This is a genomic window from Comamonas sp. E6, from assembly GCF_001010305.1.
Taxonomy (GTDB): domain Bacteria; phylum Pseudomonadota; class Gammaproteobacteria; order Burkholderiales; family Burkholderiaceae_C; genus Comamonas; species Comamonas thiooxydans.
The window spans coordinates 111897-167094 of record NZ_BBXH01000013.1; the positions used below are offsets into that span (position 1 = coordinate 111897).

The window sequence follows — 55198 nt, forward strand, 5'->3', positions numbered from 1 at the left end:
AAAAAGAAGTGCTGGCCTTTGTCCAGGCCCGCCCTGCCGAGGGTGGCGCGGGCGCGCTGGTGGTGCTGCTGCAGCCGGGCAAGCGCAAGCTGTTCTGAGCCCCATCGCGTCCGACCTGACAGCTGCTCGTGCCTATCTCCATTGGGCTTGAGCCCAAAAGGCTTATCTTCCCTGCGGCACGGTGTTGAGCGGCAAGGGCAGCGGCCGCATATTGCGGCCGTAGATGCGGCGTATGCGCTCGGGCAGCGTGGGGTGGGATTCCAGCCAGTCTTCGAGGCGGCTGGCATGGGGTGTTTCGGCCAGCAGCATATGCTGCACGATGCGCTTGTCCAGCCCCTGGTGGCTGCGCGCATCCTGCTGCCAGCTGCCGTACTGTTGCTCGGCCAGTTCACGCTGCGTGAGCACCTTGCGCAGCACGCCGCCCAGCCCATCCTTGCTGCGCGTCCACTGCACGGCGCGCGCATCGGCCAGATACTCGCGCTGGCGCGATACGGCGGCCTTGAGCAACTGGCCGCCCAGCCAGCCGACAAAGCCCGCAGCCTGGATAAAGAGGCCGAACCATTGCATAAGAATGCTGTCGCGCTCGCGCAGGCTCTGGCCGAAGTTGTGGATCAGCTCCAGCCCGTAGACCATGCCGGCCAGCTGCATGTTCAGGCGCGTGTCGCCCTCGCGCAGATGGGACAGCTCATGCGCCACCAGGCCCTGCATTTCCTCACGGCTGAGCTGGTCCAGCGCCCCCTGGGTCACGGCGATGACGGCGTCCTGCGCATCCCAGCCCGCCGCAAAGGCATTGATGGCCTCGGTCCGCGCCAGCACCGCGACCTGGGGCGCAGGCCAGTGCGCCGCAATGCACATTTCATCGACGATATTGCACAGCTGCTGCTCGGCCAGCGAGCTGCCGGGCCTGGCCTCGCGCGCACCCACACGCTGAGCCAGCTTGCGCCCGCCATGGCGCAGCTGGTCCAGCTCTATCCAGCAGCCGCCCAGCACCAGCAGCAAGGTCACGCCGATATTCACAGCCGCAAAGCCCGTGGGATAGTCCCAGCCGCCGAATGCCAGAGTGCTCAGCCACCAGGCCAGCATCAGGCCCAGGTGCACCGATGCCACCACGGCCAGCACGCACAGGCCGAACACCAGCAGCAACCAGCGCGTGCTGCGCCTGGCCTGGCGCTGTCGCTCCCAGAAACGCATGCGCTCAGAACCTGACCTGAGGAACGGCGCGCTCCTGCTCGCTCTGGGTCGAAGCCAGCATGTCCATATGCACAAAACCCACCAGCCGCGCCACGATCAGATCCGGGAACTGTCCGGCCTGGTTGTTGAATTCCAGCACCTCGTCGTTATAGGACTGACGCGCAAAACCGATGCGGTTCTCGGTACTGGTGATCTCTTCGCTGAGCTGCTGCATGCGGGCATCGGCCTTGAGCGTGGGATAGGCCTCGGCCAACGCCATCAGACGGCCCACCTGACCGCCCAGCACCTGCTCCGCAGCCATCAGAGCCCCCATGGCCTGCGTCTTGCCCGGCGACTGACGGGCCTTGTCGGCAGCGCTGACGGCCTCGCCTCGTGCGCGAATCACGGCCTCCAGCGTCTGGGCTTCGTGCTGCATATAGCCGCGTGCAACCTCCACAAGATTGGGAATCAGGTCATGACGGCGCTTGAGTTGCACGTCGATCTGCGCAAACGCGTTCTCCACCTGGTTCTTGTGCGTGCGCAAGCGGTTGTAGAGGGCAATTGCCCAGATCACGATCACCACAACCACTGCCAGCGCGATATATGCCGTCATACCCTCTCCCTGAAAATTTTCTCGCATCATAGCCAGTCCCAGAAAAAAGCCGCCGTGGCCTTTGGAGCCACGGCGGCAGTCATTGCGGCAACGCTGCCTACTTGGACAGATCGAGCTGGTATTTGCTCATGCCCTTGCCCGAGCCGTCATCGGCCGCCAGCACAGACACTCCCGTCAGGCCTGCCGCCTGGGCCACGCTCAAGGCATTGGTGCCGGAGCTGAACACCACCGGGCCGGCCGTCGTCACCTTGGCAAAGCGCCAGCTCTTGGCTGCGCCATTAGCCGCTCTGGTGATCTGCGGATTCTTGCGCACATACTCGATCACCACATCACGGTTCGCATCGGGCGATGCCCAGATGGCCGACGAGCCGTCGAGCTTGGGGATGAAGCTGGCACCGCTGGTGGCCCGGTAGTTGTTGGTGGCGATCACGAACTCCTGCGCCGTATCGATGGGCTTGCCCAGATAGCTGAGGTTCTTGATACGGCTGCCCAGCGGCTGGGTCACATCGATCTCGTACTGCACATCGGCGGTGGTGAACATATCGAAGTTGTAGCCCGGGAAGCTGCTGATCAAGGGCTGCTCGGCGGTCTTGTTCACGTCGATCTGGTTGAAGCGCTTGGCTGCAGCCTCCAGCCAGCTCTTGATGTCCGCGCCATTGACCTTCACCGCATATACGGTGTTGGGATAGAGATACAGGTCGGCCGCGTTGTAGATGGCGAGCGAGCCGGCAGCCACATCGGTGAAGTCCTTGCCGCCCTGGAAGCCGGACTTGAACGGCGCGCTCACCGACAGCACGGGCAGGCTGGCGTACTGCGGCAGATTGGCCTTGATGTAGCTGGCCACATAGGCCTGCTGGGCCTGGTTGACGATCTGGATGGCACCGGGGTCGCCCACATCGGCAAACAGCGTGCTCATGCGGAAGTCCGTGCTGCCTATGGGCGTCTTCACGTAGCTGATGGCCGCCTGATGCTGTGCCTCGATCAGCGGCGCGACGGCCGGGTCGGCATCCACAAACACCGTGGCACCCGCGGCATCCTTGTTCTGGATGTTGCGCAGCTCGCTCTTGCTGCCGGTCTTGGCCACGCTCCACTTCTTGCCGTCCCATTGCAGCGGCAGCTGGATCACGCCCAGAGCCTTGCCCCAGGAGCTGGCCATGACCGCAGGCACGCCGTTGATGGTGCCAGCCTGGTTGTCCACACCGTTCTGGCTGTAGGCAGGCTTGGCCGACAAGTCGGGGAACACGCTGTGCTGATGGCCCATGACCATGGCGTCGATGCCCGCCACCTTGGACAGATACAGGCCGGGGTTCTCCATGGTGGCCGAATAGGCCGAGCCGTCCAGACCACCATGCAGCAGCGCCACCACCACATCGGCACCCTTGGCGCGCAACTCTGGCACGTATTTGCCGGCAGCCTCCACCGCACCTTCGGTGTAGACCTTGCCTTCGAGATAGCGCTTGTCCCAGTTCATGATGCCCGGCGTGGTGAAGCCGATCACGCCGATCTTGATGGGCAGCTTGACTTCCTTACCATCGCTGCCCTTGGCCACCATGGTGCGCTCCAGCACGGCATAGGGCTGAACCAGCGGCTTCCTGGTCTTGCTGCTATAGACATTGGCCAGTACGGCTGGATAGCCGTTGCCCGCACATTTCTGGCTGGCATCCACGCCATCCACATCCAGACCGCCGCCCAGCACCTGGTTGAGAAAGGGCAGGCCGTAGTTGAATTCGTGATTGCCCAGCGTGCCCGCGTCAAAGCTCAACGCGCCCATGGCCTTGTACATGGACAGCTGCTGCGTGCAGGGTATGGGCTTTACCTCGGCCTCGTAGTCGGCCAGGGCCGTGCCCTGAATGGTGTCGCCGTTGTCCACCAGCAGCGTGTTGGCAAATTCCTTGCGAGCCGCACGGATCAGCGTGGCCGTGCGCTCGAAGCCATAGGTCTTGTCCTCGGCCAGCTTGAAATAGTCATAGCTGCGCACATTGAAGTGCAGGTCCGTGGTCTCCAGAACGGCCAGCGTCGCCGTGGCAGGCTGCGCGGTCACAGGCGTCGTGCTGCTGTCGTCGCTGCCGCCGCAGGCGGCCAGCAATGCGGCACAGCCCACGGCCGTCAGCACATGGCGGCGTTGTTGCAATGCCGAGAAGAAACCGCCCGAGCGCAGCTTTGCGCCAGGCAAATCGAAATCCTGCATGGTTGACCCTGCTTGTTGAAAAACAGGCAGTGTCGGCAGGGCTTCTTACAGCATCGTGAAGGAAATTTGACGCTTTGAAACTGGGCTCAGGAACTCAGGCGCAGCGATTGCGCATCCAGTCCGCCGTGTTCATGAAGCTGGCCTTGAGGCGCGTGCGCAAGGCCTCGGGCACCTCGGTCTCGCCCATGGCCTGATCCATGCAAGCCACCCACTGGTCGCGCTCCTGGATCCCAATGGAAAACGGCATATGGCGCATGCGCAGACGCGGATGACCGAAACGATCCTGGTAATAGTCGGGGCCGCCCAGCCAGCCGCAGAGAAACCAGAACAGCTTCTGGCGCGCATCGGCCAGCGTGCTGCCATGGGCGGCGCGCAGCTCCTTGTAGCCGGGCTCCAGATCCATGAGGTCATAGAAGCGGGTCACCAGTTGCTGGACTTTCTCTTCCCCGCCTATCCATTCGTAGGGGGTATCAAACGGGGGCTTTTCTTCAATCTGCATGTGTAGCGGCTTTGCGAGTCAGTCCCGATTGTCGGACATGCGGCATGTCCATACCCGAGCGCAGGAATGCGAAAACCCCAACGGCCGTCAGCACCGTCACGCCTGCCAGCACATCGAGCAAGGTGGAAAAAGCCAGGCCATAGGCCTTGAGCAGCTCGGCGGCCGACGCATCCTGCATCAGCGCCTGCACTCCCTGCATATTGCCGGTGACCAGCATCTGGGCCACGGCCGAGCCCTGCGTCATGGAGGGCGAGAGAGCAGCCAGCTCCCGCGTCAGCAGCGCGGCCAGCGCTGCCCCGACCACGGCCAGGGCAATGCCCTCGCCCGCCACACGCACGGTGCTGAAGATGCCCGTGGCCATGCCGGCACGCTCGCGCGGCACCACGGTCACGGCAAGCCCGTCCATCAGCCCCCAGGGCAGGCCTATGCCCAGACCGATCAGCAGCAGCGGCGCGGCCATCTGCGCCAGCTCCGAGCCGGGTGGACAGCGCCCCAGCCACAGCAGGCCCACGGCGCAGACCAGCAGCCCCGCGCCGCACAACAGGGCTGCCGACAGCCAGCGCGCAAGCCAGCCCGCCAGCAGTGGTACGAACAGCATGGGCAGCGACAGTACGAACATGCGCTGCCCGGCCGCGAGCGGCGCCAGGCCTTCCACGCCGATGAAGCGCAGCGGCAACAGCACCAGCAGCACCACAAAGGCGTAGGCCGGTGCTGCGGCCAGCAGCACCACAAAGGCGTAGGCCGGTGCTGCGGCCAGCAGCTGCACACCGACAAAGCGCGGATAGCGGAACAGCGACAGGTCCAGCATGGGGTGAGCACTGCGGCGCTCGATCTGTACAAAGGCCGCTGCCGCCAGCAGGGCAGCCGCCAGGGGCAGCCATGTGCGGCCATGCGACCAGCCCGTTTCCGGGACTTGCAGCATGCCCCAGGTCAGCAGGGCCAGCGCCAGCGTGAACGACAGCGCGCCCGGCAGGTCCAGCCGCTGTGCCTGCGGATTGCGCGATTCCGGCATATGGCGCAGGCCCAGCAGCAGCGCAGCGGATGCCGCGGCGGCTGCGCTGAGCACTACGCTGCGCCAACCCCAGCTTTGCAGCAACCAGCCCGACAGCAAGGGCCCGAAGGCCAGTCCCACACCAAAGGAGGTGCCCACGAAACTGAAGGCACGGGTACGCCGGGCTCCATCGTAGGCCTGGGCCAGGCCGGCGGTGCCTGCCGCCAGTGCAGCGGCCGCGCCCAGTCCCTGCAGCGCCCGCAACAGATCGAAGCCGATGATGGCCCCCTTGCCCTGCAGACAGACCTGCAGCAGCACGCTGCCCACCACGACGGCCAGCCCCGCAAGAAACACGCGCCGCCGCCCGTAGACATCGGCCAGTGCTCCTGCCGCCATCAATGTGGCGCCGAAGCTCAGCATGAAGGCATTGGTGACCCAGTTCAGCGCCAGAGGGCCGCCGCCCAGAGCCTCACGCAGCGCCGGCAGCGCCACGGCCGGCCCGGTAAAGCTCAGCGGCATGGCCAGCGCGGCCAGGCAGACCGACAGCAGCCCCCATGCAGGCGATGCGCGGCGGGTGCAAAAAGAAAGGTCCGCGTGCGGGCGGGATGGGGAAGTGGGGCAAGACATGGAGGGCTGGCGTCGTGAATCAATCAGACATGCAAGATAAAAGCTCTCCAATGAAACGAAAATATCTTTAGCACTCCACACAATCCCAACCAAAGGTTGCCAATCACCATGGACAGCTTCAGCGGACTTGAGTCCTTTGTACGTGCCGCCGATCTTCTGAGCTTTGCCGAGGCCGGTCGCGCACTCGGCATCTCGGCCTCGGCCGTGGGCAAGAACGTGGCGCGCCTGGAGCAGCAGCTAGGCCTGCGCCTGTTCCATCGCACCACGCGCCAGGTTCGCCTCACTCAGGAAGGCAGCCTGTTCCACGAGCGCTGCCGACGCATCCTCGACGAGCTGCACGATGCACGCGCCGCCATGCAGGCCGCCGCCGAAGCGCCGCGCGGCCGGCTGCGCGTGAGCCTGCCCACCATCGGCTACCGTTTTCTGCTGCCCGTGCTGCCCGAATTTCAGGCCCGCTATCCCGAGGTGGAGCTGGATCTGGACTTCAACGACCATCTGGTCGATGTCGTCGAAGCCGGCCTCGATGTGGTCATCCGCAGCGGCGAGCTGGCCGACTCGCGGCTGGTGGCGCGCCGACTGGGGCCGTTTCGCTTCATTCTGGCAGCCTCGCCGGCCTATCTGTCCGAGCGCGGTCTGCCGCTGACGCCGCCCGACCTTGCCGGACACAGCAGCCTGCGCTATCGCTTTCTGAACAGCGGCAAGCTCGAGGAGTGGATGCTGCCCGGGCTGCCGGCCATGCCCATCGCCCTGGTCTGCAACAATATGGAAGCCATGCTGGGCGCAGCCGTCTCAGGCCTGGGCCTGGCCTATATGCCCGACTTCCTGGCCCGCGACGCACTGGCGCGTGGCGAGCTCCAGCAGGTGCTGGCCGAGCAGCTCACGCATAGCGGGCAGTTCTCGGCACTCTGGCCCTCCAGCCGCCAGCTCTCGCCCAAGGTCAGGGCCTTTGTGGACTTTGCGAGCGAGCGGTTGTTCAAGGGCTAGCCTTAGAACATTCTTATTCCGCCGCCTGGCGCAGCGTGATCATCACGGGGCGGCTGACCACCTCGCGCAAGGCCCACCAGCCGGCCAGCCAGGCCAGCAATGCGCCCGCCAGCGCGCCCACCAGGGGCACCCACCAGAGCACACTCCACTCGAAATCGAACACCCAGCGCGCCAGCGCCCAGCCCACGGCAAGGGCCACGCAGCTGGCCAGAAAGCCGGCCATCAGGCCCACTCCGGCCAGCTCGGCGCTCTGCACCTGCCGCAGCAGGCCCGACCTGGCGCCCACGGCGCGCATGATGGCATATTCGCGCGCTCTTTCCTCACGCGTGCCGGTGACGGAAGCAAACAGCACGACCAGCCCCGCCACCAGCGTGAAGCCGAACAGAAACTCCACGGCGCGTATGACCTGGTCCATCACCTGCTGCACCTGGGCCAGCGTGCTGCTCAGGTCGACATTGGTGATGTTGGGAAATTCATTGACCAGTGCATTGTCAAAGCCCTTGATGTCCGGCGCACGATAGGCCGCCAGATAGGTCACGGCCACGTTCTCCAGATGCTGCACGGGGTAGATCACAAAGAAGTTGGCGCGCATGGAACTCCAGTCCACCTTGCGCAGGCTGGTGATGCGGGCCTCGCTTTCCTCGCCGCCGATATCGAAGCGCAGCGCATCGCCCAGCTTCAGGCCCAGGGTCTTGGCAATGCCTTCTTCCATGCTGATCGCGCCCTGCTCGCCTGCCTGCCAGCGGCCGCCCACGATCTGGTTGTGATCCGGCATGGTTTCGGCGGTGGAGATATTGAACTCCCGGTCCACCAGGCGCTTGGCGCGATCCTCCTCATAATCATCGGGGCTGACGGCCTTGTCGTTAATTGCGATCAGCCGGCCGCGAATCATGGGATACCAGTCATAGCTGTGCACGCCAGCCTTTTTCAGCGCGGCCTGAAAGTCCTGCGCCTGATCGGGCTGGACATTGATCACAAAGCGGTCGGGCGCATTGGCAGGGGTGGCCTTGCGCCAGCTGGCAATCAGATCGGTGCGCAGCAGTACCAGCAGCACCAGGGCCAGCAGCCCCACGGCCAGCGAGCTGACCTGCACCACGGCATACACGGGCTTGGCCGAGACCTGGCGCGTGGCCATTACCAGCCATCGCGGCGCCGTGGCCTCATTGACCACCTGGCGCAGCAGCTTGACGGCCAGCCAGGCCAGGCCCGCGAACAACAACACGGCGACGGCGAAGCCGCCCACGGCAATCAGGCCCAGCTTGATGTCGCGGCTGGCCACCATCAGCAAGGCCGCAAACCCCGTCACGCCCACGCCCAGCACCAGCCATGAGGCGGGTTTGAGCGCCCCCAGATCGCGCCGCATCACGCGCAGCGGTGGCACCTGGGCCAGCTGCAGCACGGGCGGCAGGCCAAACGCCAGCAACAGGGTCAGCCCCATGCCCATGCCGAACAATGCGGGCCACAGGCTCGCGCCAGGCAGGGCGGACTCGACCAGTCCGGCCAGCAGCCAGACAAACACATGGTGCACGGCCCAGCCCAGCAGCACGCCGGCCGCGCTGGCGGCCAGGGCAATGCTCACGAATTCCACGACATAGGCCAGGGCAATACGGCGCTGACTCTGGCCGAGCACGCGCAGCATGGCCGACGCATCGAGATGGCTGTTGGCAAAAGCACGCGCCGCCAGTGCCACGGCCACGGCCGAGAGCAGCGCCGAGAGCAGCGCCACCAGACTCAGGAACTTCTCGGCCCTGTCCAGGGTCTGGCGCATCTCGGGGCGGCCGCTTTCCAGCGATTCCACACGCACGCCATGCAGGCTCTTGGCCAGCTCCTGCGCCCAGCCCAGATAGTCTTGCGCAGCCCGTTCTGCGCCGCGCCCGGCGTCTGCCTGCGCAGCCACGGCCAGTCGATAGGTGATGCGGCTGGCCGGCTGTACCAGGCGCGTGGCGGGCAGGTCGGCGCTGTTGATCATCACGCGCGGGGCAAAGCTCATGAAACCCGCGCCACGATCGGGCTCGATGGCGATGATGTGCGAGATATGAAAGCTCGCATCGCCCAGCAGCAGTCTGTCGCCGAGCTTCAGGCCCAGCGCCTCCAGCAGCGGCGCATCGACCCAGGCATGGCCGCTTTCGGGAATCGCCCGCACTTCCAGATCCGGCTGGCCCGTCCCCTGGTTCAGATTCAGCACGCCGCGCAAAGGATAGCCGGGCTCCACGCTTTTGAGCGCCACCAGACGGCTGGCACCACCCTGCTCCTGAGCGGCCCGCGCCATGGTCGGAAAGCTGGCCGTGGCCACGGTCTGCAGCCCCTGCTGCCTGGCCTGCTGCACAAAAACCGCGGGAGCGGGGTTGTCGCTGACCACCACCACATCGCCGCCCAGCAACTGGCGGGCGTCACGCTGCAGGCCTGCCTGCAGGCGGTCGGCAAAAAAGCCCACCGAGCTCAGTGCCGCCACGGCCAGCAGCACGGCCACGATGATCAGGCGCAGTTCGCCAGCGCGCAGATCGCGCCAGAGATTGCGCAGCCCCAGAATCCAGACAGATGATGCTTGCATGGTCTGCACGATAGCGCAGCGGCCTGCCGCCATGCCAGAACTGCATGGCAATGTCCTGCTTGAGCGGGACGATAATCGGTGCCTTCAGACGGAGGCCAGAACGTGGAAGTGATCTTGGTGGTGGCCCTGGGGGCTGCGGTGGCAGGCTTTGTGCAAGGGCTGTCGGGCTTTGCCTTCGGCATGGTGGCCATGTCGTTCTGGGCCTGGGTGCTGGAGCCGCAACTGGCCGCCGTGCTCTCGGTGTTTGGCTCGCTGACGGGGCAGATCATTGCGGCCTTCACCGTGCGGCGCGAATTTCACTGGAAGTCGCTGCTGCCGTTTATCGCCGGCGGTCTGGCCGGCATTCCCATGGGCGTGGCCGTGATGCCGCATCTCAATATGGACTGGTTCAAGTTCGGCCTGGGCTGTCTGCTGGTGCTGTGGTGTCCCACCATGCTGCTCAGCGCCCACCTGCCCCGGCTGACGCTGGGCGGCGGCCTGCTGGCCCGCTGCAGCGATGCGATTGCGGGGCTCATCGGCGGCGCCATGGGCGGGCTGGGCGGCTTCAGCGGCACCGTGCCCACGCTGTGGTGCACGCTGCGCGGCTTTGAACGCCATGTGCAGCGCACGGTGATCCAGAACTTCAACCTCTCGGTGCTGGCCGTCACCATGGCCAGCTATCTGGCCACCGGCCTGGTCAAGCCCGCCATGTGGCCCTCGTTCGCCATCGTGCTGCCGGCCGTGCTGGTGCCCGTGATCTTCGGCACCCGCGTCTACAAAGGCGTGAGCGATGCCCGCTTTCGCCAGATCGTGCTGAGCCTGCTGACCTGCTCGGGCATCGCCATGCTGGCGGCGTCCGTGCCGCGGCTGTTCCTTGCACCCTAATGTAAAACTGCCTACGGCAAGGCTGATCGCAAGCCACTACCATCTGCGGCATGAATGCCGCGCCTACTGCCCCCACACCTGAACTGACCGCCTTTGCCCACGCCATCCCCAAGATGGAGTTGCACTGCCATCTGCTGGGCACGGTCAGAAAAAACACCTTCATCGAACTGGTGCAGCGCGCCAAGGCGCCGCTGACTGCCGAAGAGATCGAGGCTTTCTACACACGCGGCGAAAAGCCCGTGGGCGTGCTGCGCGTGCTGCGCGCACTCGACGAGTGGCTGCTGCAGACGCCGGCCGATCTGGAGCGCATTACCTATGAATATCTGCAGGATGCCGCCGCCCACCAGGTGCGCTATGCCGAATTCTTCTGGAACCCCACGGGCACGGTGCAATGCTCGGGCATGAGCTATGCCGCCGCCCAGCAAGCCATCCTGGCCGGCGCCGCAGCCGCGCAAAAGGATTGCGGCATACGTGGCCGCCTGGTGCCGTCCATCGACCGCGAAGCCCCGGCCGAGGCCGCCGTGCAGATGGTGCAATGGATGCTGGACAACCGCCATGACGATGTGCCCGGCATCGGCATCGACTACCGTGAAAACGAGCGCCCGCCCGAGCTGTTTGTCGAGGCCTATGCGCTGGCGCGCCAGAACGGCCTCAAGACCACGGCCCATGCCAGCGAGTTCGGCCTGCCCTGGAACAATCTGCAAACGGCCATAGAGACTCTCAAGGTGGACCGCGTCGACCACGGCTACACCGTCATCGACAACCCCGAGCTGGCCCGGCGCTGCGCCGATCTGGGCATTGTGTTCACTGTGGTGCCGACCAATTCCTACTACCTGCGCACGCTGGCACCCGAGCGCTGGGCGCTGGACCACCCGATACGCCAGATGCCCGGCCTGGGCCTTCGCGTGCATCCCAACACCGACGACCCCACGCTGCACCATGTGGACCCCACAGGAGCCTGGACCAAGATGGTCAGCGACTTTGGTTTTTCGATTGCCGACCTCAGGGACTTCATGCTCAATGGCATCGATGCGGCCTGGATAGACGAGAGCGAAAAGCGCAGCCTGCGCCAGCAGTGGAGCGCAGAGTTCGATGCATTGAGCAGCACACACCACTTCTAATCAAATATCGCTGCAGCGCTTTCCCATAAAGTGCCTTCAGCTATCAAAATCAATTCAAGCAGGCAGAACACCCGCCTCTTCTCCTAACGACCATCTGCCCTATGCCGTCAGACAAGCCCTCCAGCCTTGAAGAGATTCAGGCGTCCATTGCCAAACTCAGAGTCACCGAACAGCAACTCGAGACCACCGCGCAGAAGTACGAAAGCAAGATGCAGAGTTCGAGGAAATGGAACTATCTTGCCGTGGCCATGGCCGTGGTGGTCTGCGCGGTCGCCTGGATCAACCAGGCTTCGCCCTGGCTGCGCTGGGGCGTGCTGCCCGTGGTGCTTTTCATGGTGCTGTTCTTCGAAGGCATGCGTCGCCTGCTGGGCGTGACCATGCAAAGCAGCATGCGCCAGCTCAAGACCCAGATCCGCACACTGGAAACCAGGATGGCCGAGGTACAAGCCATAGTGAAAGATCAGTCATGACTGCCGCCAAACCCGTTCGCGTTCTCATGGTCTGCACCGGAAACATCTGCCGCAGTCCCACTGCCCACGGCGTGCTGGAAAAAATGGTGGCGGATGCGGGTCTTCAGCATCTGGTGCAAGTGGACTCCGCCGGCACGCACGGCTATCACGTAGGGGAGGCTCCCGATGCCCGTAGCCAGCAACATGCGCGTCGCCGGGGCTATGACCTCAGCCGACAGCGTGCGCGGCAGCTGACGAAGCAGGATTTCGACGCTTTCGATCTGGTGCTGGTGATGGACAGTGCCAACGAAATCGCTGCGCGCCGCATCGCCACGCCCGCCCAGCAGCAGCGCATGAAGCGGCTGACCGACTACTGCCAGCGCTTTGACGAGCGCGAAGTGCCCGATCCCTACTATGGCGGCGACAGCGGCTTCGAGCATGTGCTCGATCTGGTGGAAGATGCCTGCCGAAATCTGCTGCAAAACATCGTCCAGAATCGCCAGACCTGAATGGAGCTCTCCATGGATTTGCCGAAATTCCGACTCAGCCCCAATGCCTATGCACTGGATCTGTTTGTGGCTGAAAGCGGTACCTGCTCCTGCTGTGGCCAGGCGCGTGAGCTCAAGTACAACAGCTCGTTTTACAGCCGCGAAGAGCCGGACTATCTCTGCCCCTGGTGTATTGCCGACGGCAGCGCGGCCAAGCACTATGAGGGCGAATTCAACGACTACCTGGGCATTGAAGGCGTGAGCGCCGATCCCGACGAACCTGACAGCATCGTCATGGATCGCGTGCTGCTGCTGGAAGTCTGCGAACGCACGCCCAGCTATCACAGCTGGCAGCAGGAGCAGTGGCTGGTGCATTGCAACCAGCCCTGTGCCTTTCTCGGCTATACCGATTACGCCGAAATCCAGCCCCTGCAGGCCGAGTTGCAAGCCGATATAGCCAACATGCCGGAGCGCTATCTGCAGGCCATCAGCAAGACCGGTGATCCGGTGGGCGGCTACCTGTTTCGCTGCGTGAAGTGCGGCATGCACCGGCTGCACACCGATTGCACCTGAGGCATGAACACGGACATCATGCGGGTGGAGTTCAGCCACCATATCGACGCCAGCGAAGCTGACGCCGAAGGCTTTTACGAGTACTACTACGAGTACGACATCTACCGCTTTACGCTGGGCGGCCTGAGTCTTGTGGTGCGCAGCTATAGCGATACCTGGGAGCAAGCCAGCGTGCTGCGACTGGAAGAAGCCGGCAAGTCACGCCCGCTGCAGCCCAAGGATCTGAAAATGCCTCTTGTCCAACAGGCGCGGGAGCATCTGCAAAGCCTGGGCAAGCAGGAACTGCGCTGGTTCAACCCCAGGCACGCGCGCTACGACCCGCTTTGAGCAAGCCGCTGAAGCGCTCAGGCTACGGCGCACCCACCGCCAGTTCATGACGGCCGCAGACACCCGGCACCGTAGCGCCCGGAAAATGCAAGCCTTCGGAAAGCGCCTGGCGCAGGGCCTGGCGCTCTTGCCGCGTGGCCCGCATCAGTCGATACATGCCCGCATGGTCGATGAAGCCGGCGGTGCGCAGTCCAGCCCCTAGTTGCCGATGGCGACGCCAATACGCCAGCCGCTGTCGTCCACCGTACGGAAGCGATCGATCTTCATGGTGCTCACTCCTTGGCGGTTTCGAGCACGCCGCGGTTGATCTGGTCGCGTTCCATGGACTCGAACAGCGCCTTGAAATTGCCCTCGCCAAAGCCTTCGCGGTAGTTGCCCTTGCGCTCGATGAACTCGAAGAACACGGGTCCCAACAGCGGCTCGGAGAAAATCTGCAACAGCAGGCGTGGCTGGCCGCCTTCGGTGGTGCCATCCAGCAAGATGCCACGCGACTGCAACTCGCCCACGGGCTGGCCGTGGCCGGGAAGGCGCTTGGCGAGGTTCTCGTAATAGATGTCGTTGGGCGCAGTCAGCAGCGGAATGCCAGCCATCTGCAGGCTGTCGATGGCCGTGGGCAGGTCTTCGCACAGCAGCGCGATGTGCTGTATACCCTCGCCATTGAACTTCATCAGGAATTCCTCGATCTGGCCACCGCCCTGCTTGGCTTCCTCGTTCAGAGGAATGCGGATCAGGCCGTCAGGCGCAGTCATGGCCTTGGAGGTCAGGCCCGTGTACTCGCCCTGGATGTCGAAGTAGCGGATTTCCTGGAAGTTGAACAGCTTGTTGTAGAAGTCGGCCCAGTAGGCCATGCGGCCGCGGTAAACGTTGTGCGTGAGGTGATCGACGACCTGGAAACCGTGGCCCTTGGGATTGCGGTCCACACCGGGCAGAAACTCGAAGTCGATGTCGTAGATGGACTTGCCGTCTTCGTAGCGATCGATCAGGTAAAGCGGCGCACCACCGATGCCCTTGATGGCGGGCAGGCGCAGCTCCATGGGGCCGGTGGGAATGTCCACGGGCTGGGCGCCCAGCTCCAGCGCGCGCTTGTAGGCCTTGTGCGCATCCTTGACACGGAAGGCCAGGCCGCAGGCACTGGGGCCGTGCTCGGCCGTGAAATAGGCTGCCTGACTCCTGGGCTCGCGGTTGATGATGAAATTGATGCCACCCTGGCGATACAGCACCACGTCCTTGGAGCGATGCTTGGCCACCAGCGTGAAGCCCAGCTTCTCGAACAGCGGCTCCAGCACGCCGTCTGCAGGCGAGGCGAACTCGACGAACTCAAAGCCGCACAGGCCCATGGGGTTTTCGAACAAATCGGTCATGAGGAGGTTTCCTGAAAAAAATGAAGTTGATGATGGCGCGATCAGGCGGTTTTATCCAGCGCCTGGACTTCGATCTCAACGCCAACGCCAAAAACCAGCTGGGCCTGCACCAGGCTGCGCACCGGGTAACGGCCTTCCTTGAAATAGCTTGCATAGACCTTGTTGAAGGCATCGAAATGAGCCAGGTCACTGAGCCAGATATTGGCCTTCACCACATCGTCCAGCGAGCTGCCCACAGCCTCCAGCCGCGCCGCGATGGCCTTGAGCACGGCATGTGTCTGCTCTTCGATGGGGCCGGTGAGCGGGCGCTTGTCCTCGCCGAAGGGGATCTGCCCCGACAGCATCAGAAGGCCGCCTGCGCGGACTGCGGAAGAGAAGGGCATGCCGCCGGGCGCGGGATAAAAGGTTGCAGTGGAGTTCATCGAAGTGCTCTCAAGGTTCAGGGGTTACAACAGGCTGGCGCCAAGGTCTGCGCAAGCCCTCATTCAATCAAACCGCAGTCTGCACCAGCCGGACGGGCTGGCGAAACACCATGCGGTACATGGCATAGACCGCCAGCACCCACACCGGAATGGCATAGGCAGAGGCACGTACTCCGGGGGTGAGCAGCATCACGACCACCACCAGCGCCATGGCCGCCAGACAGATGTAGTTGGTCAGCGGGAACAGCGGCGCCTTGAAGCTGCGCTGCGTGCCCTTGGCATCATGCAGCTTGCGGTAGTTCAGGTGCGAAATGATGATGATGGTCCAGATGATCACCAACGCCGCCGTGATCAACGAGATCAGCAGCTCGATCACGCCGGCAGGCGCCACATAGTTCAGCACCACGCAGAAGGCAGTGACGATGCCGGGATAGACGATGGCCTTCACGGGCACACCGCGTTTGTTGACTTCAGCCAGCGACTTCGGTGCGTTGCCTTCCTGGGCCATGCCATACAGCAGACGGCTGGAGCTGTAGACCATGCTGTTGTAGACCGACAGCGTAGCGGTGAGGATCACGAAATTCAGCATATGCGCGGCCAGGTGCTCGCCCATGCCCGAGAACACCAGCACAAAGGGACTGCTGCTGTAGGTGCCGCCACCGGCCTTGAGCTGGGCCACCAGATCAGTCCAGGGCGTCAGCGACAGCAGCACGGCCATCGAGCCCACATAGAACAGCAGCACGCGCACCATGAGCTGGTTGATCGCCTTGGGGATGACCTTGCGCGGCTCTTCGGTTTCTGCAGCGGCAAAGCCCAGCATTTCCACGCCGCCGAAGGCGAACATGATGAAGGCAAAAGCCATGAACAGACCCTTGACGCCGTTCGGCAGGAAACCGCCTTGCGTCCACAGGTTGCTGATCGTCTGTGTGGGGTTGTGCGTGGTGGACAGCAGGTAGATGCCCGTAGCGATCATCGCCACCACGGCCACGATCTTGATCAGTGCGAACCAGAACTCAAACTCGCCATAGGCCTTGACGTTGATGAAGTTCACGCCGTTGATAAGCACAAAACAAACGGCGGCCGTCACCCAGACCGGGATATCGGGCCACCAGAACTGGATGAACTTGCCCACGGCGGTCAGCTCCAGCATGCCCACCAGCACATAGAGGGCCACGCAGTTCCAGCCCGACAGGAAACCGGCAAAGCGCCCCACGTAGCGATTGGCGAAATAGCTGAACGAACCGGCAGAAGGCTCCTCGACCAGCATTTCGCCCAAGAAACGCATGATGAAGAAGATCAGCAGGCCGCCGATGGTATAGCCCAGCAGCACGCCAGGGCCGGCCAGCTCGATGATGCCGGCCGAGCCCAGAAACAGCCCGGTGCCTATGGTGCCGCCCAGCGCAATCAGCTGGATATGGCGGTTCTTGAGCTTGCGCTCCAGATGCCCGTTGGAGGAAGGGGTATGCATGGTTTGTCTCCTGTTATCTATATCTACCTATGCGGATCCGAAAAGCGCTTACTGCTCGGCCCTGCCGCGCCACATATCCCATGCCAGCGTGAGTCCCACGCCGATGTCGCGCAGCGGGCGCGGCGGGATGTAGTTGGCAGTGCCCTCGACGAGGAAGTCGTCGATCAGCGGGGTCTTGCGGCCCAGCGCCAGGTCGGCGATCAGCATGCCGGCAGCGGTATGGCGCACGATGCCCGAGCCGTTGCAGCAGGACGCTGCCCAGGCGTTGTCACCAATCCGGCCAAAGGCGGGCGCATGGTTGTGCGAGACCGCCAGCCAGCCCATCCAGAAATGCTCGAGTTCGATGGCCCCGAGCTGTGGAAAGCGGCGGCGCAACAGCGCCTGGTTCATGGCCCTGGCCTTGGCGCGGCGCCCGTCAGTGGTGCGCAGGCTGGGTGAATACTCGAACCCCTGGCGGATCATCAGCCGCCGGTCGTGCGTCAGCCGTACCGTGGAACCCGCCACGCCATGCGCGGGCGTCACACCCCAGGCGACATCCGTTCCCAGCTGAGCGATCTGGGCATCGCTGAGCGGGTGGGTGAGGCTGGCGAACAGCAGAATCGGTACCTGGCGCTCCTGGTAGACGCCGAATGACTGCGAGAACGCATTGACGGCCAGAATGGCCTTGCGCGCACGGATGCTGCCCTGGGCCGTGCGGACAAAGGGAGCCGCGCCTTCGAGCTTCGCCTCGATGACCGGCGAGTTCTCGAACAGCTGTACCTGGGACGGCAAGCTGTCGGCCAGACCACGCACCAGCGCCGCGGGATTCATGAGGCGCGTGCCCGGCGTGTAGACCGCTGCCGCGTAGTAATCGGTGCCTATGCGCTGGCGCAGCGCATCACGATCCAGATATTCATGGGACTCCTGCCAGGCATCCAGATTGCGTGCATAGGGCTTGAGCGACTTCTGCGCCACCTCCTCCGTCACCGCCACGTGGTAGCGGCCGCGCTTTTGCCAGCCACAGGAGATGCTGTGCTCAGTCACTGCCCGCTCCAGTGCATCCACGGCAAAGCGGTTGACGCGGATCACGCGGCGGCCCGCCTCGACCGCAGCATCGGAAGGCGCCGAGCTGTGCGGCAAATCGATCGCGAAGCCCGAGTTGCGGCCCGAGGCGTTCTCCCCCACCACGCCCGCATCCACCACGGCGATGGAAGCATCAGGTTGCTGTTGTGCCAGCTGGCGTGCTGCCGCCAGCCCCGCATAGCCGGCGCCCACGATGACCCAGTCCACCGCCACATCGCCCTGCAGCGGCGCCTTCGGCTGGCGAGTTCCCAGCAGCGCGCTCCATCCATTGGTGCGGTCGTCGGCGGGAAGGCAGTAAACAGAGCGTGACATGGCGGTTTCCAATAAGAGCCCTCGGAAGCTGACTCGCTCTCCAAGGTCGCTGATGAACAACAATGGAGGCGGAGTCTAAAACATAAAACATTAAACGTTTAATCTTTATTTATCATGGATTACCCGAGGGTGAAATTACCCAAGCAGGCCCATCCAGCCGTCAGTGCCGGAGCGTGTAGCATCTGGTGTGGTGCGTCATCGACGCCTTATGAATCACACACGCAGCCCATGAATCAAACAGGAAGCAAAACCGCCCCCCGCCGTACCCAGGCAGAACGCAGTCAGACCACTCAGCGCAAGATCATCAAATCCGCCATACGGCTGCTACAGAAGGTTGGGTTTCAGCAGACCAATCTGCAGGAAATTGCGCGTGGCGCCAAAGTCACGCTGGGGGCGGTGCAGCACCAGTTCGGCAGCCGTCAGGCGCTGATGGAGCAGGTGGTCGATGAAATCATGGCGCCGCTGGCGGCTGCGGGCGCGGGCTGGCCCGAAGATGCCGCGCAGTTGCCGCTGGAGCCGCGCGCTCGCGAATTCGTGCGCAGGGCCTGGCAAAGCGTCTATGCCCAACCCAGCTATGTAGCGACCTGGAGCATGTTTTTCGGCTGCAAGAGCACACCGCTATTCGAGCGCATCAACGCGCACCGCTCCCAGCATGACCCAGCCTCCTTCGAACACTTCGTGAAGGTTTTCCCGGAAATCGCCGAGCGCCATCCTCAGCCCAGCCACTTTGCATCTGTGGTGTTTGCTGCGCTGCGAGGCCTGGCCGTCATGCGTCTGTTCGAGATCGACGATGCAGCAGCCGAACATCAGTTGGAGGTGATCTCCCAGATGATCGTGAACGCTGGCACGATCAACCAGGCTTGAGCCGCAGGCAGCAGCGGCTTTCGCACCCTGAACAAGCCAGGCCCATATTAACCAAATCGGCTTGAAATGCTTTCTTTACAAGCGCTTCATGCTATCAAACATGAGCTCCAACCTCAGGCTGTTGACCGACGCCCCCAGTTCATCACGGCTGTACCCAGCACCGCCATGGCGCCGCCGAGCACCATGGCGCCTTCAATGCTCTCGCCCAGCAGCAGGGCAGAAAGCAGCACGCCGATCACCGGCACCAGCGTGATATAGCCCGAGGCCGCACCTGCGCCCAGCGATTTGACGCCCGCGAAGTACCAGGCATAAGCCAGGGCCGTGGAGCCATAGGCCATGAAGACCATGGCAGTCCAGGCAGTGCCGCTGGCCTGAAATGCCGAAACCAGCCCCTGCGGGCCTTCCAGCACCAGGCTGGCGGCCAGAAGCAGCAAGGCGCCAAAAATGGAAGTCACGGTGGTCGCAGCCAGCGCATCCACGCCTGCCAGCATGGCGCGGCCAATCAGCGTGTAGCAAACCCAGCAGGCCACGCAGCCCAGAATCAGCATCTCGCCCACCCCTACCGTTCCGTTGAGCAATTGCATGGGGTCGCCATGTGAGATGACCACCATGGCGCCGCAGGCCGCCAGCAACATGCCCAGCGCAATGGTGGCGTTGATGCGCTCCTTGAAAAGCCACACCGCAAACGCCAGCGTGACCACCGGATTGAGCGTGATGAGCAGCGCCGCCTTTCCCGCAGGCAGATACTGCAGACCCGTGAGGAAAAAGCTGGCGTAGCCGAACACCCCGGTCGCGCCTGCGGCAAACATGCCCAGCCAGGTTTTGACAGACCAGTGCCTGAGAGCACCCAGCCCGCCCGAGAAATACAGCCAGGGCAGCAACAGGGTCGCAGCCAGCAAAAAGCGCAGCGCCGATGCCGCCAGAGGCGGCATATTGAGCGCCAGAATGCGGCCTGCCGGCCAGGAAGCGCCCCACATCAGGGCCATGCCCAGAAGACGCAGGTGTGCGCTCATCAAAGAGCTCTTGACGGATTCGGAAATCATGAAGATGGCCAACAAAAAAAGCCGCGGCCATTCGATCGCGGGCAGCGGCTCAGATCAGGGATCTGAAGACCCAATATACCCGCAACACATTCCGGATGGATGCATGCCGCTACCGTCTGGCGCACTGTGCTATGCCTGCACAGGCCTCAGCAGCGCGGCATGCTTGTGCAACGCATCGCGCACCAGAGGCCGCAGCTGCGCAGCCTCCGAAGGCTCATTCAAAGCCGCCAGAATGCGAAGCCGCATGCGCGGCTCCCAGAACTTCTGGATATGCTGGGCCACACCGTCGAGCGCCTCGTCATGCTCTGGCATGGCCTCGAAGAACTCGGCTATGCGATTGGCCATGCGGATCAGGTTGTTCACATCCATCACTGACTTCCCATCTCCAGTTGGGCTGCGGCCAGATGACCGAGCTGCTGGTCGTTGAAACGCCTGTAGCCCTGCTGCCAGCTTGAAGGCTGCGCCACGGGCAATACCTGCACGGCCGTCACCTTGTACTCGGGGCAGTTGGTGGCCCAGTCCGAACTGTCGGTGGTGATCACATTCGCGCCCGACTCGGGGAAATGGAAGGTGGTGTAGACCACGCCGGGCTGTATGCGCTCTGTCACCGTGGCGCGCAGCACCGTCTGGCCGGCGCGGCTTTCAATGCCCACCCAGTCGCCATCGCGGATGCCACGGTCCTGTGCGTCATGCGGATGAATCTCGAGCCTGTCCTCACCGTGCCACTGGTTGTTGGCCGTGCGCCGCGTCTGCGCGCCCACGTTGTACTGCGAGAGAATGCGCCCCGTGGTCAGCAGCAGCGGAAAGCGCTGCGTGACCTTTTCATCGGTGGCCACGTACTGGGTGATGATGAAGCGGCCCTTGCCACGCACGAATCTATCCTGGTGCATGATGGCCGTGCCCGCCTCTTCGGTGCCCTCGTTGCAGGGCCACTGCACGCTGCCCAGGCGCTCTATCTTCTCGTAGCTCACGCCCGCGAAAGTCGGGGTCAGTGCCGCGATCTCGGCCATGATCTCGCGCGGATGGGCGTAGTTCATGGGATAGCCCAGCGCGTTGGACAGCAGTTGCGTCACCTCCCAGTCGGCATAGCCGGCCAGCGGCTGCATGAGCTGGGTCACGCGCGAGATGCGACGCTCGGCATTGGTGAAGGTGCCGTCCTTCTCCATGAAGGACGATCCGGGCAGGAACACATGGGCGTACTTGGCGGTTTCGTTGAGGAAGATGTCCTGCACCACCACGCACTCCATGGCCGACAGCGCTGCCGTCACATGCTGGGTGTTCGGGTCGGACTGCACGATGTCCTCGCCCTCGCAGTACAGGCCCATGAAGCTGCCTTCCAGCGCGGCCTCGAACATATTGGGAATGCGCAAACCCGGCTCGGGACTGAGCTTCACGCCCCAGGCGCCTTCAAACTCGGCTCTGGTGATGCTGTCCGAGATATGGCGATAGCCCGGCAGCTCATGCGGAAAGCTGCCCATGTCGCAGGAGCCCTGGACATTGTTCTGCCCGCGCAAGGGATTCACGCCCACACCTTCACGACCCACATTGCCCGTAGCCATGGCCAGATTGGCAATGCCCATGACCATGGTCGAGCCCTGGGCATGCTCGGTCACGCCCAGGCCGTAATAGATGGCGGAGTTGACCTGCCTTCCCTGCGGATGATCCGCACTGCCCAATGCATACAGCCGCGCCGCACCACGCACCAGCTCGGGAGCCACACCGGTGATGTCGGCCGTGGCCTCGGGCGAGTTCTCCGGCCTGGCGACGAACTCTTTCCATTGCGCAAAGGACTTGGCATCGCAGCGCTCGTCAATATAGGCATCGGCCAGCCAACCCTCGGTGACGATCACATGGGCCAGCGCCGTGATCATGGCCACATTGGTGCCGGGCTTCAGCTGCAGGTGGTAGTCGGCCTTGATATGGGGCGAGTTGACGAGCTCGATCTCGCGCGGGTCGATCACGATCAGGCCGGCGCCGGCACGCCGGGCATCGCCATGCCGGGCGTCGCCACGCAGCCGCTTTTTCATGCGTGAGCCGAACACCGGGTGCGCCGCCGTGGGATTGGCGCCTATCACCATGATCACATCGGAGTGCTCGACCGACTTGAAGGTCTGCGTGCCTGCCGATGTGCCATAGGTCTGGCCCAGGCCATAGCCCGTGGGCGAGTGACAGACACGCGCACAGGTATCGACATTGTTGTTGCCGAAGGCCGCGCGGATCAGCTTTTGCACCAGATAGGTTTCCTCATTGGTGCAGCGCGACGAGGTGATGCCGCCAATCGAGTCCCTGCCATGCTTGGCCTGGATGCGGCGGAACTCGCTGGCCGCGTGGGCAATGGCATCCTCCCAGCTCACTTCGCGCCAGGGATCGGTGATCTTCGCGCGGATCATGGGTTGAGTGATACGGTCCTTGTGCGTGGCATAGCCCCAGGCAAAACGCCCCTTGACGCAGGCATGGCCTTCGTTGGCCTTGCCGTCCTTCCAGGGCACCATGCGCACCACCTGCTCGCCCTTCATCTCGGCCTTGAAGCCGCAGCCCACGCCGCAGTAGGCGCAAGTCGTGATCTCGCTGTGCTCGCTCTGCCCCAGCTCGACCACGGTCTTTTCCTGCAGCGTGGCCGTAGGACAGGCCTGCACGCAGGCGCCGCAGCTCACACAGTCGCTGGCCATGAAGCCGTCGCCCTGACCTGCCGTGATGCGCGACTCGAAACCGCGTCCGCTGATCGTCAGCGCAAACGTGCCCTGCGTTTCCTCGCAGGCGCGCACGCAGCGATTGCAGACAATGCACTTGCTGGGGTCGTAGTTGAAATACGGGTTGGAGGTATCGACCTCGGCCCTGGCCTCGCCCTTGAAGTGGTTGGCTCCATCCATGCCATAGCGCACCTCGCGCAGGCCGACCACTCCGGCCATGTCCTGCAGCTCGCAGTCGCCGTTGGACGAGCAGGTCAGGCAATCGAGCGGGTGGTCGGAGATATAGAGTTCCATCACACCCTTGCGCAGCTCCTGCAGCTGCGGACTCTGGGTGCGCACCCTCATGCCCGCTTCGGCAGGTGTGGTGCAGGACGCAGGAAAGCCCTTGCGCCCCTCGATCTGCACCAGACACAGCCGGCAGGAACCAAAGGGCTCCAGCGAATCCGTGGCACAGAGCTTGGGCACCTTGATGCCACCATCGACAGCGGCGCGCATCAGCGATGTGCCCTTGGGCACGGTGACCTCGCGGCCGTCTATATGCAACGTGACCAGCTCCTCGGACAGACTGGCAGGCGTTCCGCAATCGGTGTTCTTCAGATGTTCCAGCATGGCTCTCTCCTCAGGCGGGGTTCACGGTCTGCACGGGCTCGATACCGAAGTCCTGCGGGTAGTGCTGTAGCGCAGAGCGCACCGGATAGGGGGTCATGCCGCCCATGGCGCACAGGCTGCCATGCTGCATGGTGTCGCACAGGCTCTCGAGCAGCGCCACATTGGCCGCATGCTCTGCACCGCCTTGACGCGTGATGCGGTCTATCACCTCCACTCCCCGCGTGGAGCCGATGCGGCAGGGCGTGCACTTGCCGCAGGACTCGATGGCGCAGAACTCCATGGCATAGCGCGCCAACTGCGCCATATCGGCGCTGTCGTCATGCACGACCAGACCGCCATGGCCGACCACATTGCCCTTGGCTGCATAGGCTTCGTAGTCCAGCGGATCATCCCAGTTCTCGGGCGCCACATAGCTGCCCAGCGGGCCGCCAACCTGAATGGCCTTGATGGGCCGACCGCTGGCCGTGCCGCCGCCAAAGTCCTGCACCAGCTCGCGCAGCGTGAGGCCGAAAGCTTTTTCCACCAGTCCGCCACGCGCGATATTGCCCGCGAGCTGGAACGGCAGCGTGCCGCGCGAGCGGCCCATGCCATAGCCCTGATAGAAGGCCGCGCCCCTGGCAAGGATGATGGGTACGGTCGCCAGCGTGATCACATTGTTGATGACCGTGGGCTTGCCGAACAGGCCTTCGATCGCGGGCAGCGGCGGCTTGGCGCGCACAATGCCGCGCTTGCCTTCGATGCTCTCCAGCATGGCGGTCTCTTCGCCGCAGACATAGCTGCCCGCTCCCTTGCGCACCTGCAGGTAGAACGCCTTGCCGCTGCCGGCCACATTGGCGCCCAGCCAGCCCGCCGCACTGGCACGTGCAATCGCCTCGTTCAGCATCACAATCGAGTGCGGATATTCGCTGCGCACATAGATATAGCCCTGAGTCGCACCCACGGCCAGACCAGCGATCGCCATGCCTTCAATCAGGCAGAACGGGTCGCCCTCCATCAGCAGACGGTCGGCGAACGTGCCCGAATCGCCTTCGTCGGCATTGCAGGCAATGTATTTCTGCGACCCTGGTGCAGCCGCAACGGTCTTCCATTTGATCCCCGCGGGAAATGCCGCCCCGCCGCGACCGCGCAGGCCGGAGTCCAGCACCTGCTGGACGATGGCTTCGGGCGCCATGGCTGCAGCGGCCCTGAGGCCTTGCCAGCCGCCATGGGCCTCGTAGTCCCGCAGGCTCAGCGGATCGACGATGCCCACGCGCGCAAAAGTCAGTCGCTCCTGCCGTGCCAGATAAGGCATCTGTTCGGTCAGCCCATGGCATAGCGCATGGGACTGGCCCTGCAGCATGCCGGCGTCCAGCAGACCCGGCACGTCAGCCGCCTGAACCGGGCCGTAGGCCACGCGGCCCTGTGCAGTCTCAATCTCGACCAGGGTCTCCAGCCACAGCAAGCCGCGCGAGCCGTTGCGTACCAGCTCCACCGCCAGGCCTCGCGCCGCGCACTCGCGCTGCAGCGCCTGGGCCACCGCATCCGCGCCCACGGCCAGGGCCGCGGCATCGCGCGGCACATAGATGCGCGTGGCAGCAACAGCTTCATTTTCGATAGCTGCTTGCGCTTCATCTGCCTTAGTTTCAAGTCGTTTTTGCTGTATTTCCTCCAGCAGGGCATCGAGCCGATCCGCAGTCATCCGCGCATGGACTTCGCTCTCGTCGACCATCACGGCCGGCGACTGGGCGCACAGCCCCAGGCAGTAGACAGGCTCCAGCGTCACGCTGCCATCGGCGCTCGTGCCATGGGCCTGGCAGCCCAGTGTCTCTTGCGCATGGGCGAACAGTGCATCGCCACCACGCGACTTGCAGGCTTCGGCCCGGCAGATCTGGATCAGCGTCCTGCCATGCGGCTGCTCGCGCAAATGCGGGTAATAGCTGACAACACCATGGACCTCGGCACGCGAAAGATTCAGGGCCTCGGCAATGGCGGGCACGGCGGCGCGCGGGATGAAGCCCAGCGCATCTTGCAGGGAGTGCAGCAGCGGCAGCAGGCCACCGGGTTCCTGACCAAAGCGGGCCAGACAGTGCGTCAGGGCGTCCCGCTGTTCGGGGCTGAGCAGCGGCGCAGCCTCCTGCGGCTGCGCAATAGGGTGATGGGGCATGGGGCGACCTTGTTATGAGGGCGCACCAGCGCCCTTTGTCTCATGCCGTATTTCAGCCCCGGCCGTATCTCAGGTCAAATTCTTTGAATTGATGACGCGATTCAAATTGCAAATCAGCGCACGGCCCCGGCAAAGCTCGCACATTGCTGGCGCCAGGCCTGGGACTGCATGAGCGCCAACGCGGCCTGCTGCGCGCGGGTCGCCTGCTCCTGCGAAGGGGTCAGGAAAGCAATGGCCGTCTGCACCTTGGGCGCAATCAGAGGACGCACCGAGATCCGGGCCGACTCGGGCAGCGTCGCCACCAGCGCACCGGGCAGCACGCTGTGCAGACCGCCTTCGGTCACGGCCAGCATCAGGCTCAGCACGGAATTGGTCTCCATGGCCGCACTGACCTCGCAGCCGGCTGCCACAAAGCTCTGGTCCACAATCAGCCGGTTATGCATGTCCGGCGTCAAAAGACATAGCGGCAGCCTGGCCGCCTGAGCCCATTTCACAGGTTTCTGGCTCTGCTCCTCAGCCGCAGGACTGAGCAGGAAATAATGCTCCTGATACTGCGGCCACATGGTGATGCGGGCGCTGCGTGCCGTGCGGCGGCCCGACTCCAGCCTTTCGCTGTAGCCCAGGGCCAGATCTAGCGAGAGATCTTCGAGTCCGGTTTCTATCTCAAGCGAGCTCATGGAGAGCACCATGGGCGTGATGCCCGGGTGCTGGACCCGCAGCAGCGCGGCAAAGCGCGTCAGCATGGGGATGGCCGTAGGCACGGCAGCCATGCGCAGCAGACCCTTGAGCTGGCCGGCTGCGGCGCTCAGATCCTGTCTCAGCGCCTCCTCGGCCCTGAGCATGGACAGTGCCGTGGCCAGCACCTGCTCGCCCTCGGGAGTCAGCCCGCCAAACACGCGGCCGCGCCTGACGATGACGGCACCGAACTCGTCCTCCAGCGCCTTGAGCGCATTGGACAGTGCAGGCTGCGTGATATGGCAGGCCTGCGCCGCCCTTGCGAAATGGCGGTGCTCGTTGAGCGCCACCAGATAACGCATGGAGGTCAGAAGGTTCATCAGGTATTGCTGCTAACCGTGATCGTGGGGAACTTGCTGGAGAAGTCCTTGGCCTTGAGAGCCACCTTCACGGCCAGATCGCGTGCCACCTTTTTGTAGACCTGTGCGGCTTCGCTCTCGGGCTCGGCCACCACCGTGGGCTTGCCGCTGTCGGCCTGCAGACGGATCTGCAGCGACAGGGGAAGCGCCCCCAGATAGTCGATGTTCTGCTCGCCTGCCATCTTCTTGCCGCCGTCTGCGCCAAAGATATGTTCGACATGGCCGCAGTTGGTGCAGACATGGGCAGCCATGTTTTCGACCAGGCCGAGAATCGGCACGCCGACCTTCTCGAACATCTGAATGCCCTTCTTGGCATCGATCAGGGCGATGTCCTGGGGCGTGGTCACCACCACGGCACCCGTCATGGGCACGCGCTGGGACAGCGTCAGCTGGATGTCGCCGGTTCCGGGCGGCATGTCGACCAGCAGATAGTCCAGATCCTTCCAGTTGGTCTGGCGCAGCATCTGCTCCAGCGCCTGGGTGGCCATGGGACCGCGCCAGATCATGGCCTGGTCGTTGTTGACCAGCAGACCGATGGACATGACCTGCACGCCATGGTTCTCCAGCGGCTCCATGGTCTTGCCGTCATGGCTTTCGGGCTTGCCCGAAACACCCATCATCATGGGCTGGCTGGGGCCGTAGATATCGGCATCCAGAATGCCCACGCGGGCACCTTCGGCGGCCAGCGCCAGCGCCAGATTGGCCGTGGTCGTGCTCTTGCCCACGCCGCCCTTTCCGGACGAGATGGCGATGATGTTCTTCACGCCGGGCAGCAACTGCACGCCACGCTGCACGGCATGCGAGGCCACCTTGGTGGTGATGTTGACCGAGACATTGCCCACGCCAGCCACAGTCCTGGCCGCAGCGATGAACTGGCTGCGCAGGGCAGGCTGCAGGCTCTGGGCCGGATAGCCAATCTCCACATCGAACGAGACGTCGTCACCGGCAATCTGCAGATTGCGCAGGGCGCGCGTGCTCACAAAGTCCTTGCCAGTGTGCGGATCAAGCACGGTGGCCAGCGCGCTCAGAAGCGCTTGTTCTGTAACAGCCATTGGATTTAGTTTTCCAGAGGTTTCTTCAATGAGGGATAGTCTAGCGAAGCTGTCCAACCCCTGTGCACAGGAGACAATGCAGCCCTTTGCCTAAGATTTGAGAGACAGCCCGTGAAATTGAAGATGGCCGAAAATTCCCTGTTTGCAGTCCTGATGCGCTCACGCTGGTGGATCAGCTTTGCGATCTGCGCTGCGGTGGTGCTGGTGTCGCTAGCGGTGTTCCCCAAGGACATTTCGCCTTTTGCCGCTCTGGGAGCCTTCCCGTTCTTCGTCGTCGGCTGCATTGCCTGCTACAAGCAGCTGCGGGCCCCCAGCCCGGCCAGGCTGGAGCAGATTCAGCAGGTGATCGCCGAGCAGTCCTGGGCCGACTTCAGTGCACAGTTGCAGACAGCCTGGCAAGCCGAAGGCTATGAGGTTCAGCGCCTGAACCAGGCCGGTGCCGATCTGCTGCTGACGCGCAACGGCCAGACCAGCGTGGTCGGCGCGCGCCGCTGGAAAGCCGCCGCCCATGGCGTGGAGCCGCTGCGCGAGCTGCAGGCCGCACAACACAAGCTGAAAGCCGATCTCTGCGTTTACGTGGCTCTGCAGCCTCTGGGCGAAAATGCCGCCAGCTGGGCCGCGCAAAATCAATTGGTCGTGCTGGATGCCAAGTCCATCGCCACGCTGATTGCCAAGAACCAGAAAAAGAGCTGACGGCCGCCGCAGACTGTCACCTGGGCCGCCGCCGGCCCGTTCGATGGCCCGGCCCACCTACCGCCCGCGGCCCAATCCGGGCACACTGCAGCCATGGCGGCAGTGCAGTTCTCTCCCACCCTCCCACCCAGTCTTGCCGAAGCAGAGCGGCAGAGCTCCATAGGCCCTAGCTCCAGCATCGGGCAGACCGGCCTGTTGCTCAGCGGCGGCGGCGCCCGGGCTGCCTACCAGGTCGGCGTGCTGGCCGCCATCGCCGAGCTGCGCCGCGCTCGCGGTCTGCAGCATGGCCCCAATCCCTTTCCAGTGCTTGCAGGTACATCGGCAGGCGCCATCAATGTCGCAGCCCTGGCTTGCCATGCCGATGCCTTTGACAGCGCAGTGCGGCGCATGTTGCATGTCTGGGGCCATATGCATACCGAGCAAATCTACAAGGCCGACTCTCTCAGCGTGCTGCGCAGCGGCGCACGCTGGCTGACGCTGTTGTCGCTGGGCTGGGCGCTGGCCCGCTGGAGCCGCATGCGCCCGCGCTCGCTGCTGGACAATGCTCCGCTCAAAACCCTGATGAACAGCGGCCTCATGCCTTTCGAGCGCATCCCACAACTCATCGACAGCGGTCATCTGCACGCCCTGGCCATTACCGCATCCAGCTACAGCAGCGGTCAGCACATCACTTTCTTTCAGACTCGCGAGGCCTTGAGCCCCTGGGTGCGCGACCAGCGCAAGGCCGTGCAGACCCTGCTGACCGCCGATCACCTGCTGGCCTCGTCGGCCCTGCCCTTCATATTTCCAGCCATGCCGCTGCCCATGGACGGACATCTCGAGCATTTCGGCGACGGCTCCATGCGCCAGACTGCGCCCCTGGCACCAGCGATTCATCTGGGTGCCTGCAAACTGCTGGTCGTCGGCGCGGGCAGACGCCACGAGCCCGTGAGCAGCCAGCCGCAGGTCGATGCCAGCTATCCCACACTGGCCCAGGTGGCCGGGCACGCGCTGTCCAGCATTTTTCTGGACACGCTGGCTGTGGACATAGAGCGTGCCGAACGCATCAATCACACGCTGAGCCTGATTTCTCCGGCCGAGCGCATTCACAGCCGGCTGCGCCCTATCGAGGTACTGGCCATCACCCCCAGCGAGCGCATCGACGATATTGCCACGCGCCACATCGACAAGCTGCCGCTGCCGGTGCGCACCCTGCTGGCCACGCTGGGCGTGCGCTCAGGCACGGGCAACCCCATGCGTGACGGTGCGCTGGCCAGCTACCTGCTGTTTGAGCAAGGCTATACCCGTGAACTGATAGCACTGGGCCGCAAAGACGCACTGGCCCGAAGTGAGGAGCTGTGCGCCTTCCTGGGTTGGCCTCAAGAATGTAACAAATGTTAATGATGCGAAAGGAGCCAGGCAAATGATGCGTGAGACACTTTGCATGACCTTCATCATCTTTCCGGCAATCGCCTAGTGACTCCATCCCCACAGCCCATCCGCGCTTCCAAATCGCTCAAGCTCTCGCTGATCCTGCCTTTTGTTGCACTGATTGCGCTGCTGACATCGGCCCTGGGCATGCTCTGGTACTGGACGGGCAGCAACACGGTGTCCGCCTTGTCCGAACAGGTGATGGAAGAGAAAGCCGAGCGTATCGCGCTGATCGTGGATCGTCACCTGCACCCGTCCAGCGCCGTGCTGGAGGCTGCGTTTCCCAGCGGCCAGCCCGTAGCTACCGACATCCGCGAACATATTCCCGACCTGATCTCCCGGCTGTGGGTAGCGACCTCGCTGCATACCCGGCCCAATGACTATGTGTATTACGCCAATATCGCGGGCCAGGGCATTGCTCTCAAGCGAGTGGCGCCAGAACTGGGCCAGTTGCGCCTCAAGATTCAGCCCGGCGAGCACCGCAGCTACTTCAAGGTCGCCGGCATGCATGCCGAGCCGATCTACGAATCCACCGAAACCAATCTGTTCGAGCCGCGCCAGCGCCCCTGGTTCAAGCTTGCCGCGGAGTCGACCGATGTGATCTGGACTCCTGCCTATATCGACTTCAGCGCCAAGGACCTGGTGCTCACGCGCGCACGCCGCATTCTCTCCAGCAAGGGCAGTCTCGAGGGTGTGATTGCCACTGATATTTCTCTGCGCGCGCTCAACGAATTCGTCAACCAGCTGCATCTGAGCGAACATGGCCGCGCCTTCATCATCGAGGCCAACGGCTCCCTGATCGCAGCCACCGGCATGCCCAACATCCACCGGCGTGAAGACGGCAAGCTGGAGCGCATGAGCGCCGCCAACAGCCAGGACCCGCTGATTCAGGCGGTGTACGACAAAATCCAGGGCGCCTTCCAGTCCTCGCTGTCCAGCGACGGCCCCGGCACGGCCCTGCTCGAAGATGACAGGCACAACCATATTCGCATTGCCTACCGGCGCCTGAGCAATGGAGCCGGTCAGGACTGGATGGCCGTGGTGGCCGTGCCGCACAAGGACATGCTGGCCGGCGTCTACCGCCATATGGCCCTGGTGGGCAGCCTGGGCCTGCTGGCCCTGGTCGTGGCCGTCGTCATCGGCACCCGCATCTTCGGCGCCGTGGCCAACGATATGCGCTCGCTGACCCGCGCCGTGCGCCGCGTGGGCCTGGGCGAAATCGACACGCCGATCGAAGTGCAGCGCCGCGATGAAATTGGCGAGCTGGCCCACAATTTCCACCGCATGCGCCACAGCCTGTTTACCGATCCACTGACCGGGGCCAGCAACCGCAGTGCACTGCAGCATATTCTGACCACGCTCACCCGCCCCCTGCCCGGCCAGAGCATGGCCACCCCGTTTGCCCTGCTGTTTGTGGACCTGGATCGCTTCAAGCCGCTCAATGACCGCTGGGGCCATGACAACGGAGATCTGGCACTGGCCGAGATCAGCCTGCGCCTGCGCAATCTGCTGCGCCCCGATGACGTCGTGGCGCGTCTGGGCGGTGACGAGTTCATCCTCATCCTGCGCGGCGTCAGCGACGAGGAGCAGGTACAGGCCGTGCGCCTGAAGATAGAGCATGCGCTGCAGCAGCCGCTGGGCACGCTGCAAGGCATTCCCGAGGGCGAAGCCGTGACCGTGGGCGCATCCGTGGGACAGGCCCTGTATCCCAGGGATGCCCAGGATGCGCAAAGCCTGCTCAAGGTAGCCGACCAGGACATGTATCGCAACAAAAAGCCTTCTGTGGGCTGAGCGCAGCTTCGGCTATCGCTTCAAATTTTGAAGCTGCCTACGCTTTATATTCATAGAATTAATATTATTTTTGCATTGAAAACAATATTTGAACTACGTAATTAGCTATAAAAAACAAAGCAACTGCCGTTCCCGAACGAACTCGGCGGGCGCCGCCGCAAAACCCGCGCCCGCAGCCTGGCGCCAAGCCCTTCTAGAATGACAGGTTCTCTGTGAAAGCTGTTTCCTCATGACCGCACGCAAACTATTCGTCACCACCGCCCTGCCGTACGCCAACGGCAACTTCCACATCGGCCACATCATGGAATACATCCAGGCCGACACCTGGGTGCGTGCACAGCGAATGCAGGGCAATGCGGTCAACTTCGTGGGTGCCGACGACGCCCACGGCGCGCCCATCATGATTGCCGCCGAAAAGGCCGGCAAGACGCCCCAGCAGTTCGTGGCCGACATCGCCGCCGGCCGCAAGCAGTATCTCGACGGCTTCCACATTGCCTTCGACAACTGGAGCAACACCGACAGCGCCGAAAACCACGAGCTGTCCAAGCAGATCTATCTGGACCTGAAGAAGGCCGGCTTCATCGAAACCCGCACCATCGAGCAGTTCTTCGATCCCGAGAAGAACATGTTCCTGCCCGACCGCTTCATCAAGGGCGAATGCCCGCGCTGCCACGCCAAGGACCAGTACGGTGACAACTGCGAAGTCTGCAGCTCGGTCTACGCGCCCACCGATCTCATCAACCCGTTCTCGGCCCTGTCGGGTGCCACGCCGGTGATGAAGTCGTCCGAGCATTTCTTCTTCAAGCTCTCCGACCCGCGCGCCGTGGATTTCCTGACCGAATGGACGCAGAACGGCAAGCATGTGCAGCCCGAAGTGGCGGCCAAGATCAAGGAATGGTTCGGCGTTCGCACCAACCCCGACGGCTCGACCAGCGAAGGCCTGGACGACTGGGACATCAGCCGCGACGCGCCCTATTTCGGCATCGAGATCCCCGACGCTCCGGGTAAGTACTTCTATGTCTGGCTCGATGCGCCCGTGGGCTATCTGGCATCGCTCAAGGAACTGCTCAACCGACGCGGCGAAGACTACGACGCCTATATGGCCGACCCCGACCTGGAGCAGTACCACTTCATCGGCAAGGACATCATCACCTTCCACACCCTGTTCTGGCCTGCGATGCTCAAGTTCAGCGGCCGCAAGACGCCGACCAGGATCTGCGTGCATGGCTTCATGACCGTGAACAACGGCGAGAAGATGAGCAAGAGCCGCGGCACTGGCCTCGACCCGCTCAAGTACCTGTCGCTCAAGATGAACCCCGAGTGGCTGCGCTACTACCTGGGCGCCAAGCTCAACGGCAAGAACGAAGACATCGACTTCAATCCCGAAGACTTCATGCTGCGCGTCAACTCCGACCTGATCGGCAAGTACGTGAACATCGCTTCGCGCGCCGCAGGCTTCATCAGCAAGCGCTTTGACGGCAGGCTGGGTCAGGTAAGCGAAGACGGCCAGGCCCTGCTGGCCGCGCTTCGCGAGCAGCAAACCGCCATCGTCGCCGCCTACGAGGCCCGCGACAGCGCCCGCGCCGCGCGCGAGATCATGCTGCTGTGCGACAAGGTCAACAGCTATGTGGACGCCAACAAGCCCTGGGAACTGGCCAAGAAGGAAGGCATGGATGCGCGCCTGCACGATGTGTGCACGACCTGCATCGAAGCCTTCCGCATCCTGACCATCTACCTGAGCCCCATCCTGCCCGGCGTGGCCGCCGAAGTGGCCCGATTCCTCATCGTGCCGCCCGAGAGCTTTGCCGACGTGGTCAAGCCCCTGGGCGCAGGCCACCAGATCGGCATCTACCAGCATCTGATGCAGCGCGTCGATCCCAAGCAGCTCGAAGCCCTGTTCGAAGCGCCCGCCGGCCAGGCCGCCCCCGCCGCCGAACCCGCCAAGGCCGAGAAGAAGGCTGCCAAGAAGGCCGAGCCCGTGATCGACCCCAGTGCCCCCGGCGGCGAGCCGCTGGCCGAGACCATCAGCATCGACGACTTTGCCAAGGTCGATCTGCGCATCGCCAGGATTCTGGAATGCAAGACGGTCGAAGGCTCGACCAAGCTGCTGCAGCTGACGCTGGACGTGGGCGAGAAGGACGAAAACGGCCAGCCCAGGACCCGCAACGTGTTCAGCGGCATCAGCAGCATGTACCAGCCTGAGCAGCTGCAGGGCAAGCTGACGGTGATGGTGGCCAATCTGGCACCGCGCAAGATGAAGTTCGGACTGTCCGAAGGCATGGTGCTGGCCGCCAGCCACGCTGACGAGAAGGCCCATCCCGGCATCTATGTGCTGGAGCCCTTCCCCGGCGCCATGCCCGGCATGCGGATTCATTGATCTCATGATCCCCCCTGAGTCGCCTTCGGCGCCTTCCCCCCGAGGGGACGACACCTTCGCCGCGAGGCGGCAGGGCCGCCTTAGGCGCTTGCCCGGTGTCTCCTCCCGGGGGCGTGCCTCATCAGGCTCCTGCGGCTTCTGGCTGGCTGGAGCTTTTTTATGCCTGGCGCTTTCGGGCTGCACCGTGATCGCCGTCACCGGCACTGCCATCAGCGTGACGGCCGGGGCCGTGGGCCTGGCCGCCGATGCCGCCATCGGCACGGCCAAGATCGTGGGCAAGGGGGTTGGCAAGGCCGCCGATGCCTTGATGGATGAGGATCAGCCCGATGCCAGCGGCGTGAATATTCGCTACCGCGATCCGTCGGCAAGCGCTCCCGCAGCGGCAGAAATGCCGGCAGCGACCGCCAACACCATACCTGCCGCGCCCTCTGACGGACTGCCGCCGCAAAACTGACGAATCACCCGTATCCGTTCACAGGAAACCGCATCGCGCTACACATCAGATAGCGCAATGCGGTTTTTTCATGCCCTGGCGCGCACCCACAAGCACAAGCGCAGAGCATAACTAAATAACCAATAACTTCCTGTTACACCACCGGGATATTGAGCTTGTCAGAGCCGGTCCGCTTCCTAGAATCCGACTCCATCAGCTCTGCCTGCTCCGCCCCTGCCCAGAAGAATGCTCGACATTCACCACACATAACAAAGGCCGCGCACATTCAGGCATCGAGGTCATAAATCCCCCACGCGGCCTTGCGTGGGGACAACGGGAGGCCCCATGCGATCGAAACCCTTGCTCACTTCAGCGCGCTCTGCGCTATGGCTGGCTCTTGCCCTGGCAGCGCCGCTGCCCAGCCTGGCCAGCTCTGCTGCCACCTCCTTGCGTGTGCAGGATGTGGCCGTGCTGGCTGCCAGCTGCGCCAACTGCCACGGCCCGGACGGCCGCTCCACGGGCGTCATTCCCCAGCTGCGCGGCCTGCCCGAGGCCCATCTGCTGCAGCGCCTGCAGGCCTTCAAGGCCGGCACCGCCAAGGACGCCACCGTCATGACCCGTCTGGCCAAGGGCTACGACGATGAGCAACTCAAAGCGCTGGCCCAGTGGTTCAGCAAGAAGGGCCAGTAATGCAGATCAATCGTCGTCAAATTCTCGGCGGTGCCGCCGCCGGCGCAGCCAGTTTCGCCGTGCCCGCCATCGTGCAGGCCAAGGCAGCTTCGGCCCATGTGGTCGTGATCGGAGGCGGCTTTGGCGGAGCCACGGCCGCGCGCTATCTGCGCCAGTTCGCACCGCATATCCAGGTCACACTGGTGGAGCCGGCCGAGCGCTTCTATACCTGCCCCTTCTCCAATCTGTACCTGGCCGGCCTGCGCAGCTGGGACAGCATAGGCCACGGCTACGGCGGTCTGCGCAAGGCCGGCGTGAACGTGGTCCATGCACGTGCCGACCAGGTCCTGACCGACTCCAGGCGCGTGCTGCTGTCCAACGGTCAGGCGCTGAGCTATGACAAGCTGGTACTCTCGCCCGGCATCGACATGCGCTGGAATGCACTGGAAGGCTATGACGAGGCGGCCGCCCAGCTCGCTCCCCATGCCTGGAAGGCCGGAGCACAGACCCAGTTGCTCAAGAAGCAGCTCGAAGCCATGCCCGACGGCGGCAAGTTCGTGATGGTCATCCCTGCCAACCCTTTCCGCTGCCCGCCCGGTCCCTACGAGCGCGCGGCCATGGTGGCGCACTACCTCAAGAAGCACAAACCCCGGTCCAAGATTTTGCTGCTGGACGACAAGGATGCCTTCTCCAAGCAAGGCCTGTTCATTCAGGGCTGGAAAGCGCTTTATGGCGACATGATCGAATGGGTCAAGCAGGCCGATGACGGCAAGGTCACGCGCGTGGATGCCAGGAACCTGGAAGTGGAAACCGCGTTCGGCACCAGGCACAAGGCCGATGTGCTCAACGTCATCCCGCCCCAGAAGGCCGGCTTTATTGCCGACCGTGCCGGCGTGACCAATGCCAGCGGCTGGGTGCCCGTCAAGCCCGAGTCCTTTGAGTCCACTCAGGTCCAGCATGTCTATGTGCTGGGCGACGCCACGATTGCTACGCCCATGCCCAAGTCCGGCTTTGCCGCCAATACGCAAGGCAAGGTGGCCGCTGCCGCGATTGCCGCCGAGCTGAGCGGCCAGCCCCTGCCTGCGGCGGCCTTTGCCAACACCTGCTACAGCTTGATCGGCACCGACTACGGCATCTCCGTGGCCGGCGTCTACCGCACGGCGGCGGGCAAGCTGATCGAGGTGCCAGACTCCGGCGGCGTGAGCCCCTTGAACGGCGATGCCGCCTTCCGAAAGGCCGAGGCCGACTACGGCGCAGCCTGGTACAAGGCGATCAGCGCGGATATCTGGGGTGCTTGAATAGAGGCATCCCCCTGAGGCGCTGACGCGCCTTCCCCCTTCTCTCGCGACGCTTCGCTTGCGGGAAGGGGGACGCTGGCTTTGCTGCGGGGCGGCCCTTGCTCGCCAGCCCGAGCGAAAGTTCACGCTTCATGCGCCTGGTGTGAATCTCTGCCGCCCGCCCTCCTCTGCTTTATTGAACGACTGATATGTTGTTGTGGTCTGTTTTTTTGCTGGGCATGGCCTTCGGCGTCGCCGCGCGTCTGGGGCGTTTCTGTCTGCTGCGCGGCCTGCGCCAGCAGATGGGGCGAGATACCGAAGTCGCTGCGGGCCAGGCACCTGCACTGCAGGCCTTTGCCCTGGCATTGGCCGTAGCCTTGCTGGCCTCGCAGGGGCTGCAGGCTCTGGGAATGCTCGATCTGAGCCAGGCCGCCATTGCGCGGCCCAGCTTTTCCATGGCTGGCGTGCTGATTGGTGGTTTGCTGTTTGGCATCGGCATGGTGCTGGCACGCGCCTGCGGAGCACGCTCTCTGGTGCTGCTGGCGGGAGGCAATCTGCGCTCTCTGGTCACCCTGGTGTTTCTGGCGCTGGGCGCACAACTGGCCATGACGGGTGTGCTGACGCCTCTGCGCCTGTGGCTGCAGGCCCTCGCCCCCCTCACTCTGGCCCAGGCCACCTTGCCCGCCTATCTGTCTTCCCTGAATACATGGCTGCTGACGCTTGCGCTGGCCTTGCCGCTGCTGGCCTACGCCCTGCTGCGTCCCGGCCTGCGTCAAAGCCGCTTGCAGTGGGGCAGTGCGTTGCTCATAGGCCTGCTGGTGGCTGCCGGCTGGTGGCTGACTGCGCATATCGGGGTCGATGAGTTCGAGCCGGCCCGCCTCACCTCGCTGAGCTTCATCGGCCCGATCGCCGAGACCCTGCTCTATCTGCAACTGTCCGTGGGCCGCGAGCCCGGCATAGGCCTGGCGCTGACGGCAGGCGTGCTCGCCGGCGCATTTCTCGCAGCCTTTGGCAGTCGCACGGCACGCTGGGAAGGCTTTGACTCCACCAGCCGGCTGGCTGCCAGCGCCGGTGGCGGCCTGCTGATGGGCATTGGCGGCGTGCTGGCCGCAGGCTGCTCCATAGGCCAGGGACTGAGCGGGCTGTCCACGCTGTCGCTGGCCAGCTTTGCGGCCGTCGCCGGCATCCTGCTCGGAGCGCTTCTCAGCCTGCGCCTGCTACGCCAGCAATAGCGCTGGCTTCGCTTGGGTATTCACCTCCGGATCAGGGCCTGCTCCTAGAATCTGCAGCCACCAGCTCTGCTTGTGCCGCGTGTCGGCTGAGAGGCAATCCCATCGCGCTGCGCCCAAGCTTGCTTCCCTCCCCCGAATCCGAGGCCTTGATCAGACCTTCATTCCCATTACAGGAGCAATGCTCATGCAACGTCGCCATTTCCTCTGGACTCCGCCCGCACTCGCCCTGGGCGCCGCTGCCGGCCCGGCAATGGCTGCACCCGCCATCATCAGCAGCCAGTCCCCCATCCTGCCGCGCAAGGGCAAGGGGCCGCGCATCGTGATCTGCGGCGGCGGCTGGGGCGGCATGACGGCGGCACGCTATCTGCGCGAGCTGATTCCCGCTTCCGACGTCGTGCTGCTGGAGCGCAATCCGACCTTCTGGTCCGGCCCCATGAGCAACAAGTGGCTGGTGGACATAGTTGGCACGGACTTCGTGAACCGCGACATGCTGCACCCGGCCAACAAATATGGCTACACGCTGCTGCAGACCGAAGTCAAGGGCTTCGAGCGCGACAAGAAGCTGGTGCGCACGGCCCATGGCCTGATCGAGTATGACTTCCTGATTCTCTCGGGCGGCATTCGCAACGATTACGAGGCCTGGTTCGGCAACGACCAGCGCGCCATCGAGTACACGCGCACCCACTTTCCCAACGCCTACATCCCCAATCAGGAAATGCTCTCGCTCAAGAGCAAGGTCAAGAACTTCAAGGGAGGCACGCTGGTGATGACGCTGCCGCCTCCACCGCATCGCTGCCCGCCCTCGCCCTATGAGCGCGCCTGCCTGATCGCCTGGCATATCAAGAAGAACAAGATTCCCGGCAAGATCCTGATCCTCGACCCCAAGCCCAAGATCGCCCCCATCGGCGTGGGCTACAAGCAGGCTTTCGAAGAGCTGTACGCAGACATCATCACTCATGTGCCCAATGCCGGCATCAAGGAAGTGGACCCCTTCAACAAGCAGATCAAGACCGCTGCGGGCGACTTCAAGTTCGACGACGCCATCCTCATGCCGCCCCACCAGGCCGCCGACATGGTCTGGAAGGCGGACCTGATAGGCAAGGATGCCGCCACCGGCAAGCCCACGGGCTGGGCCGATATGCATAACCGTCTGTTCCATGCCAGGAGCGACGACCGCGTCTACTTTGTGGGCGATCTGATGGGCGCGATCTCGCCCCAGTTCGGCCACTATCCCAAGAGCGGCCATGTGGCCAACTACATCGGCAAGATCGTCGCCCGGAACATTGCCGAGCGCGTGGCCGGCAAGGAGGTCGTGGCCCGGCTGCCCGACAACCTCTGCTACATGATGGTCAACGGCGACCCTCAGGAAGAAATTTCGGTGAAGTTCGAATACGAGGTGGACGCCAGCGGCCAGGTCAACCAGACCCAGATCGACATGGACGTGCGCACCTCCGATCTCGTCAAGGAAGACTTTGCCTGGATCAACGGCAAGTTCGGTGATTTCTTGGGCACTTAAATCTCCCCCTGAGCGGCCTTGCCGCTTCCCCCTCTCTCTTCGGGAGGGGGACGACGCCCTCTGCTAGGCGCCCCCGCCGCGAGGCGGCTCTTGCTTGGCGTCTCTCGCTTGGAGCCGGTGCGAGTTTTGAAGTTTTGTTGATTGGATTGAAGAGAAGCAATGTTCAAGAACACCACCCGTAGAAGCATGGTGCTGAGCGCGGCGGCAGCCGGGGCCAGTCTGGCTCTGCCCGCCCCTGCTCTCGCCCAGGCCAAGGCTCCGTTGGTCGGACCGCTGGCCCCCAACCCGGCCGAGTTCAGAAAAGCCATGGAGCAGTTCACGAGCGGCAAGCCCGGCCTGGCCGAAGGCCTGCAGCTCGATGTGCCCGTGCTGGCCGACAACCCCAGCGCCGTGCCCGTCAAGGTCAAAGTGACGCTGCCCATCACCGAGCAGGACTGGTGCGAGGAGATCATCGTGCTGGCCGAGCTCAACCCCTCGCCGCTGACCTGCCGCATGCAGTTCACTGCAGCAGCCGGAACGGCCGAGGCGGCGGTGCGCATACGCCTGTCCCAATCGCAGACTGTTCACGCGCTGGCGCGCATGAAGAGCGGCAAGGTACTGGTCGCCAAACAGGCGACGACCGTGGCCGCCAGCGGCTGCGGCATGTGAATCTGGAAACACCCCCTGAGTCGCTGCGCTCCCTCCCCCTCTGTTGTGCCACGCTTTGCGTGGCCGAGGGGGACACCGCCCGCGCGGCAGGTCGGTCTTTGCGCGGCGGTTGCTGGCCCAGGCCCACTTCTGGTTCGGGGCGTAGTTGCATCCACATTCACGATGGATGCCTGAACTGAAAGGAATTTAGATGAATAAGCCACCCCGCGTCTGGGTCAGCAATGCCAGCCCCAAGAAGGGCGAAGTGCTGCGCGTGCGCGCGCAGATGGAACATGTCATGGAAAGCGGTCTGCGCACCGACCCGGCCACGGGCAAGGTGCGCCCGCGCAATATCGTCAGCCGCTTTGAAGCCAAGCTGGGCAATACCTTGCTGTTTGCCTGGGAGCCAGGTATTTCGATTGCCCAGAACCCTTATATCGAGTTCCCCTTTGTGGCGCGCGAAAGCGGCGAGCTGAATATGCAGTGGAAGGACGAGCAAGGCCAGACACTGAGCGCCCAGAAGACAATCAGCGTCACCTGATCGCGAGAGCCATGAGAAATGGCTCCCCACGCTTGCCCACTACGTGTGGCCGCGGCCCCTCCGAGAGGGCCTAGGCGGCACGACGATGAAAAAGCCCCGTCCGGTTTGCACCGGAGCGGGGCTTTTTCATGGATGACAGACCTCAGTTGCCCTGATAGCGGCCGGGGCGATGGCTGATCCACAGGAACATGCTCATGATGACCGCAGCGAGCACCGAATACGCCACACGCTCCAGCGGCACGATAGCCAGCGCCAGCAGCACAACAGTGCAGTCGATCATCATCTGCACCTTGCCGGCGCGAATGCCGTAGCGGTCCTGCAGATAGAGAGAGACGATGGTGGCTCCGCCCAGGCTGGAATGATGCCGTGCGAGGAACAGGCAACCCGACCCCATGAGCAAGCCTCCAGCCACGGCCGCATAGAGCGGATTCAGATAGTCGATATGGATGAAGCGCGGGCCCACATCGGCCATCAGCGCCAGCATGGCAACCGAGACAAAGGTCTTGATCGTGAACTCCGCGCCCATGCGCTTCCAGGCAAACCAGTAGAACGGCAGATTGATGACGAAGAAAATGGCGCCGAAAGGCAGTCCCGTCACATAGTGCAGCAAAAAAGCCACGCCCGCCGTGCTGCCCGTGAGCAGTCCCGCCTGCGCAAACAGCATCATGGTGATGGAGACAAACAGCGAGCCCGTGAACAGGGCCTGCGCGTCCTCGAAGCGGCCATGGCGCAGGCCCGAAGTGGCCGGCGCAGCAGCAGCGGGGGCATCCATGCGGCCGGCCAGAGCAGAGCTGGCCGAAGAAGATAGCGGTGTCGACATGTCGGGTAAGACAGCAAGATTGATGCCCATGATCTCGATAAAGACTGGGGCGAGCCGGTGCGGATAACACCGGGAAACCCCTTAATTTTACGGATGGACTCATGCTGTATGCACATGATTTGCTGCAACGCAACAAATCTCGAAGGGGAATTTCAGGCGCAACTCCGTCGTATATTTCAAGCTTTTCGGCATCCATCGCTTACAGGGAAAGCGTCAAAAGCTATCAATTCAGAAGCATCTCGACTCCCCCGCCACCACAGCATTCAGGCCCTCTTCAGACCAGAGGCAAAAAAGCCCTGTCTGCGCCATCGTAAACAGGGCTTTGAACAGATCCGGTGGCTTTGCAGGCGATCAGCCGCGCGACTCGTCGGGCAGGCGCTCGCGGTTGAGCGTGCGCAGCACCCGGCCATCGGAGCCAAAGGTGACCGTAAACTGCATCTCGCGAGTGGGCGGATCGATGTAGTTCCAGTCCCAGTCGGTTTCCTGCTTGAGCTTGTAAGTCATCATCTTGGCGGGCTTGCCCAGCATGCGGCGCACCTCGTTTTCCTCCATGCCGGGCACGACCTTGGCAAACACATGCGGAGCCAGCACCTGACGCAGCGCGCTCATCTTGCCGTCAGTGTCTATGGTGATCATGTAGTTCCTGGCACCGGCCGGCTGACGGTTGTACTCGAAGGTTCGCGAGCCGTCTTCCTCGTTCCAGATGCGCTCGGGCTCGCCGAACCGGGCGCGCACATCGGCCTCGGTGGACAGGCCTTCCTCCAGCTCCTTGATCTTCTGCTCGTCGCAGCCCAGCAGCGCCAGGGTGCTGATAGCAGCCGCCGCCAGGGCCGCTGTCACACGGGAAAAAATATTCATGGGCTTGGATCACAATGCTTGCCAGACAGAATGCGAATTCTGACATCAAGCCACCCGCGCACGCGCGCCACTTTTGCAAACGCTTGTCAAAACGGAGCTATCCCCAGTGAGCACAACCATAGAGCAGCTGTTTTCCCAATTCACCAGCGCCGCACAGGCGGCCCAGGATCAGCAGGACAAATGGCTGATCATCGATCCCGTCTACGAACATCTGGAGACACTGCAGGACGCCGCACTGGAGCAGGTTCTGCCGCATATCCTGACGCTGATCGAAACCTATCCCGAACTGGACTATGGCGGCCCCGGTCCGTTCGGTGGCCTGATCGAGGAGCACCCCATGGCCGCCTACACCCCGGCCTTGCTGGCGTCGCTGGAGCGCCAACCCAGTGTGCAGGTGATAGGCTGGCTGGACCGCACCATGCGCGTGGACGAGGACTTTCAGCGCGGCGACCCGAACCCGGTCGGATCCGCCGAATTTGCCGCTGTGCTGCGCAAGATCGTCGATTCGCCATTGGCCTCGGACGACTGCAAGGAGTTCGCGCAGATCTGTCTCAAGGATCTATAAGAACGAGCTTGCGATCTCTACGCAGCCGCGTTGGAGCGCAATCGGGATGAGTTCGAAGCGGTGGCTCGCCGCTTGCACCGGGGTGCAAGCAAGAGTCAGCGCGAAGAAATCGCCCGATTTCGCTCCAACCCTTCGGGACAGTGTCTTTGCGGATGCCCGGTCAGGGGCGGTCTGCGGCGTTGCCTCGCCGTCCGCGCAAATCCTCGCAACAGCAGAGCTATTGCTGCGGTATCGCGCGCGGGGGGCCGCCCCCTGGCATCCCATCCCGCAAAGCCTCTGTCGCGGCGCGAGGAGATCGCAAGCACGTTCTAAAGGCCCGGAGCGGGCCTGGCGTCCGCGACGGGCTAAAATCCGCTGTTCTGAGAGGTTTTACACATATGTCTTTCTTCCGCCGCCCCGACTACCGTTCCGACACCACCAACTTCATCAACGACCTGAAGCAGCAAAAGCCTGAGCTGGACAAGCAACAGCAAGCCGGTCGCGCCCTGCTGTGGGACAAGGACGTGAACTATGAAGTCTGGGAAGATCTGCGCGCCGGTCGCGTGGAACAACAGCCCTACGTGTACCAGACCAACCACTCCTGATCTTTTCGATGAAATCAGCCTCAAGCGCTTACTCATCAAGCGCGCTCAGCTCTGCAATCCATAGCAGACCATGAGCGAGGCTGAAGAACAGACCCTGTTGCCGGGCCAGAACCCGGACGCTTCTGATCCGTCGCCTTCGGTCGTCGATCAGGTGGCCCTGGCACGCCTGTACGGCGAGCCGCTGTTTGCGCTACCGCAGGATCTCTATATCCCGCCCGATGCGCTGGAAGTCTTTCTCGAAGCCTTTGAAGGCCCGCTGGACTTGCTGCTCTACCTGATCCGCAAGCAGAACTTCAACATCCTCGACATCCCCATGCTGGACGTGACGCGCCAGTACATGACCTATGTGGACGAGGTGCGCAGCCGCAATCTGGAGCTGGCAGCCGAATATCTGCTGATGGCGGCCATGCTCATCGAGATCAAGTCGCGCATGCTGCTGCCGCCCAAGAAGCAGGAGGACGGCGAGGAAGCCGAGGATCCGCGCGCCGAGCTGGTGCGCCGCCTGCTCGAATACGAGCAGATGAAGCTGGCCGCCCAGCAACTGGGACAGCTGCCCACCTACGGGCGCGACTTTCTCAAGGCCACGGTCTATATCGAGCAAAGCCTGCAACCGCGCTTTCCGGATGTGGAAATCGGCGAGCTGCAAGCCGCCTGGCGCGACATCCTCAAGCGCGCCAAGCTGGTGCAAAGCCACAAGATCACACGCGAAGAGCTCTCGGTGCGCGAATACATGAGCCAGATCCTCAAACAGTTGCAGGGCCAGCGTTTCGTGGAGTTCGAGCGCATCTTCAATCCGGAAAAAGGCTCGACCGTGCTGGTCGTGACCTTTATCGCCATGCTGGAGCTGGCCAAGGAAACGCTGATCGAAATCACCCAGGCCGAAGCCTACGCGCCGATTTACGTGCGCCTGGCCTATACCCCGGTGTGAGGCCTGGGGCCGCCGGCAAGGCAAGCGCCTTGTAACCCTATGGCCCACCAGAAGTTCAGCAAGGGCTTACATTCGCATCCTGGGCTGCAGCATGTCAGCCTCCTGTTCCACCGCGCCTTGACGCGACACCTACGACATGACATACAGCGTCAAAGAAATTTTCTACACCTTGCAGGGCGAAGGCGGCCAGGCCGGCACGCCGGCCGTGTTCTGCCGCTTTGCGGGCTGCAATCTGTGGACCGGCCGCGAGCAGGACAGGCCCAATGCCATCTGCCAGTTCTGCGACACCGATTTTGTCGGCACCGACGGCACGCTGGGCGGCAAGTTCGCCACGGCCGATGAACTGGCCGAGCGCATCCTGAGCCAGTGGCCTGCCGACGACAGCCGGCACCGCATGGTGGTGCTGACTGGCGGCGAGCCTTTGCTGCAGGTCGACCCAGCCCTGATCGCCGCCCTGCATGCGCGCGGTTTTCGTATTTCGGTGGAAAGCAACGGCACGGTGGCCGCACCCGAGGGCATAGACTGGCTGTGCATCAGCCCCAAGGCCGGTGCGGACTGGATTCAGCGCAGCGGGCAGGAGCTCAAGCTGGTCTGGCCTCAGCCCACGTTCGACCTGGCGGCCATTGAAGCCAGCACCGAGTTCCAGCACTATTTTCTGCAGCCCATGGACAATGCCCAGCAGGGCAGCAATATTGCCGCCTGTATCGCGCAATGCATGCAGCGCCCCGGCTGGCGCCTGAGCCTGCAAACCCACAAGCTGACGGGCATTCGATGAAACACCCCCTGAGTCGCTTCGCGCCTTCCCCCTCTCTCTCTACGCGGGAGGGAGACGACAGCCTCGCTGCGGGGCGGCGCGGCCGGCCCAGGCCCTTGCTTGCTGTCACTGGCGTTGGTGCGCGCCGGTTGCATGCGCAAAGCCAGAAATAACGTTTATGCAGTTCACCGTTCACCAGCGTTTTTTCTTCGATGCCGCCCATACCCTGGAGCGGGCTATCGAGACCGAGGGCAGCCGCCGTATTCACGGCCACACTTATTGGGCGGAAGTCAGCGTGAGAGGCCCGCGCAATCCGGACAACGGCATGGTCATCGACCTCGGCCACCTGCGCGCGCGCCTGGAGTTGCTGCGCGATCAGCTAGACCATCACTTTCTCGATGAAGTGCCGGGCCTGGGCAAGCCCACGCTGGAAAACCTCTGTCTCTTCATCGCCAATGCCCTGGCCGACCTTGAGCCTGCGCCCAGCCGCATCCGCGTCTGGCGCGACAGCATCGGCGACGGTTGCGTGCTCGATCTGTCCTGAAGACAGCCGCCGCATAAGCCCCGAAACAAACCCCAAAAAAAGGCCCCGCTATTGCGGGGCCAGCTTGCTGAGAGTCAGACGGCTTCCCCACCAGGAGGCCTAACTCGGCAAGATCATCAGGCAGCAGAGTGCGGCAGCCGCCGCAGCTCTTTGCTGCCCATGCTCTTAGAAATTGTGGCGCAGGCCGATTTCGTAGCCCGTCAGGCTCTTGCCCACAGCGGGTGTAGGGCTCAGCGACGAACCCAGCTTGCGGGAAGCCTTGTCGTCATTGCTCATGCGCGCCACGGCTGCATAGATTTCGGTGCGCTTGGACAGCTTGTAGCCATAGCCCAGGGCAAGACGCTGGGAGTCCGCATCGTTTTGCTTCTTGTCCTTGTACCAGGTGTAGGCAGCACGCAGTTCGCCGGCGCCCAGAGGCATTTTCACGCCCAGGCTGTACAGATCGACACGCTTGCCGTTGCCGCGGTCGGACGCGATCAGCAGCATGGGAGTGACAACGCCGAAGTTGTAGGAAGCGCCCAGATTCATGGTCTTGTAGTCCACGCCAGCGGCAGCCGTGCCGCCGCGGGCGATGCCGTAGGCTGCGGCAACGTTCAGGGGACCGTTGGCATAGCCCAGACGCAGGCCGGTGGAGCTGGCCAGGCTGTGGTCGTCGGCCTGCTCGCCGAAGCTGTGGGTCAGCTGACCGTAGACGCCACCCAGCTTGGGCAGCAGATAGCTGATGGCATTGGAGTTGCGCTTGGGGTTGGAGCCTTCGGAGGTGCCTGCAGCCGAGCCGCTGATCAGGTTATGGCCGTTGATGGCGCCCATGCCGTAGTCGCCAAAGGCATGGAAGGTTTCCAGGTTCTGGTAGGCGGGGGTCTTGTCGCGACCCAGGCGGACTTCACCGAAGTTGCCCAGCAGGCTGACGGTGGAGCGGCGATCGAACTTGAAACCGGAAGCCGTGCCGTCGTCCACGCTCAGGCTGCCCTCCAGCCAGAAATCGGCCTTCAGGCCGCCGCCCAGATCTTCCACGCCGCGAAAGCCCAGACGGCTGCTGGAGTTGCCGCCGTTGGCCAGGCCGGAAACGCTTTTGCCGGTCGTGGAGATGTGGGCCACCGACACGTCGGCCACGCCAAAGACGGTCACGCTGGATTGAGCCAGGGCACCGGCGGAAACGGTCAGGGCGGCAAGGGCGAGAAGAGTTCGTTTCATGCTGTTCACTTGTTTGTAGAAATGAGAAAGCCCATGCAGTACGGAAATGGCCTGCCTTGGACGGGCCCCGTCTGGGACTGAAGTCATTAAACAAAGTGAAAATGAAACATTAATTACAACCCTTAAATTCTCAACAAAACAACAATCTCAACCACAATCGTCACATCGTCCTACATCAGCGGTTGGCAGAACTATCGACATCGAGAATGCGCAGGCGCCGCATTTCCCTGTCAATGCCCTCAATGAACTACATGGGTTTTACCGATCGCATTTAGACTTGCGTGATTTTTCGCAAGCACAGGCCTGCCCCATTCCAGCAACGCGCAAAGCGCCCCAGAGAGACAACCATGTTCCGCACCCTGCTCAAATCCAAGATCCACCGCGTCAAGACCACGCAATGCGAGCTGCACTACGAAGGCTCCTGCGCCATCGACGAGGATCTGCTGGATGCCGCCAACATTGCTGAAAACGAACAGGTCCATATCTGGAATATCGACAACGGAGAGCGCTTCGTGACCTACGCCATCAAGGGCGAGCGCGGCTCGGGCATGATTTCCGTCAACGGTTCGGCCGCTCGCCGCGCCAGCGTGGGCGATCTGCTCATCATTGCCGCCTTCGCCCAGGTTCATGAAAGCGATGTGGCCGAGCACCAGCCGCAGCTGGTCTTTGTGGACGACAGCAACAAACAGGTCGAGCTGCGCCACAAAGTGCCCACCCAGATGCTGTAAAAACGGCTTTTGCCTCCAACACCGAGCGAGAGAACTCCATGCCTCATCTGCATATTGAATACACCGACAACCTGACCGGCCTGAACGAGCGCGAACTGATGCGCGACATCAACGCAGTGGTCTGCTCCCATCCCACCGTTCTCGATGAAGCCGATGTGAAGGCCCGTATTGCCCGCCTGAACATGGACCATGTCTATATCGGCACCCAGCCCGAAAAGCGCGGCTTTGTCCATGTACACCTGCAGCTGATGGCAGGCCGCAGCACCGAAGCCAAGAAGCAGATGTCGGACGGCATTGCCGAAGTCCTGAGCCGCCTCGTGCCCCAGCCTGCCGATGTGATGGTGCAGCTGAGCGTGGACGTATCCGATATGGACAAGGCCACCTACTTCAAGGGTCGCCTCTAAGTCCTTCACGACTCCCGCAACAGCGCCCGCAGCCCATGCTTGCGGGCGTTGCTGTTTCAGGGACATCGGCCTGAATAAAAATCGCCTTGCCTTCTCCAAAGACACAAACAGCTCTTGAACCATGAGCAGACCTGACCCTCGCCCTCGCTGCCCCCACTGTCACCGAGCACTGCGCACCTGCATCTGCTCGCTGGCCCAGGCGGTCGCGCATCAGGTGGAGGTGCTGATCCTCATGCATCCCATGGAAGTGCATGAAGCCAAGGGCACGGGGCATTTGCTGCATCTGTGTCTGCCGCATAGCCGGGTCATGGTGGGCGAGGAATTCGATGCCGACGAGCTGGAAGCGGCTCTCCATGGAAGCTGGGCCAGCTGGACCGATACCGATGGTGCGCCACGCCACAGCCTGCTGCTCTACCCCGATACCGCAGAGCAGGATGCCGCCCTGGGGCTGGCTGCGGCCAGCCCCCTACCCTTGCCCTGGCCGCAGCCGCCAGAGCGCCTTCGGCTGGTGGTCATCGACGGCACCTGGCGCAAAAGCCGCAAGATGCTCTATCTCAATCCTGCACTGCAAGCCCTGCCCCGCCTGCCCCTCCAAAATGTGGAGGACTCCGGCTACGCCATCCGCAAGGCCCATCTGCCAGGGCAGCTCTCCAGCTTCGAGGCAGCGGCCCAGGCCCTGGCACAGCTGCACAACTGGACCGCAGATGGGTCAGCCAATGCAACACTGCATGAAGTCTTCAAGCAGTTTGTGGCGCAGCAAATGCAGCTGCGCCAACACAATCAGGCGCCCCAAAGGAGCGCCTGATGTTCAGCCGTCAAACGGCTTTTCGACTCAGCGGTTATTGACCACCTGCTCGGGCACATCGGCAGGCTTGGCGGGATCGGTCACCACCAGAGCGGGGCCGCTGCGCTCGCTCTTGCCGCGCTTGCGCTCTGCTGCTCCATCGTCGGCGCTCAGGCTGTCGCGGGTGTTTTTCTGCACGGCAATCGCACCGAACAGGGCCAGCGCAAAAGCCATGGCATAGAAACCTTTTTCGCTGAGCTGCAACGTGGCGTTGAAGAGACCTGTGCCCAGAAGCAGCACCGCGATGATCAGCGCCACCCAGCTGATGCCGTAGTAAATGCCGGTCACGGCAACGCCTTCGAGCTTGTCGCGCACGGTTTTCTGCAGCGAGATGGCCGAGTACAGGCCCAGCACCAGCACGGCAAAGTAAAAGCCTTTTTCGTTGAGCTGCATGGCTGCATTCCACAGCCCGGCCATGAAGGCTACGACACCCAGCAGCAAGGCGGCCCAGGATGCGCCGACAAAGGCGGTTGAAGGCTTGTGGCTGGTGACGGCTTGAGAGTTCATGAGCTTGTCTCGAAAGTTGTGGTGAACGGATAGTAGAAAATCCATTCTCTCAAGCCAAGAGTTTCTTCACAAGGTATCGCCAGAAGATACCCAAAGAGCTATTTTTACTCACCAGGCGCTGGGCTTGGGTTGCAAGCATGCTTACATATGCCCTGAGCTACAACCATTGCCAGGCCATCGCGCGCAGGCTCTGGGCCTCAGTCCTCATCCTCGACTTCGTCCCCATCCATGGCGGCATTGAGCTCCTCCTGGACATGAGGCGGCATGCCGTCTTCCCAGCCATGCTCGTCGACATAGGCATAGATATCGGGTTGCTCGCCGGGCACGGCCTGCAGCATGATGGCCGGAATCTGCCATTTGGCTTCATCGCCCTTGACGGCTTCGCTGGTCCAGTCATAGCCAGGATGCTTTTCATTGCCCGTGGGCGAGGCCAGATCGTTGGCCGGATCCCAGCCAATGGTGGCCGGAGCAAGATTGCCCTGTTCAAAGCGCTGGCTCAGTGCCTGCACACGGGCCCAGCCTGAGCGGTTGATGCTGGGGACCTTGTCCTGCGAAGCATAGTGCTGGAAGTAGCCCGGCTGCTGATACCAGTACAAGGCCTTGGCAACGGCCGGCTCCAGCTTGGGATACTTGCTGATCCAGTCGGGCAGCGCGCTGCCGTTGTCGTAGTTCATGGTGGTGACCACGGCCAGCCACTGAAGGGGCGTGGCAGTGGCCAGGAATTCCTTCATCAGGTCCAGATACAGGGCATCAAAGTCGTCGTCATCCATGGCTGAGACTCCTCCAGGTTGCTTACATCCGCACGATAACAAACCAGGCCTAGGCGATCAAACGAGCATCCAGCCAGCCACGCAGGCTATTGATAAAGGCCCAGCCGCTGGCATGACGCGCCTGCTCCAGCGTCACCACCTGCTCCGTCAGCCGGCCCTGGGACAGGGCCAGTGCCCGCCCCACGCCCGGCAGCAGCCCGCATTGCAGCGGCGGGGTGACCCAGCGCCCATCCAGCTGCACGGCAATATTGCCGCGCGTGCCTTCGGTGATCTGACCGTCCTCGTTGAAAAGCACGATATCGAAAATGCCGGCGCTCTGGGGCTTGAAAGCGTCGTAATGCTGACGTACCGAGGTTTTGAAACGCACCACATCACTATGCGCCACCGCGTTTGCAATGGGTTGATGCGCCAGCTGCAGCGCCACCGGCTGGACCGAGGGCGGCAATGGCTCGGCCGTGATCTGCACTTCACCGGTGATCGAAAGCGCCAGCCGCACGCGCCAGTCGCCCATGGAATGCGTCTGACTGGCCATGCGCTCCATATCGGACTCCAGCTGCATCTGCATCAAGGGATAGCGAAAATGCTGTGCAGTAATCTGCAAGCGGGCCCAGTGCAAGGCCCAGTTCTGCCAGCGGCCATCCTTGAGCGCCAGGGTTTCGAGAATTTCAAGATTCGTGTTCATGCTCCAACACCTTGCTCAAGCACCTTTAGAAAAGCCTGCTTGTGCTGCCATTCCATCCATTCATCGGCCGCATTGGCGCTGGCCGTGATGCCGCTGCCTATGCCGCAGCTCAGGCGCCCATTCCTGAGCACCACTGTGCGAATGGGAACATTGAAAGTTGCATGAATACTCCCCGGCTTGGCCCCGGGTCGCACCACGCCCAGCGCACCGCAGTAGACACCACGAGGCTCGGGCTCCAGCTCGCGAATCAGGCGCATGGCCTGGCGCTTGGGCGCCCCGGTGATCGAGCCGCAAGGGAACAGCGCCCCGAATACATCCACCAGCCGCACATCCGGGCGCGTGCGTGCCACCACATCCGAGGTCATCTGCCAGACGGCCGGCAGTGCCTGGACCTGAAACAGCTGCGGCACTTTCACGCTGTACGGCACGGCTATGCGTGACAGATCGTTGCGCAGCAAGTCCACGATCATCACGTTCTCGGCCCGCTCCTTGGCCGACTCGCGCATGGTTTGCGCGGCCTTCGCATCGGCTTCGGGGGTCCTGCCGCGCGCCGCCGTGCCCTTCATGGGGCGGGTCAGAATCCGCTCGCCGTCCCAGTCGAAAAACAACTCCGGGGACAGCGACAGCACCTGCATGTCGCCGCTGTCGACCAGCGCCGCATAGCCTCCGGGCTGGGCCTGCTGCAGCCTTGCAAACAGCTCTTGGGCCAGGGCGGAAGTATCGGACTCTTTCTCCCCCGAAAGCTCTGCAGTCAAGGGGGCCGTGTAATTGATCTGATAGCAGTCGCCCGCCGCGATGGCCGCATGAATGCGCGCCACATGGGCATCGAACTGTTCGCGGCTCAGAGCCGTCTGCCAATGTATTGCCGCAGAAGGCACGGGCGGGTTCTGCCCGCAGGCAGCCAGCGGCCCACGATGCACGCCGAACCAGACCAGCGGCTGGCCAGTGGAATTCCTATGCACGGCCTCGGCATAGGCGCGATCAAACCCGCTGGCCGCCTCATAGGCCAGCCAGCCCACGCACCACAGGCCTTGCTCGGCAGCCTGCTGCACGGCTTCCAGCACGGCAGGCACGTCCTCGGGCCGATACGCTTGCAAGACCTTCTCGGGCTCGCCAAAGCCATGCTGCAAACGGGCAACCCCCTTCTGCCAGGGAGCGGTGAAATCAAGAACGGTTTTCAAGTCAGATCACCTGCAAGCACACTATCAATATGCGCCGAATGCTATCAAACTTGCTATATCCATCAGCCTGGCATTGCCGGCATAAAAAAACGCGCTGAAGGAATCCCTCAGCGCGCATCCACCAATGGGCCACCTCTGTCGGATGGCTAAGAGAGAACTCTGTTACTTGCCGCCCAGTTGCGACTGGTACTTGGCCACGGCAGCCGTGTAGGCGGGGCTGGCCAGCAGACGCTGGTATTCGGCATAAGCCTTGCGGTACTCGGTGCTGAACTCTGTTTCGACATAAGCCGCAGGCGTGGGCATATAACCCAGACCTGCACGCTGGTACATCTCAAGGTCGGCCATCACTTCGGCACGACTTTTGCTGGAGGTTACGGAAGTTTGGGGGAGGTCTTGAGCCATGGCAACCGCGGCGCTGGCGGTCAGCACAGCTGCGGTCAACAAACGGGTGAGGGAGCGCATTTTCAATCCTTTCAACGGCGCAGCGGCGGAAAGAAGACCTGCCGCGTGCTGCACGACTGAACTATGCGCCCGGCCCCCACGAGCCGTCTGTGCGTTTTCTCACGCAAAAACTCATTTCACATTGCGAAAAATCAATGCGCTTCTTCGAGCAACAGCCGCAGGCCATCGACGCGGCAAAGACGCAGATTGCGCCCTTCACGTCTGAGCAGGCCCAGGCGCGTGAGCCGCGACATCTCGCGTGCGACCTCTTCGCGGCTGGTGCCCAGCATCAAGGCCAGATCGTTCTGGCGCGGAGCCGGCGACAGCAGGGCCTCGTCGTTCTCGATTCCCGCCATCTCGGCCCGCTCCAGCAACTGGGCATGCAGGCGGCCTCGCACCGTGAGGGTTCCCAGGCTGACCACACGCCGCGCCAGCACCCCGGCCAGCTCGCTGAGCCGCTGGACCACGGCCCGCATGACCAGAACATCGCTCATGATCAATGCTTCGAGCTCGGCACTAGAAAGCGATGCCACCAGGCTTTCATGCGTGGCCTGCACCTGCACGGACACATGCTTGACCAGAGGCTTGGACGCGAAAGCACCAAAAAAGAAACCGGGCTCCAGATAACCCAGAATCATGGCCCGCCCGCTGGTGCTGTAGCTGCCGACACTGAGCTGGCCGTTGATCAGCATGTACATGCGCTCATCGGTATAGGCCCCGTGCAGCACCTGTCCCGACTCCAGCCGGTGCCAAAGGCATTGCCCCGCCAGCACGGACAGCCTCTCGTCGGACAGCGACTCCAGCCAGCTCACGCTGCGCAGCCCCTGCCAGGCCACGGCTGAAACAGGGGAAGAAACCGACGACAGCTGAGGCTCGACCATGGACATGAACAACCTTGTGCAAAAAGAAATGGAAGGCCGCAAAACGCAGGGCCATGCAATGCATGGCCACACAGCATAGTAAGGTGGCCGACAGCAGCCATACCCTTTTTCAACGTGGCGCTGCAGCGCAGCATCGCATAGACTCGCGGGCAAATTTGCCTGCAGGCTTTTCTGCGGGGCCCAGCCATAGACAAGACCAGGAGACATCCCATGACCGCTACCGGCACGCCTTACGGCACCATCCCCCCCTCTTCGCCCCAGCCCCAGCGCCGCCCCGTCAGCCTGCCGCGCCTGGCTCAGATGCGCGCGGCCGGTGAAAAAATCACCATGCTGACGGCCTATGACGCCACGTTTGCCGCAGTGGCCGACGCGGCCGGGGTGGAGTGCATCCTGGTCGGCGACTCGCTGGGCATGGTCTGCCAGGGCCTGCACAGCACCGTGGGCGTGACGCTTCAGGATATGGCCTATCACACGGCCAGCGTCACGCGCGGCCTGCATCGCGCCCAGGCCACAGCCTGGGTGATTGCCGACATGCCCTACGGCAGCTATGCAGAAAGTCCCGAGCAGGCCATGCGCAGCGCCTGCCAGCTGATGCAGGCCGGCGCCCATATGGTCAAGTTCGAAGGCGGTGGCTGGACCGCTCCCACCGTGCGCTTTCTCGTCGATCGCGGCGTGCCCGTCTGCGCCCACCTGGGACTGACACCGCAGACCGTGCATGCACTGGGCGGCTACCGCGTCCAGGGCAAGGACGAGCAGGCAGCGGCCACGCTGCGCCAGCATGCGCTGGAGCTGCAGGACGCCGGGGCCGCCATGCTGGTGCTGGAGATGGTGCCCGCAGCCCTGTCCGCCCAACTGACCGAAGAGCTGCCACTGTGCCACACCATAGGCATTGGCGCGGGCAATGGCACGGCCGGCCAGGTTCTGGTGCTGCACGACATGCTGGGCGTGAACCTGGGCAAGATGGCCAGGTTCGTGCACAACTTCATGGCCGATGCAGGCAGCGTCAAGGGCGCCATGGAAGCCTATGTGCAGGCCGTCAAGAATGGCAGCTTCCCCGACAATGCCCTGCACGCCTGGTAAGTCCGGGCTTTTGTTTTTGTTTTCCCCACTGTTTGAGTCATGCAAATCGTTCACACCATCGCCGACCTGCGCGCTGCCCTGGCCGGTCGCGGCCACCCTGCTTTTGTGCCCACCATGGGTAATCTGCACGAGGGCCATCTCTCCCTGGTGCGCCAGGCCCGCCAGCATGGCGATGTGACCGTGGCCAGCATCTTCGTGAACCGTCTGCAGTTTCTGCCTCACGAAGACTTCGACAGCTACCCGCGCACCTTCGATGCCGACTGCGCCAAGCTGGAAGCCGAGGGCTGCGACATCGTCTTCGCCCCCAGGGAGAAAGACCTCTACCCCGAACCGCAGACCTTCAAGATCCAGCCCGATGCGCAGCTGGCCGACATTCTGGAAGGGCACTTCCGCCCCGGCTTCTTCACCGGCGTCTGCACCGTGGTCATGAAGCTGTTCCAGGCCGTGTTTGCCACCACGGGCGGCGGCACGGCCGTTTTCGGGCAAAAGGACTATCAGCAGCTGATGGTGATCCGCCGCATGGTGCAGCAGTTCGCCCTGCCCATAGAGATCATCGGCTGCGCCACGGCGCGCGCCGACAGCGGCCTGGCACTGAGCTCGCGCAACGGCTACCTCAGCGATGAGCAGCGTGTGCAGGCCATGGCGCTGTCGCAGGCGCTCAAGGCACTGGCCGATGCCGCACGCCAGGGCGGCAATCTGGCCGACCTCGAAACGCAGGCCATGGCCGCGCTGCGTGCCAAGGGCTGGGAACCCGACTATCTGAGCGTGCGCCAGCGCAGCGATCTGCAAGCGCCTGCTGATGCGCGCAGCGGCGATCTGGTGGCCCTGGGCGCTGCACGCCTGGGCAGCACCCGGCTCATAGACAACCTGGAGTTCTAGCCCCTCTTAGGCGCTTTGTGGCGGGGCATGTGGGCAACGGGCGGCACACCCGCTGTGGCGCGGCCAACCCAGGATCAGGCCCTTGCCCCGTGTCTCTGATTCAGGCCGCGCCAGTGTCAGGCATCAAGAACAATGCAGAGGCTAGTAGCGCTCTCAGCACTGGTAGGAGTCCACGGAGCATTGGCTTGCCGGTGCCCTCAACTCCAGGCCCCGGCCCTGCAAGCGGCAGAACAGGCCGCTGCCCATTTCCAGCTCCAGCACAAAATCGGCATCGCTGACAAAAGGCAGGGGCAGGCTGCGCAGACGCTGACCAGCAATATGCAGCTGCGCTTGCCGGACACGGCCCACGGCAGCCAGGATTGGAGTCAAATCAGCCTCTGAAGCTTCTTCAGTAAGCGCAATGTGCTTGCATATCAATAGCAA

At 63.1% G+C, this 55198-nt stretch carries 56 protein-coding genes (2 of these 56 only partly in view); 30 read left to right on the top strand and 26 right to left on the bottom strand.

What is annotated here, in order from left to right:
• Positions 1-98: the 3' end of a Smr/MutS family protein gene (locus CSE6_RS12530; RefSeq protein ID WP_034355642.1), read on the top strand. Its footprint begins 559 nt before the window's first position; 98 of the gene's 657 nt are visible here — the last part of the coding sequence; the start codon falls outside the window, past its left edge; it ends in the stop codon at positions 96-98.
• A gap of 64 nt (positions 99-162) precedes the next feature.
• Here the strand turns inward: CSE6_RS12530 and CSE6_RS12535 are convergent, their stop codons facing one another.
• The 5 genes from CSE6_RS12535 to CSE6_RS12555 form a co-directional block, all read right to left on the bottom strand.
• The gene (locus CSE6_RS12535) at positions 163-1191 is read right to left on the bottom strand and encodes a M48 family metalloprotease (RefSeq protein ID WP_059440700.1); all 1029 of its coding nucleotides are present in this window, start codon (positions 1189-1191) and stop codon (positions 163-165) included.
• A gap of 4 nt (positions 1192-1195) precedes the next feature.
• Positions 1196-1783: a LemA family protein gene (locus tag CSE6_RS12540; protein WP_034355648.1), complete on the bottom strand. Its 588-nt coding sequence runs from the start codon at positions 1781-1783 to the stop codon at positions 1196-1198.
• 97 nt (positions 1784-1880) lie between these two features.
• Entirely contained in the window at positions 1881-3971 is a 2091-nt protein-coding gene (locus CSE6_RS12545; protein WP_059440701.1) for a bifunctional 2',3'-cyclic-nucleotide 2'-phosphodiesterase/3'-nucleotidase, read from the bottom strand.
• Between the two features lie 94 nt (positions 3972-4065).
• Positions 4066-4470 (bottom strand): group II truncated hemoglobin, encoded by a 405-nt coding sequence (locus CSE6_RS12550; protein WP_059440702.1) that lies wholly within the window; start codon positions 4468-4470, stop codon positions 4066-4068.
• Positions 4460-5980, bottom strand: a complete 1521-nt coding sequence (locus CSE6_RS12555) for an MFS transporter (protein ID WP_059440708.1) — start codon at positions 5978-5980, stop codon at positions 4460-4462. The genes CSE6_RS12550 and CSE6_RS12555 overlap by 11 nt, the downstream gene beginning before the upstream one ends.
• A 216-nt stretch (positions 5981-6196) precedes the next feature.
• Between CSE6_RS12555 and CSE6_RS12560 the strand changes: the two genes are divergently transcribed.
• A complete protein-coding gene (locus tag CSE6_RS12560) occupies positions 6197-7072 on the top strand; it encodes a LysR family transcriptional regulator (RefSeq protein WP_034377782.1) in 876 nt (291 codons plus the stop codon).
• A 13-nt stretch (positions 7073-7085) separates the two neighbouring features.
• On the opposite strand, the gene CSE6_RS12565 is transcribed toward CSE6_RS12560, so the two are convergent.
• Positions 7086-9656: an ABC transporter permease gene (locus CSE6_RS12565; protein WP_083994729.1), complete on the bottom strand. Its 2571-nt coding sequence runs from the start codon at positions 9654-9656 to the stop codon at positions 7086-7088.
• Between the two features lie 45 nt (positions 9657-9701).
• Between CSE6_RS12565 and CSE6_RS12570 the strand changes: the two genes are divergently transcribed.
• The 6 genes from CSE6_RS12570 to CSE6_RS12595 all read left to right on the top strand — a co-directional run bounded on the left by CSE6_RS12570 (position 9702) and on the right by CSE6_RS12595 (position 13445).
• Positions 9702-10487, top strand: a complete 786-nt coding sequence (locus tag CSE6_RS12570; protein WP_034391635.1) for a sulfite exporter TauE/SafE family protein — start codon at positions 9702-9704, stop codon at positions 10485-10487.
• 50 nt (positions 10488-10537) lie between these two features.
• Positions 10538-11608, top strand: coding sequence for an adenosine deaminase (locus tag CSE6_RS12575; RefSeq protein WP_034377787.1), 1071 nt, complete (start codon positions 10538-10540; stop codon positions 11606-11608).
• Positions 11609-11709: 101 nt separating this feature from the next.
• Positions 11710-12078, top strand: a complete 369-nt coding sequence (locus CSE6_RS12580) for a hypothetical protein (protein WP_034391639.1) — start codon at positions 11710-11712, stop codon at positions 12076-12078.
• Entirely contained in the window at positions 12075-12566 is a 492-nt protein-coding gene (locus CSE6_RS12585; RefSeq protein WP_080746855.1) for a low molecular weight protein-tyrosine-phosphatase, read from the top strand. Before CSE6_RS12580 ends, CSE6_RS12585 begins: the two co-directional genes overlap by 4 nt.
• A gap of 12 nt (positions 12567-12578) precedes the next feature.
• The gene (locus tag CSE6_RS12590) at positions 12579-13118 is read left to right on the top strand and encodes a CbrC family protein (protein WP_034377839.1); all 540 of its coding nucleotides are present in this window, start codon (positions 12579-12581) and stop codon (positions 13116-13118) included.
• A gap of 3 nt (positions 13119-13121) precedes the next feature.
• Positions 13122-13445 (top strand): hypothetical protein, encoded by a 324-nt coding sequence (locus CSE6_RS12595; protein ID WP_052052998.1) that lies wholly within the window; start codon positions 13122-13124, stop codon positions 13443-13445.
• Between the two features lie 272 nt (positions 13446-13717).
• Here the strand turns inward: CSE6_RS12595 and hppD are convergent, their stop codons facing one another.
• The 4 genes from hppD to CSE6_RS12615 form a co-directional block, all read right to left on the bottom strand.
• Positions 13718-14806 (bottom strand): 4-hydroxyphenylpyruvate dioxygenase, encoded by a 1089-nt coding sequence (gene hppD, locus CSE6_RS12600; protein WP_003065874.1) that lies wholly within the window; start codon positions 14804-14806, stop codon positions 13718-13720.
• Between the two features lie 41 nt (positions 14807-14847).
• The gene (locus tag CSE6_RS12605; RefSeq protein ID WP_003065871.1) at positions 14848-15228 is read right to left on the bottom strand and encodes a RidA family protein; all 381 of its coding nucleotides are present in this window, start codon (positions 15226-15228) and stop codon (positions 14848-14850) included.
• A 67-nt stretch (positions 15229-15295) separates the two neighbouring features.
• Entirely contained in the window at positions 15296-16696 is a 1401-nt protein-coding gene (locus CSE6_RS12610; protein ID WP_034391643.1) for an amino acid permease, read from the bottom strand.
• Positions 16697-16744: 48 nt separating this feature from the next.
• Complete coding sequence (locus CSE6_RS12615; RefSeq protein WP_034391646.1) at positions 16745-18070, bottom strand: FAD-binding oxidoreductase; 1326 nt, start codon at positions 18068-18070, stop codon at positions 16745-16747.
• Between the two features lie 228 nt (positions 18071-18298).
• Between CSE6_RS12615 and CSE6_RS12620 the strand changes: the two genes are divergently transcribed.
• Positions 18299-18934, top strand: a complete 636-nt coding sequence (locus CSE6_RS12620) for a TetR/AcrR family transcriptional regulator (RefSeq protein ID WP_034355669.1) — start codon at positions 18299-18301, stop codon at positions 18932-18934.
• 113 nt (positions 18935-19047) lie between these two features.
• Here the strand turns inward: CSE6_RS12620 and CSE6_RS12625 are convergent, their stop codons facing one another.
• The 6 genes from CSE6_RS12625 to apbC all read right to left on the bottom strand — a co-directional run bounded on the left by CSE6_RS12625 (position 19048) and on the right by apbC (position 27565).
• Positions 19048-19947 carry a DMT family transporter gene (locus CSE6_RS12625; RefSeq protein WP_034391722.1) on the bottom strand — a complete coding sequence of 300 codons (900 nt, stop codon included), beginning with the start codon at positions 19945-19947 and terminating at the stop codon, positions 19048-19050.
• Positions 19948-20106: 159 nt separating this feature from the next.
• Positions 20107-20346 carry a formate dehydrogenase subunit delta gene (locus tag CSE6_RS12630; protein WP_034377791.1) on the bottom strand — a complete coding sequence of 80 codons (240 nt, stop codon included), beginning with the start codon at positions 20344-20346 and terminating at the stop codon, positions 20107-20109.
• Complete coding sequence (fdhF, locus tag CSE6_RS12635) at positions 20346-23276, bottom strand: formate dehydrogenase subunit alpha (protein WP_034391649.1); 2931 nt, start codon at positions 23274-23276, stop codon at positions 20346-20348. Before fdhF ends, CSE6_RS12630 begins: the two co-directional genes overlap by 1 nt.
• Before the next feature lie 10 nt (positions 23277-23286).
• Positions 23287-25419, bottom strand: coding sequence for a formate dehydrogenase subunit gamma (locus CSE6_RS12640; RefSeq protein ID WP_034391652.1), 2133 nt, complete (start codon positions 25417-25419; stop codon positions 23287-23289).
• 113 nt (positions 25420-25532) lie between these two features.
• Entirely contained in the window at positions 25533-26474 is a 942-nt protein-coding gene (locus CSE6_RS12645) for a LysR family transcriptional regulator (protein WP_034391654.1), read from the bottom strand.
• The gene (gene apbC, locus CSE6_RS12650) at positions 26474-27565 is read right to left on the bottom strand and encodes an iron-sulfur cluster carrier protein ApbC (protein ID WP_034391657.1); all 1092 of its coding nucleotides are present in this window, start codon (positions 27563-27565) and stop codon (positions 26474-26476) included. The genes CSE6_RS12645 and apbC overlap by 1 nt, the downstream gene beginning before the upstream one ends.
• 123 nt (positions 27566-27688) lie before the next feature.
• On the opposite strand from apbC, the gene CSE6_RS12655 reads away from it, so the two are divergent.
• The 11 genes from CSE6_RS12655 to soxZ all read left to right on the top strand — a co-directional run bounded on the left by CSE6_RS12655 (position 27689) and on the right by soxZ (position 40131).
• A complete protein-coding gene (locus CSE6_RS12655; protein ID WP_003065830.1) occupies positions 27689-28258 on the top strand; it encodes a restriction endonuclease in 570 nt (189 codons plus the stop codon).
• Positions 28259-28351: 93 nt separating this feature from the next.
• Positions 28352-29638, top strand: a complete 1287-nt coding sequence (locus CSE6_RS12660) for a patatin-like phospholipase family protein (protein WP_045838585.1) — start codon at positions 28352-28354, stop codon at positions 29636-29638.
• 75 nt (positions 29639-29713) lie between these two features.
• A complete protein-coding gene (locus tag CSE6_RS12665; protein ID WP_034391659.1) occupies positions 29714-31459 on the top strand; it encodes a sensor domain-containing diguanylate cyclase in 1746 nt (581 codons plus the stop codon).
• A 229-nt stretch (positions 31460-31688) separates the two neighbouring features.
• The gene (metG, locus tag CSE6_RS12670; protein WP_034391661.1) at positions 31689-33836 is read left to right on the top strand and encodes a methionine--tRNA ligase; all 2148 of its coding nucleotides are present in this window, start codon (positions 31689-31691) and stop codon (positions 33834-33836) included.
• A 184-nt stretch (positions 33837-34020) separates the two neighbouring features.
• A complete protein-coding gene (locus CSE6_RS12675) occupies positions 34021-34290 on the top strand; it encodes a hypothetical protein (RefSeq protein ID WP_238585691.1) in 270 nt (89 codons plus the stop codon).
• Between the two features lie 339 nt (positions 34291-34629).
• Positions 34630-34959, top strand: a complete 330-nt coding sequence (locus tag CSE6_RS12680) for a c-type cytochrome (protein WP_034391663.1) — start codon at positions 34630-34632, stop codon at positions 34957-34959.
• Positions 34959-36236, top strand: coding sequence for an NAD(P)/FAD-dependent oxidoreductase (locus tag CSE6_RS12685; RefSeq protein WP_034391665.1), 1278 nt, complete (start codon positions 34959-34961; stop codon positions 36234-36236). Before CSE6_RS12680 ends, CSE6_RS12685 begins: the two co-directional genes overlap by 1 nt.
• A gap of 188 nt (positions 36237-36424) precedes the next feature.
• Positions 36425-37447 carry a YeeE/YedE family protein gene (locus CSE6_RS12690; RefSeq protein WP_034391667.1) on the top strand — a complete coding sequence of 341 codons (1023 nt, stop codon included), beginning with the start codon at positions 36425-36427 and terminating at the stop codon, positions 37445-37447.
• 184 nt (positions 37448-37631) lie between these two features.
• The gene (locus CSE6_RS12695) at positions 37632-38963 is read left to right on the top strand and encodes an FAD/NAD(P)-binding oxidoreductase (RefSeq protein ID WP_034391727.1); all 1332 of its coding nucleotides are present in this window, start codon (positions 37632-37634) and stop codon (positions 38961-38963) included.
• Between the two features lie 159 nt (positions 38964-39122).
• Positions 39123-39611, top strand: a complete 489-nt coding sequence (locus tag CSE6_RS12700) for a thiosulfate oxidation carrier protein SoxY (RefSeq protein WP_034391670.1) — start codon at positions 39123-39125, stop codon at positions 39609-39611.
• Between the two features lie 190 nt (positions 39612-39801).
• Positions 39802-40131, top strand: a complete 330-nt coding sequence (gene soxZ, locus CSE6_RS12705) for a thiosulfate oxidation carrier complex protein SoxZ (protein WP_059440703.1) — start codon at positions 39802-39804, stop codon at positions 40129-40131.
• A 142-nt stretch (positions 40132-40273) separates the two neighbouring features.
• Here the strand turns inward: soxZ and CSE6_RS12710 are convergent, their stop codons facing one another.
• Positions 40274-40981 carry a YitT family protein gene (locus tag CSE6_RS12710; RefSeq protein ID WP_003065804.1) on the bottom strand — a complete coding sequence of 236 codons (708 nt, stop codon included), beginning with the start codon at positions 40979-40981 and terminating at the stop codon, positions 40274-40276.
• A gap of 321 nt (positions 40982-41302) precedes the next feature.
• Positions 41303-41809 (bottom strand): hypothetical protein, encoded by a 507-nt coding sequence (locus CSE6_RS12715; RefSeq protein WP_034391675.1) that lies wholly within the window; start codon positions 41807-41809, stop codon positions 41303-41305.
• Positions 41810-41915: 106 nt separating this feature from the next.
• Here CSE6_RS12715 and CSE6_RS12720 point away from each other — a divergent pair, with 106 nt between their 5' ends.
• The 5 genes from CSE6_RS12720 (at position 41916) to CSE6_RS12745 (ending at position 45184) form a co-directional block, all read left to right on the top strand.
• Positions 41916-42374 carry a hypothetical protein gene (locus CSE6_RS12720; protein ID WP_034391678.1) on the top strand — a complete coding sequence of 153 codons (459 nt, stop codon included), beginning with the start codon at positions 41916-41918 and terminating at the stop codon, positions 42372-42374.
• 377 nt (positions 42375-42751) lie between these two features.
• Positions 42752-42958: a DUF3460 family protein gene (locus tag CSE6_RS12725; RefSeq protein ID WP_003051953.1), complete on the top strand. Its 207-nt coding sequence runs from the start codon at positions 42752-42754 to the stop codon at positions 42956-42958.
• A 70-nt stretch (positions 42959-43028) separates the two neighbouring features.
• On the top strand, positions 43029-43886 hold the full coding sequence (locus CSE6_RS12730; protein ID WP_003065796.1) for a ScpA family protein: 858 nt from the start codon (positions 43029-43031) through the stop codon (positions 43884-43886).
• A gap of 136 nt (positions 43887-44022) precedes the next feature.
• Positions 44023-44661 (top strand): 7-carboxy-7-deazaguanine synthase, encoded by a 639-nt coding sequence (gene queE, locus CSE6_RS12735; RefSeq protein WP_034355711.1) that lies wholly within the window; start codon positions 44023-44025, stop codon positions 44659-44661.
• A gap of 157 nt (positions 44662-44818) precedes the next feature.
• Positions 44819-45184 (top strand): 6-carboxytetrahydropterin synthase, encoded by a 366-nt coding sequence (locus CSE6_RS12745; RefSeq protein ID WP_034391679.1) that lies wholly within the window; start codon positions 44819-44821, stop codon positions 45182-45184.
• 165 nt (positions 45185-45349) lie between these two features.
• Here CSE6_RS12745 and CSE6_RS12750 read toward each other — a convergent pair whose 3' ends face one another.
• Positions 45350-46378, bottom strand: coding sequence for a porin (locus tag CSE6_RS12750; RefSeq protein ID WP_059440704.1), 1029 nt, complete (start codon positions 46376-46378; stop codon positions 45350-45352).
• Between the two features lie 347 nt (positions 46379-46725).
• On the opposite strand from CSE6_RS12750, the gene panD reads away from it, so the two are divergent.
• The 3 genes from panD to CSE6_RS12765 all read left to right on the top strand — a co-directional run bounded on the left by panD (position 46726) and on the right by CSE6_RS12765 (position 48315).
• Complete coding sequence (gene panD, locus CSE6_RS12755) at positions 46726-47106, top strand: aspartate 1-decarboxylase (RefSeq protein WP_003065787.1); 381 nt, start codon at positions 46726-46728, stop codon at positions 47104-47106.
• A gap of 38 nt (positions 47107-47144) precedes the next feature.
• Entirely contained in the window at positions 47145-47510 is a 366-nt protein-coding gene (locus tag CSE6_RS12760; RefSeq protein WP_034355716.1) for a 5-carboxymethyl-2-hydroxymuconate Delta-isomerase, read from the top strand.
• Positions 47511-47631: 121 nt separating this feature from the next.
• The gene (locus tag CSE6_RS12765; RefSeq protein ID WP_034391683.1) at positions 47632-48315 is read left to right on the top strand and encodes a tRNA-uridine aminocarboxypropyltransferase; all 684 of its coding nucleotides are present in this window, start codon (positions 47632-47634) and stop codon (positions 48313-48315) included.
• Positions 48316-48342: 27 nt separating this feature from the next.
• On the opposite strand, the gene yiaA is transcribed toward CSE6_RS12765, so the two are convergent.
• The 6 genes from yiaA to CSE6_RS12795 all read right to left on the bottom strand — a co-directional run bounded on the left by yiaA (position 48343) and on the right by CSE6_RS12795 (position 52822).
• The gene (yiaA, locus tag CSE6_RS12770; protein ID WP_003065781.1) at positions 48343-48861 is read right to left on the bottom strand and encodes an inner membrane protein YiaA; all 519 of its coding nucleotides are present in this window, start codon (positions 48859-48861) and stop codon (positions 48343-48345) included.
• Between the two features lie 197 nt (positions 48862-49058).
• The gene (locus CSE6_RS12775; protein WP_034355721.1) at positions 49059-49631 is read right to left on the bottom strand and encodes a DUF4274 domain-containing protein; all 573 of its coding nucleotides are present in this window, start codon (positions 49629-49631) and stop codon (positions 49059-49061) included.
• A 49-nt stretch (positions 49632-49680) separates the two neighbouring features.
• On the bottom strand, positions 49681-50313 hold the full coding sequence (locus tag CSE6_RS12780) for an aminotransferase class IV (protein WP_034355724.1): 633 nt from the start codon (positions 50311-50313) through the stop codon (positions 49681-49683).
• A complete protein-coding gene (gene pabB, locus CSE6_RS12785; RefSeq protein ID WP_034391686.1) occupies positions 50310-51494 on the bottom strand; it encodes an aminodeoxychorismate synthase component I in 1185 nt (394 codons plus the stop codon). The genes CSE6_RS12780 and pabB overlap by 4 nt, the downstream gene beginning before the upstream one ends.
• Before the next feature lie 162 nt (positions 51495-51656).
• On the bottom strand, positions 51657-51956 hold the full coding sequence (locus CSE6_RS12790; RefSeq protein ID WP_034355729.1) for a DUF4148 domain-containing protein: 300 nt from the start codon (positions 51954-51956) through the stop codon (positions 51657-51659).
• A 131-nt stretch (positions 51957-52087) separates the two neighbouring features.
• Positions 52088-52822 carry a Crp/Fnr family transcriptional regulator gene (locus tag CSE6_RS12795; protein WP_034355733.1) on the bottom strand — a complete coding sequence of 245 codons (735 nt, stop codon included), beginning with the start codon at positions 52820-52822 and terminating at the stop codon, positions 52088-52090.
• 204 nt (positions 52823-53026) lie between these two features.
• Between CSE6_RS12795 and panB the strand changes: the two genes are divergently transcribed.
• Positions 53027-53896: a 3-methyl-2-oxobutanoate hydroxymethyltransferase gene (gene panB, locus CSE6_RS12800; protein ID WP_059440705.1), complete on the top strand. Its 870-nt coding sequence runs from the start codon at positions 53027-53029 to the stop codon at positions 53894-53896.
• 39 nt (positions 53897-53935) lie between these two features.
• Positions 53936-54775, top strand: coding sequence for a pantoate--beta-alanine ligase (gene panC, locus CSE6_RS12805; protein WP_034355739.1), 840 nt, complete (start codon positions 53936-53938; stop codon positions 54773-54775).
• A gap of 153 nt (positions 54776-54928) precedes the next feature.
• Here the strand turns inward: panC and CSE6_RS12810 are convergent, their stop codons facing one another.
• Positions 54929-55198 carry the 3' portion of a hypothetical protein gene (locus CSE6_RS12810; RefSeq protein WP_034391691.1) on the bottom strand. Its footprint extends 132 nt past the window's final position, so the window shows 270 of its 402 coding nt (coding positions 133-402); its start codon lies beyond the right edge, outside the window — the gene reads right to left on this strand; the stop codon is at positions 54929-54931.

What these genes read in the sequence shown, in the direction of transcription:
- CSE6_RS12535 (WP_059440700.1), bottom strand. Translation starts at nt 1,191, where the DNA reads ATGCGTTTCTGGGAGCGACAGCGCCAGGCCAGGCGCAGCACGCGCTGG.
- CSE6_RS12540 (WP_034355648.1), bottom strand. Translation starts at nt 1,783, where the DNA reads ATGACGGCATATATCGCGCTGGCAGTGGTTGTGGTGATCGTGATCTGG.
- CSE6_RS12545 (WP_059440701.1), bottom strand. Translation starts at nt 3,971, where the DNA reads ATGCAGGATTTCGATTTGCCTGGCGCAAAGCTGCGCTCGGGCGGTTTC.
- CSE6_RS12550 (WP_059440702.1), bottom strand. Translation starts at nt 4,470, where the DNA reads ATGCAGATTGAAGAAAAGCCCCCGTTTGATACCCCCTACGAATGGATA.
- CSE6_RS12555 (WP_059440708.1), bottom strand. Translation starts at nt 5,980, where the DNA reads ATGCCGCTGAGCTTTACCGGGCCGGCCGTGGCGCTGCCGGCGCTGCGT.
- CSE6_RS12560 (WP_034377782.1), top strand. Translation starts at nt 6,197, where the DNA reads ATGGACAGCTTCAGCGGACTTGAGTCCTTTGTACGTGCCGCCGATCTT.
- CSE6_RS12565 (WP_083994729.1), bottom strand. Translation starts at nt 9,656, where the DNA reads ATGGCGGCAGGCCGCTGCGCTATCGTGCAGACCATGCAAGCATCATCT.
- CSE6_RS12575 (WP_034377787.1), top strand. Translation starts at nt 10,538, where the DNA reads ATGAATGCCGCGCCTACTGCCCCCACACCTGAACTGACCGCCTTTGCC.
- CSE6_RS12580 (WP_034391639.1), top strand. Translation starts at nt 11,710, where the DNA reads ATGCCGTCAGACAAGCCCTCCAGCCTTGAAGAGATTCAGGCGTCCATT.
- CSE6_RS12585 (WP_080746855.1), top strand. Translation starts at nt 12,075, where the DNA reads ATGACTGCCGCCAAACCCGTTCGCGTTCTCATGGTCTGCACCGGAAAC.
- CSE6_RS12590 (WP_034377839.1), top strand. Translation starts at nt 12,579, where the DNA reads ATGGATTTGCCGAAATTCCGACTCAGCCCCAATGCCTATGCACTGGAT.
- CSE6_RS12595 (WP_052052998.1), top strand. Translation starts at nt 13,122, where the DNA reads ATGAACACGGACATCATGCGGGTGGAGTTCAGCCACCATATCGACGCC.
- hppD (WP_003065874.1), bottom strand. Translation starts at nt 14,806, where the DNA reads ATGACCGATTTGTTCGAAAACCCCATGGGCCTGTGCGGCTTTGAGTTC.
- CSE6_RS12605 (WP_003065871.1), bottom strand. Translation starts at nt 15,228, where the DNA reads ATGAACTCCACTGCAACCTTTTATCCCGCGCCCGGCGGCATGCCCTTC.
- CSE6_RS12610 (WP_034391643.1), bottom strand. Translation starts at nt 16,696, where the DNA reads ATGCATACCCCTTCCTCCAACGGGCATCTGGAGCGCAAGCTCAAGAAC.
- CSE6_RS12615 (WP_034391646.1), bottom strand. Translation starts at nt 18,070, where the DNA reads ATGTCACGCTCTGTTTACTGCCTTCCCGCCGACGACCGCACCAATGGA.
- CSE6_RS12620 (WP_034355669.1), top strand. Translation starts at nt 18,299, where the DNA reads ATGAATCAAACAGGAAGCAAAACCGCCCCCCGCCGTACCCAGGCAGAA.
- CSE6_RS12625 (WP_034391722.1), bottom strand. Translation starts at nt 19,947, where the DNA reads ATGAGCGCACACCTGCGTCTTCTGGGCATGGCCCTGATGTGGGGCGCT.
- CSE6_RS12630 (WP_034377791.1), bottom strand. Translation starts at nt 20,346, where the DNA reads ATGGATGTGAACAACCTGATCCGCATGGCCAATCGCATAGCCGAGTTC.
- fdhF (WP_034391649.1), bottom strand. Translation starts at nt 23,276, where the DNA reads ATGCTGGAACATCTGAAGAACACCGATTGCGGAACGCCTGCCAGTCTG.
- CSE6_RS12640 (WP_034391652.1), bottom strand. Translation starts at nt 25,419, where the DNA reads ATGCCCCATCACCCTATTGCGCAGCCGCAGGAGGCTGCGCCGCTGCTC.
- CSE6_RS12645 (WP_034391654.1), bottom strand. Translation starts at nt 26,474, where the DNA reads ATGAACCTTCTGACCTCCATGCGTTATCTGGTGGCGCTCAACGAGCAC.
- apbC (WP_034391657.1), bottom strand. Translation starts at nt 27,565, where the DNA reads ATGGCTGTTACAGAACAAGCGCTTCTGAGCGCGCTGGCCACCGTGCTT.
- CSE6_RS12655 (WP_003065830.1), top strand. Translation starts at nt 27,689, where the DNA reads ATGGCCGAAAATTCCCTGTTTGCAGTCCTGATGCGCTCACGCTGGTGG.
- CSE6_RS12660 (WP_045838585.1), top strand. Translation starts at nt 28,352, where the DNA reads ATGGCGGCAGTGCAGTTCTCTCCCACCCTCCCACCCAGTCTTGCCGAA.
- metG (WP_034391661.1), top strand. Translation starts at nt 31,689, where the DNA reads ATGACCGCACGCAAACTATTCGTCACCACCGCCCTGCCGTACGCCAAC.
- CSE6_RS12685 (WP_034391665.1), top strand. Translation starts at nt 34,959, where the DNA reads ATGCAGATCAATCGTCGTCAAATTCTCGGCGGTGCCGCCGCCGGCGCA.
- CSE6_RS12690 (WP_034391667.1), top strand. Translation starts at nt 36,425, where the DNA reads ATGTTGTTGTGGTCTGTTTTTTTGCTGGGCATGGCCTTCGGCGTCGCC.
- CSE6_RS12695 (WP_034391727.1), top strand. Translation starts at nt 37,632, where the DNA reads ATGCAACGTCGCCATTTCCTCTGGACTCCGCCCGCACTCGCCCTGGGC.
- CSE6_RS12700 (WP_034391670.1), top strand. Translation starts at nt 39,123, where the DNA reads ATGTTCAAGAACACCACCCGTAGAAGCATGGTGCTGAGCGCGGCGGCA.
- soxZ (WP_059440703.1), top strand. Translation starts at nt 39,802, where the DNA reads ATGAATAAGCCACCCCGCGTCTGGGTCAGCAATGCCAGCCCCAAGAAG.
- CSE6_RS12710 (WP_003065804.1), bottom strand. Translation starts at nt 40,981, where the DNA reads ATGGGCATCAATCTTGCTGTCTTACCCGACATGTCGACACCGCTATCT.
- CSE6_RS12715 (WP_034391675.1), bottom strand. Translation starts at nt 41,809, where the DNA reads ATGAATATTTTTTCCCGTGTGACAGCGGCCCTGGCGGCGGCTGCTATC.
- CSE6_RS12725 (WP_003051953.1), top strand. Translation starts at nt 42,752, where the DNA reads ATGTCTTTCTTCCGCCGCCCCGACTACCGTTCCGACACCACCAACTTC.
- CSE6_RS12730 (WP_003065796.1), top strand. Translation starts at nt 43,029, where the DNA reads ATGAGCGAGGCTGAAGAACAGACCCTGTTGCCGGGCCAGAACCCGGAC.
- queE (WP_034355711.1), top strand. Translation starts at nt 44,023, where the DNA reads ATGACATACAGCGTCAAAGAAATTTTCTACACCTTGCAGGGCGAAGGC.
- CSE6_RS12745 (WP_034391679.1), top strand. Translation starts at nt 44,819, where the DNA reads ATGCAGTTCACCGTTCACCAGCGTTTTTTCTTCGATGCCGCCCATACC.
- CSE6_RS12750 (WP_059440704.1), bottom strand. Translation starts at nt 46,378, where the DNA reads ATGAAACGAACTCTTCTCGCCCTTGCCGCCCTGACCGTTTCCGCCGGT.
- panD (WP_003065787.1), top strand. Translation starts at nt 46,726, where the DNA reads ATGTTCCGCACCCTGCTCAAATCCAAGATCCACCGCGTCAAGACCACG.
- CSE6_RS12760 (WP_034355716.1), top strand. Translation starts at nt 47,145, where the DNA reads ATGCCTCATCTGCATATTGAATACACCGACAACCTGACCGGCCTGAAC.
- CSE6_RS12765 (WP_034391683.1), top strand. Translation starts at nt 47,632, where the DNA reads ATGAGCAGACCTGACCCTCGCCCTCGCTGCCCCCACTGTCACCGAGCA.
- yiaA (WP_003065781.1), bottom strand. Translation starts at nt 48,861, where the DNA reads ATGAACTCTCAAGCCGTCACCAGCCACAAGCCTTCAACCGCCTTTGTC.
- CSE6_RS12775 (WP_034355721.1), bottom strand. Translation starts at nt 49,631, where the DNA reads ATGGATGACGACGACTTTGATGCCCTGTATCTGGACCTGATGAAGGAA.
- CSE6_RS12780 (WP_034355724.1), bottom strand. Translation starts at nt 50,313, where the DNA reads ATGAACACGAATCTTGAAATTCTCGAAACCCTGGCGCTCAAGGATGGC.
- CSE6_RS12790 (WP_034355729.1), bottom strand. Translation starts at nt 51,956, where the DNA reads ATGCGCTCCCTCACCCGTTTGTTGACCGCAGCTGTGCTGACCGCCAGC.
- CSE6_RS12795 (WP_034355733.1), bottom strand. Translation starts at nt 52,822, where the DNA reads ATGTCCATGGTCGAGCCTCAGCTGTCGTCGGTTTCTTCCCCTGTTTCA.
- panB (WP_059440705.1), top strand. Translation starts at nt 53,027, where the DNA reads ATGACCGCTACCGGCACGCCTTACGGCACCATCCCCCCCTCTTCGCCC.
- panC (WP_034355739.1), top strand. Translation starts at nt 53,936, where the DNA reads ATGCAAATCGTTCACACCATCGCCGACCTGCGCGCTGCCCTGGCCGGT.